Below are 57,671 nucleotides of genomic sequence, written 5' to 3'. Positions count from 1 at the left end.
AATGCTTCTGAACGATTTCTTGTAGGGGCTTCTTGTTTTTTTTTTCTATGTACTTCTTGAAATAATAATAAGGGAGGTCGCTATACAAGTACTTTTTATCTTTGATAAGCTCACTCTCGTCAATTGTTTTATAAATACTGTCAGCATATCCTTCTCTAAGATATAAGTCTTTGGCTACCTCAGTAGGGAAAGAATCACTTTTGGTAGTGCTGTAATACTCAGGCAAAGGTTTTTTATCAATGTCTAAGGTTTTTCGGTAAAAAGGAATCCACGACTGGAACTGAGCATAGTGCGAGAGCACATCTTTCATTACCAAATCTCCCTTGTTTGTATGTTTGAGCTTTGGTAGCAAATCCTCAAAAGTATCTACGGGTTTGAAATCTCCACGCACATAAAGGCGCATCAATTCGGGGAGAGTAGCCAATATCTTCGTAAGCGAAGCGAGGTCGTAAATAGTATTGTCGGTCACTTTATTGGCTGGATTGTAATCTAAAGTACCAAAATTCTTACGGTAAACTACCTTCCCTCTTTTGGCAACCAATACTTGCATCCCGGGTGTCATCTTTTGTGCTACAGCATCAAGAGCAATGCTGTCTATCTCTTTTAGTTTAAGAGAATTGAGTCCCACGCTTTCAGGTAAGCCGTAAGCTAAGCGTCCTATTCTGGGAGTAACAATTGAAGTGCCTACGGGTAAGTTAGGGTGTGCTGTTACAGGCAAAACTCCTTTGCCCTCAATAGCACCAAAGATGAGCTGAGCGGCTTTCTCTTGGGCTACTTTGTTATTTTGGTAAGCAAATACAATAGCTTTAATAGGAGCTATATTTTTCACGTCAAGCATCGCATAGGGGCGAGTAAACACTGCGAGGATTACCTTTTTTTTCTTAGCAATATGGTCTAACCATTTCAGTTCGTTCTCTGTAAACTTGTATGCGTCCCAAGGGGTCTTATCTGGTTTGTGCAACCCGATGATAATCGTGTCAAAAGGTTCAACTGCTTCATATAGCTGTGCCTCATTCTTAGGCTCAATAAGCACGGTCTCTGCGTATTTGCGTAAAGTAGAATAAAACGCCCAACCACTGTCGTTGCCAAACTTCACATAGGCTATTTTGCGCTTGTCCAAGTCTTTTATAGGCAGTATATTTTCCTTGTTTTGCCCTACAGTAATCGCATTTTCAAACAGTTCCTCAGTGAGCAAATCGTCTTCTATTGTGTGCAAGGTAGAGGTTACAGTGCTTTCGTCTAATTGTTTAAAAGATGTGAGCCCCACTTTGTATTTAGCCATTAGTATTTTCTTTACTGAATGTGCTAAGCGTTCCTCACTGATGCGTTTGTTCTGGTAGGCTTTCTTCATTGCCTCAAAACCCTTAGCTACATTAGCTGGCATCAGCAAAATATCGTTACCCGCCAAGAAGGCTTCTACTTCCACTTCGCCTACGGGCAAGTATTCCGATACCCCTTTCATACCAAGTGCATCGGTAAAGATAAGCCCTTGATAACCTAATTTCTTTTTGAGTAAATCAGTAATAATAGCACTTGATAACGACGAAGGTAGCCCTGTTTTAGGTTCTAAGGAAGGAATATTAAGGTGCCCTACCATTATGCTCGCTACTCCTTCTCTGATGAGGGCTTTAAAAGGGTAAAGTTCTACCTCGTCAATACGGTTAGCAGCAAAAGATATAAGCGGTAGAGTTTTATGAGAATCTTTAGAAGTATCACCGTGACCAGGAAAGTGTTTGGCACTGCCTAATACCCCTACCGACTGCATTCCGCGAGTAAAAGCAAGCCCTTTTTGGGTTACATTCTCTTTATCCTCGCCAAACGAACGATTTCCTATAATAGGGTTATTCGGATTTGTGTTAATATCAATATCAGGAGCAAAGTTAAACTGCATACCCAATTGCTTGCAGTGTAACCCTATACGTCTACCGGTACGTTCTACAAGATAGTTATCTTTGATTGCCCCAAGGGTCATATTCCACGGGTAAGCATAAGTAGAGTCCAAGCGCATCGCCAATCCCCACTCGGCATCCATTGCCATAAAAAGCGGAATTTTAGAGAGTGCTTGGTATTCATTGGTGAGCTTTGCCTGACGCCTCGGTCCTCCTTTGGAGAAGATAATCCCTCCAATGTAGTATTTCTTTATGAAGTCTTTTACCTCTTCGGCTTTTTTTGTGCCTATATGGCTTGAAAATACCGATACCATAAACAGTTGCCCAATCTTTTCATCAAGGCTCATTTTGTTATAAGTGTCGTTCACCCACTGCTGTTGTGCTTGGGCATCGGTAGTTGTTAAAGGAGATTTATTTTGGGCAAGTGTAGTAAATAGTGATAAGTTAAAAAAAGTAATTAGTAAATAAGTCTTTCTCATTTTTTAAGATAAAAAGTAAAAGGTAAGAAATAACAGATAAGAGGCGTTTTACTTGCCTTTTACCTTGTTACCTCTTACCCTTTACCTATTAAAATTCGTCTATATTATAGGCTTTAAGTTTGTTGTAAAGTGTTTTACGTGTAAAGCCTAACAGCTTAGCTGCTTCTGTTTTATTATTATGGGTCTCGTGTAGCGCACTAATAATGAGTTCACGCTCGTTTTCTTTGGTTGAAAAAGAAAAACGCTCCGTAGGGAAATGGCGTGTTTCAGTAATTACAGGCTCTGGCAACTCATTTTCGGTAATATAATCACCTTGTGTGAGTAGGGCAGCGCGTTTCACCGTGTTCGATAGTTCGCGCAAATTACCTCCCCAAGTGTATAAAAGCATCTTTTGTACCGCCTTTTCAGTAAACCCTTGTACGTTCTTATGTAGCTTTTCATTTGCTTTTTCCAAGAAGTATGAAGCAAATATCATCAAGTCGTCTTTGCGCTCACTTAGCGAAGGTACTTTTATCGAAAACTCGTTCAATCGGTGATAAAGGTCTTCGCGAAACTCTCCTTTTCCTACTGCTGCCAATAAATCTTCGTTGGTAGCTGCCAATACACGAATATCAACTTCTATTTCCTTAGAACTACCAATAGGTTTAATACGGCGCTCTTGTAGGGCACGTAGCAATTGTATTTGGTTGTCATAGCTTAGGTTCCCTACCTCATCAAGGAAAATAGTACCACCATTTGCCTCTTCAAAGTGTCCTTTTTTATCGGTAATTGCTCCCGTAAACGAACCCTTTACGTGACCGAAGAACTCACTCGATGCAATTTCTTTAGGAATGGCACCGCAGTCCACCGCAATAAAAGGCTTGTTACGACGCTCACTTTTCAAGTGAATAGATTTAGCTATCACCTCTTTACCCGTACCACTTTCACCAGTAATGAGTACCGACATATCCGTAGGGGCTACCAAACTGATAAACTTATTCAGCTTTTTAGAAGCGGCACTTACACCTTCTATATATGAATTTTCGTTAGTAACAACAGGCTGAGCAGCTTTGCCTGGGCTGTTGTCCGCCTTCACATTTTCCTTCTTAGGTAACGAAGCCGTACGCGTACTGCTTTGTGCATTCTTAATAACATTCAGTACGTCCTCTTGTTGGAACGGTTTCGATATATAATCAAAAGCACCCAATTTCATTGCCTCTACCGCAGTCGATACTTCCGCATAGCTGGTCATTACCACTACTGGCAAATCTGGATATACTTCTTTCACCTTTTTCAAGAAATTGATACCGTCACCGTCGGGCAGACGTAAATCAGTGAATACTAAACTTAGCGATGCATTTAGGCTTTTCTCCGCTTCTTCTAAATTATAACATCTTACTACTTCATATCCATTGCGCTCCAAAAATTTACCTAACATTTTGGAAAAAACTACATCATCTTCTACTAAAAGAATTGGATTCTTCATACTTTATATATGTCTTTTTAAATTAAAAAATATACTGTTTTTAGCCGTTACCTCACTTATCATCATATGATAAAAATATGAACATCAGCTTTGTGCGTTTAAAAAGCGCTCTTTAAAACAGGACAAAAATTTTGCAAATATACAAAACTTTTCTAATAAACATACTATATTAATAAAAAAAGACTTTCTTTTTTCAAGAAAGTCTTTCTTCAATGCATATAATATAAATACTACTACTAACTCCCAATATTTGTTAGTACTTTAAGCTAGCTTGGCTAAACTTAAAGGAATGTCTTAAAATAGTTTAATAAATGATTGTGTTTAAACAATTAAAATTTTAGCAATGTTCTTAATATAAAAGTTGTTTCCCAACAACACAATGAAATGAAATTTAATTTTTAACAACAGTTTTGTTTAATGATTCTTATCTAACAATGTTTCTTTTAGCAATTTTTTCAGTAATTTAATTTTTAACCATTTTCTGTTTGTGACAAATCATTTATTTTATTACTATGCACAATAAGTTTTATCAACTTACGCCTACTATATAGAAAATTCCGTGCCAAAATACCGTAAATCTGTTCATAACTACATTAAAACATTTATTATCAATACAATAAGTTATTAACAACCTGTTGATAACTTGTTAGTATCCCGTGCGTAACCTGTGTACAAAGTGTGTAGTTATACACAAAATGTGTAAATATGTAACTTTTTACACACTATCATCTCTCAATCCAACCCCTCCTATGCAATACTATCTCCTCCCCTTCTCTTCATCTTATTTTTATCTTAACCTCAATTCAACCATCAGATTCATCTCACAAGTGCTACTTATCCCACAAGTCTGAGTATACAAAAGAACTATTTTCTCCACTACCCTTCTACCAATTCTCTACTAATTGCCCGTGTAGCTCGTATTTGCCCGTCGTGCTACACCCTCACATTACCTTCACCATTCGTCCCTCGTCACCCGTCATCTCTTCTCTTTTTCCCGTCACTACACTCCCCCTCTCCTTGGGAGAGGGACGGGGTGAGGATTCTTTTTCTTTCGCCTCGAAACCCTCTTTTTACCGTTTTTTGCATTGTTGTATTATATTATGAATCAATTATTTATATACCCTTCCTATACCAATCGTCCAAGATTCGTATAAGCTTCCTATAAGCTCTCTATAAGCTAACCCCACCTTCCTAACAGCCTTTTCTCATCAAAAAACCTCTCTTCTCTCTTGCGAATTTCTCCGTTTCCTTCCGAATCCTACTAACAGTCTCAACACATCGCTTTTTCATCTCAAACTTTGCCAAAGGTGCGAGCCACACAGGCAAAAACTTTGGCAAAGTTAATTATGGCATTATCAGCATTTTTGGTTTTATCAGCATTATTCCCTACCTTTGCACCCTATTAAACACCTGTCGCGCTAACCATTCACCATTCACCATTAATCTTTTACCTTTTACCTTTTACCTTTTACCTTTTACCTTTTACCTTTTACCTTTTACCTTTTACCTTATGAACATACAATTACCTCATTCCATATTACAGTCAGGAAAACATTTGTTGCTCTCAGGCTCCAAGTCCGAAAGCAATAGAGCACTTATATTGCAAGCGCTCTTCCCTGAACTCACTGTGCAAAACCTCTCCACCGCCGATGATACCCTACTGCTACAACAAGCTCTTACCTCTCATACAGAAGTTGTAGACATTCATCACGCAGGTACTGCAATGCGCTTTCTCACCGCTTATTTTGCAATACAACAGGGCAAAGAAGTGCTCCTCACAGGTTCTCCCCGAATGAAAGAAAGACCCATAAACCTATTAGTAAATGCATTACAACAGTTAGGCGCCGATATTACATATACTGAAAAAGAAGGATTTCCACCTATATATATAAGAGGCAAAAAGCTTACTAACAACGAAGTACATATCCAAGGCAACGTCAGCAGTCAGTACAGCTCAGCTTTATTGCTTATTGCTCCTGCTTTGCCTAACGGACTCACCTTGCATTTGGAAGGCGAAGTTACCTCTCTGCCTTACTTAAAAATGACTACCAATCTCTTAGCTCATTGCATAGGACAAGAGCAAGTGTTGTTCAAAGCCAATACTATAAAGGTAAACACAATGAAAGGAAAAAACTTACTACATAACAGTTGGGAAGTAGAATCCGATTGGTCTTCCGCCTCCTATTGGTATGCTTTTGTTGCCTTATCGCCCATAGGCACCACCCTTTCATTGTCCTATTTTAAGCCTCATAGCCTGCAAGGCGATAGTGCCTTAAAAACTATTTATGAGTTTTTTGGAGTGCACTCCTCATTCAAAGGTAATGAATTAACTATTGAAAAAGTAGCTGAACCTCAGCAAAAGCGTTTCGAGTATAACCTAAATGCCACCCCCGATATAGCACAAACCATTGCCGTTACTTGTGTAGCAATGGGCTTAGAGTGCCATTTAACAGGCTTACACACTCTTAAAATCAAAGAAACCGACCGCCTTCAAGCACTACAAACCGAACTGAGAAAGTTAGGAGCCGATGTAAGTATTACTCACGACAGCTTGCATTTAGCACCTTGCCCACACTTGCGCTCTGGTATTAGCATTGCTACCTATAACGACCATCGAATGGCAATGGCTTTCACACCTTTGATGCTAAAAACTACCCTCGAAATAGCCGATAAAGAAGTCGTAAGCAAATCCTATCCCTCTTTTTGGCACGACGTAGCCCAGCTTACAGTTAAAAAATAATAGCTTATACTTATTTTCAATTAGTAACATAAAAATCTACCGCGATACGACAAAAGCATATTTTAATTGTAAAATATTAGAAAACAATGTTTTAAACAACTAATTATCAGATACTAAAAAATAAAAAATAAAAAAAGTTGTTCTAACATAGTGTTTATTAAATAATTAATTTGTACCTTTGCACGCTGAAAGGATTTAGAGAATATTATTAATAAAAACAATATAAAGATGACAAAAGCAGAAATTGTATCAAAGATTTCCGACAAGTTGGGTCTTGATAAAAACGACGTTCAACTAACGGTTGAAAACTTTATGAACGAAGTAATCAACACATTAGAAAGTGGTCAAAACGTATATCTTAGAGGCTTCGGTAGCTTTATTATCAAAACTAGAGCTGAAAAAACTGGACGTAACATCTCTAAGAATACCACTTTGAAAATTCCCGCTCATAACATTCCTGCCTTTAAACCTGCAAAAGTATTCGTTGAAGGAGTTAAAGCTAAGGTAAAAGTAGCTAAAACTGATAAAAAAGCGAAAAAATAACATTGTATTAATAAATCACAATATATTAAATAATTAAGTTATGCCAAGCGGAAAAAAAAGAAAAAGACATAAAGTGGCTAACCACAAACGCAAAAAAAGAGCGAGAGCTAATCGCCACAAAAAGAAAAAGTAGTTTTTAACTACTTTTTCTCTTTAAAGTAGTATTGTTTAACTAAAATCCAACAAAGTGGACAAAGAATTAATCATTCGTTCTGGTTCCTCTTACGTAGATTTTGCTTTGCTCAGAGACGGTAGGCTCATCGAACTTCATAAAGAAGAAGATACTAACGGCTTAGGAGTAGGAGATATAATGCTCGCTAAGGTGCGCAAACCTATACAGGGGCTCAATGCAGCTTTTGTAAACGTAGGTCACGAAAAAGACGCCTTCTTGCATTATCACGACTTAGGCCCCCAATTAGCTTCTCTACTGAAGTTCCTTAAATGGGTAATCTCTGGAAAACTAAAAGACTTTTCTCTTAAAGATTTTCCCTTAGAACCCGATATCGATAAAAATGGTTCTGTAGCCGAAACACTTAAACCTAATCAACCTATACTGGTACAGATAGTAAAAGAACCTATCTCCACCAAAGGTCCTCGTATCAGCTCTGAACTCTCTATCGCAGGTCGTTACCTCGTGCTGGTTCCCTTTTCTGACCGCATTTCTATCTCTCAGAAAATAGAAGGTAAAGCCGAGAAAGAACGCTTGCGTAAACTCTTGCAAGGCATTAAACCCAAAGGTTTTGGTGTGATTGTACGCACCGTAGCCGAAGGTAAAAAAGTAGCGGAACTCGACAAGGATTTGCAAAGTCTCTTCAATCGTTGGGTTTTGATGTGCCGAAAAATTCAAAAAGCGGTTTTTCCCTCTAAGGTAATGAGTGAAGTGAACAAAACGGGGGCTATCCTCCGCGATATGTTCAACGATTCCTTTACAGGTATTCACGTAGATAATGAGCAACTCTATGAACAGATAAAAAAATACGTACAAGAAATTGCTCCTGAGAAAGAGAATATCGTAAAACTCTATCACTCATCAGTGCCTATATTCGAAAAGTTCCATATCGAGCGACAAATCAAAACGGCTTTCGGTCGCACCGTATCGATGCCAAAAGGAGCTTACCTCGTAATAGAACACACCGAAGCCTTACACGTGATAGACGTAAACAGTGGCAACCATTCCAATAAAAATAACGACCAAGAAACCACCGCTCTATCCGTAAACCTCATCGCTGCTACCGAAATCGCACGACAACTCCGATTGCGCGATATGGGTGGTATCATCGTCGTCGATTTTATCGATATGGGCAATAGCGAAAACCGCCGTGTATTATTCGACCACTTGCGCAACGAAATGGCCGAAGACCGTGCTAAACACAAAATCTTGCCCCCGAGCAAGTTCGGTCTGATACAAATCACACGCCAGCGAGTGCGCCAAGAACTAAACATCAAAACAAAAGAAGAGAATCCAAGCAAAGAAGGCGAAATCGAAGCGCCTATCGTTCTAATTGATAAAATCAATATAGAACTTGAAAGCATTATTAAGGAGGAAGCCTATAAAGGACGCATCGTGCTAAATGCGCACCCTTTCATAGCAGCTTATTTAACCAAAGGGCTATTTAGCTCTATCCGTTTCAAGTGGTTCTTGAAATACAAGCGATGGATAAAAATCCTACCGCGCGATGCCTATACTTATTTAGAGTATCGCTTCAAAACCAATGAAGGAACCCCTCTTTAACATTACCAAACTCGGTGCGTAGCAATACTCACCGAGTTTTTTTATTAAATAACAAATATGAAAACCATCGTCTCTACAAAAGTCTTATCCCAAGAACAGAAAGCAATCCTTTCAGTTCTTCCTATACACCTCATCGAACACAACTTTATCACCGTAAGCCCTATAACAATGAGCCTCACACCACCCTACGACTTGCTCATTGTTACCAGTCAAAATGCAGTGAAGAGCCTATCGCGACACTCTTTGGCAACTACCTTAAAAGAGACTCCTGTTCTTTGTGTAGGTGAGCAAACTCAACAACTACTCACTCAAAACGGTTTTAATGTATTGCATTTTGCCCACTATGCCTCTGATTTGGTTCAATATTTACAGCAAAACTTAACTTCCTTAAAAAAACTTACCTCTATCGCATTCTTTGCAGGTACTCAACGCCTTAATACTCTCCCCAACTTCTTTGTTGAAAACAATTTAAAAGTAAAAGAAATCACCGCTTATAAAACTGAATATACTCCTATTGAGATAAAAGAGAACGCAAGTGCTATTCTCTTTTACAGTCCGTCGGGAGTAGAAAGCTACTGCTCGCGCAATACCCTTACCGCTGAACAACAGATATTTTGTATAGGTAAAACAACCGCCGAAGCCGTAAAAAACAGATTAAAAAACCAAACTGAAAATATAATCCTCCCTACGATTCCTACTGTAAAATCTCTTTTAGAAATACTGTCTATAAACCTAAAATAACAGACTATATTAAGGTAATAATCCTAAAAATAAAGAAAATAATCACTAAACATTGTTGCTCTAATTATATTTTTTTGTATTTTTGCCGATTGAGGTAGTATGTTACCTAAACACTATTAACATAATAAACAGGAAAATGAGTTGCAATAGTTGCACAATCAATCATACAAAAAAAGGGTGTATATCCAACTGTCGAGCCAGTAGCTTTGGGAGTGTAAAACTCTCAGTGTTCGATTGGCTTGCTAATACTCAATTAGCTGGTGGACAAGAGTTTTTCGACTGCGTGGAAGTACGTTTTAAAAACAGTCGAAAGGAATACTTCCGCAATGTCGACAAGCTCCCTCTGCAAATGGGAGATGTCGTAGCTACCGAAGCTCCCTCAGGTCACGATGTGGGGGTAGTAACGCTCACAGGTGAGTTGGTGCGTTCGCAAATGAAGAAGCGAAAAATAGATTGGGAAGGCGACTTGCCCCGCGTATACCGCAAAGCCAATCAGCACGATATAGATGTGTGGCAACAATCACGTGCCAAAGAGATTGAAGTACAAAAACAATCACGCGAGCTGGCTATTGCCTTAGGACTCGAAATGAAAATCTCAGATGTCGAATTTCAAGGTGATGGCTCTAAGGCTACTTTCTATTATACAGCTGAAGGACGCGTAGATTTCCGCCAACTCATTAAGGATATGGCAAAAGCCTTTTCAGTGCGTATAGAAATGCGCCAGATAGGTTTCCGTCAAGAGGCAGCTCGCTTGGGCGGTATAGGCTCTTGTGGGCGCGAATTGTGTTGCTCTACTTGGCTTACCGATTTTAGAAGTGTTTCTACTTCCGCTGCCCGCTATCAGCAACTCTCTTTAAATCCACAGAAATTAGCAGGGCAATGTGGTAAGCTAAAATGTTGCTTGAACTTTGAGCTCGATACTTATTTAGATGCTCTGCAAGACTTCCCAAGAACCGATACAAAACTCCATACACAACGCGGTATGGCTACTTGTCAAAAGATAGACATCTTTAAGCGATTAATGTGGTTCACTTATGATGAAAACCCTATTACTTGGCACAAACTATCTGTAGATAGTGTAAAAGAAATCTTAGAAATCAATAAAAACGGCGAACCTATCGAGGAACTCGAAGAATATGCCATTGTAACCGATTTGTCTTCTCGTAAGAGTACCTCAGTATATGAGGGCATTGAACTCGCTCCGGTAGAAGAAGATAGCATCACCCGTTTCGATACTCCTAAGCGCAAAAAGAACAAACGCAACAATAAAAAGGACAATAAAGGAGGTCAAAAGAATGCTAAATCTGCTCAAAGTAACAATAATAACTCCTCTAAACAACTGAAATCACAGTCCAATCAAGGAGCTAGGAAAAACAATAACAATGCAGAAGTAGCAAACGAGAAACAAGTTCAAAAGCCACAAGCGAAACCTAAAAATACTCATTATACCAATGGGAATAACAAAAAGAACCCTAATTATAAAAACAAACAAAAAGTTAATAATAACGACAATACACCAAAAGATGAGAATTCTTAGCCTGCTAACCTTCTTTACCTTGCTTATTTCTTGCCATAGTGGAGTGGAATATAGCCAATATGTTTCCCTACCCAATGGTTGGGAACAGCATAAACCTATGTTTTTTGAATTAGAAGAAAACGACACAGTAGCAAAGAAGAACCTTTTTATAATGCTCCGAAATGACGAACATTATGAGTTCAGCAATCTGTTTCTCATTACTAAAATGGAATTGCCTAACAGCAATAAAGTAATTGTAGACACTTTGGAGTACGAAATGGCTACCCCCGAAGGTAAATGGTTAGGCTATGGCTATTCAGCCGTAAAAGAGAGTAAATTGTGGTATAAAGAGAATTTCACATTCCCTACTAAAGGTAAATATCTCATTAAAATAGAACAAGCAATGCGAAAAATAGGCGATAACAACGGCGTGCCTGTGCTCAAAGGAATTACTGAAGTAGGATTAAGAGTTGAGGAAGTAAAAAACAGAAAGTAACCTTTCATTGATAAACTAATAGATAAGATATGAAAAAAACAAACGACACAGAAAACAATAGTGAAACCAAAAAGGGTATAAGCCCTGTCGTAAAATGGTTTTGGTATATCTTTGCTGGTGGAATTGTAGCAATTATGTTGCTGTTCTTATCAGCATCTTTGGGACTATTAGGCGAGATGCCTGACTTCAAACACTTAGAAAATCCCGAAACCAATTTAGCTACCGAAATAATTACCGCCGATGGTAAATCCTTAGGAAAATTCTATTTAGACGAGAATCGCACTCCTATTAAGTTTAAAGATTTGCCCAAATCATTAGTCGATGCGCTTATTGCTACCGAGGACGAACGCTTTTATGAGCATTCAGGTATCGATGTACGTGGCACCTTGCGCGCAATGTTTTTCTTCGGTAGCAGAGGAGGAGCTTCAACTATTACCCAACAGTTGGCTAAACAGCTCTTCCATAAAGAAAAGAAAAGAGGCTTAGGGCGTTATACTCAAAAGATAAAAGAATGGGTCATTGCTACTCGTCTCGAGAAACAATATACCAAAGAAGAAATATTGGCAATGTACTTTAATGTCTACGACTTTAATAACAATGCCGATGGTATACGCTCAGCTGCCAAAATTTACTTCGATAAAGAACCTAAAAACCTCAAGATAGAAGAGGGGGCAATGCTAGTCGGAATGTTTAAAAACTCCGCTCTTTATAACCCAGTGAAAAATAAAGTAGGCGTCACCAATAGGCGTAATGTAGTACTTGCCCAAATGGCAAAGAACAACTACATTACTCAGGAGGAAAAAGACTCTCTACAAAAACTGCCTTTAAAAATTAAATTCACCCCTGAGAGTCATAACGACGGCTTGGCTACCTATTTCCGCGAATACTTGCGTACTTATATGAAAACCTGGATTGAAAACAATCCTAAGCCAGACGGTACCAAGCACAACTTATATCTCGATGGACTAAAAGTCTACACTACTATCGATTCTAAGATGCAAGCCTACGCTGAGGCTGCCGTTAAAGCTCATATGCAACGACTACAAAAGGCTTTCGACGCCGAAAATAACCCTAAGAAGAACCCTATGTTCCCTTTCGTGAAGGTCTCAAAAGATGAGTACGCAGCCCTAATTGAAAAGGCAATGAAAAACTCTAATCGCTGGACTCACTTAAAGTATTTAGGCTATTCCGAAAAGGAAATCCGCGACTCTTTCTATAAAAAGACCGATATGCGCGTATTCAGTTGGAAAGGTGAGAAAGACACTGTAATGACCCCTCGCGATTCTATACTGTACTACAAGGCTTTTTTGCGCACAGGAATGATGTCTATGGAACCCCAAACAGGGCATATCAAGGCTTGGGTTGGTGGTATTAACTACAAACATTTCCAGTACGACCAAGTCATACAAGGAGCTCGCCAAACTGGGTCTACCTTCAAACCTTTTGTTTATGCCACAGCTATTGACCAGCTCCACTATTCTCCTTGTTTAGAGCTACCCGATATACAAACTTGTGTAGAAGCTCATAAATATGGTAACCTGCAAGCGTGGTGCCCGCGTAACTCCACAGGTAACTTTACCGGTAAGATGATGACTCTCAAATATGCATTAGCAAACTCCGTGAACTCTATTACGGTGAATTTAATGGATAAAGTAGGTCCTCTTCCTGTCATTAACTTAGTGAAAAAGTTAGGGATTACTTCCAATATGCCTCAAGCTCCTTCCATCGCCTTAGGTACTGCCGATGCTACTGTTTTCCAAATGGTAGGTGCTTACGGTACTTTTGCCAATGAAGGCGTATATGTAAAACCTGTACTGATTACCCGTATTGAAGATAAAAACGGTACAGTACTCTTCGAAAATACTCCTGAAACTCACGATGTAGTAAATGCCGAAGTAGCTCGCGCCGTAGTAAATCTTTTAGAAGGTGTTACTCGCTATGGTTCAGGGGCGAGATTGCGTACCAAAGGAGCTGATAGTTACAACGCTGTATATAAAAATGTGATGACTGGCTATCCTTATCAATTTACCAATGCCATAGCTGGTAAAACCGGTACTACCCAAAACAACAGCGATGGTTGGTTTGTCGCAATGGTACCTAATCTTGTAACAGGCGTATGGGTAGGGGGCGAAGACCGTGCAGTACACTTCCGTAGTATGGCTTATGGACAAGGGGCTACAATGGCTCTACCTATTTGGGGATACTATATGAAAAAGTGTTATGCCGATGCTGACTTAGCTGTTTCCAAAGCTGCATTCCCTGCTCCTCAGAATGTACAAATCCAAATAGATTGTAGCAAGGAGAAAGAAGAAGACTCAGGAGAAGACGATACCTCTATCGATTTTTAATCATTAAATATATTAAAAAAAGGGATATCTTCGCTTTTGCGTTGGTATCCCCTTTTTTTTGCATTGATAAATACAACCGAACTTTCTTCTTATCCCTATCTTAGCTTTAACTTACCTTCACTTTTTCTTCGTTCATTGTTCATCATTCCTTCGTCTTTTGTTCGTTGTAGACCCACTGTAGAGCCACTGTAGACCCACTGTAGACCCACTGTAGAGCCACTGTAGAGCCACTGTAGACCCACTGTAGAGTCACTGTAGAGCCACTCATTGTTCGTTCTTTGTTCGTCTTTTCTATAAGCTCTCTAAATCTACATTATTTAATTCTTCCGCCCTCATTTGCTAATTTGCTAATTAACTCATTTTACTAATTTTATCCGTCTGTGTGGCTCGACCGTCATTTGTTCGTCATTCGTCTCTCGTCATTCGTACCTACACTCCCCCTTTGAAAGTAGCCAGCAACAGCTGGGTATGTGTAAAGAGAGAGGTTTGTCACCTTTTCCAGCTTGTCCCCCTTCGGGGGTTCGGGGGCTTACCGAATAAGAGAGTCGCTACATTCCCCCTTCTCCGTCGCTATATTCCCCCTTTTCCGTTATACTCCCTCCTATTGCCTATGGCTTAAGGCCTATTACCTATTCCTCTTTCTTTCGCCTCGAAACCTCATTTTTAGCACTTTTTAATCGTTGTATTATGGTATTAATCAATTACTTACATACCCTTTCTATACCAATCTTCCAAGATTCGTATAAGCTTCCTATAAGCTCTCTATAAGCTAACCCAAGCTCTTTTCATCCAAAAAACACTTTTACCAGTTACTTATAATTCCTTTTTATTTCCTTTTACAAAGCCCTTGTGCTTCTATTCTGTATATTTTTCGTAACATAAATACTACGATATTTCTTACGTTGAGCTCACGTTAACTTATTGATTACTTACGTTTTTACCAGAAAAATAACTTTTAGTAAAGAAAAATGTACAATAAGTAAAGTGCTTTTTGTTAAGTATTCCTTAATTTTGTCCCAAAGAAAAAACTTTAAATTTTATATAATGAAAAGCATCATTAGCATTTGTATTTTGCTGTTCAGTATCCCAATGCTGGCGCAAAAAGTAACTATTACGGGGGTAGTTACCGATGAAAACAAACAACCCCTCCCTGGTGCAAGCGTTGCTGTAGAGCACGCACATTCAGGTACGGCTACTGATTTTGAAGGGCGTTTCTCTCTAAGTGTAGCTCCTACCGATAAAATAGTAGTGAGCTTTATGGGCTATCGCTCCAAAACCATAGCCGTAGGTAAAACACGTACTTTCAATGTATCTCTCGAACCTGAGGTCACTCAGATTGATGAGGTAGTGCTTGTAGGGTACGGTACACAGCGCAAAAGCGATATCTCTACGGCAGTAGCTTCGGTGAAAATGGCAGATATCGCCCAAAGCAGTCCATCGCAGGTATTGCAAGCGTTGCAAGGTAAAGTGAGTGGGGTGCAAATCATCTCTTCCGATGGTTCTGCTTCCAGCGGACTCACTTTTAGAATTCGCGGGGTGAACTCCATTACAGGAGGTACGCAACCGCTCTTTGTTATTGATGGGGTGCCAATGCCTACTCAAAGGGTAACCAATACCAATGAAGATGTGGCTACCAATCCGCTACTCAGCTTAAACCCTAACGATATCGAATCAATGGAAATCCTCAAAGATGCCGCAGCAGCAGCTATCTACGGGTCTAACGGTTCTAATGGGGTAGTACTTATCACCACCAAAAAAGGAAAAGAGCTCGCCAAACCAAAATTCAATTTCAGTTATGCAAGTTCTATTGATATGATGCCTAATATCCCTCTGAAGGTGCTCAGTGCTGAAGATTACGCTCACAAAATGCTCGATTATGGCACTTGGGGCAATCAACCTCAAATAGACTTTTGGCAACGAATGATTGCCGAAAAAGGCTGGAATCACCCTGCCGTAAAAGATTGGCTGAAAGAAGTTACCCAAACAGGTACTAAAAACGAAGCTAACGGTAGTATCACGGGTGGTACCGACCAAACCCGCTATATGCTTTCAGTGGGCTATCTCAACCAAGAGGGACTTATCAAACGTTCTGCTTTCAACCGCTTCACTTCACGCCTCAACCTCTCACAGAAGATTAACGATAAGATGAATGCAGGTATCAACCTCTCTTATGCCGTTTCTAAGGATAAAAATCCCGTAAGCGATTGGTCTCAAAATGGAGTGGTTCTCAAAGCTTTGCAAACTTCTCCTTTCTTAGACTACCCTGGTTTTGGTACCCTAATGAGCTATCCTAATATTCGTACGATGAGCCCTAAGGTAGCAGTAGACCAAGTGGATATCAATACCAAATATAACGAGCTCAACGCCAATGTATACCTCAGCTATCAACTGCTTAAAGATTTGACTTTTAACACCAGTGCTTCTTACCGTTTACACACTATTGGTCAAGACCGTTTTTGGGGACCTGACACTTGGTTTGGACAGTCAGAACGCGGACGTATGGAGCTATCTCATCGCAATGAGAACAGCTGGGTATATGAAGCCCGTTTGCAATACTCTAAAAGCGTCAATAAGCACTATTTTTCTATAATGGGCGCTTTTGAAGCCAATAAGTATTGGACAGATTATACTTACAATAAGTCTACTAACTTCGAGGATACCAAACAAGGCATTTGGGGTATCAACCAAGGGTTAGTAACCTATGCGCCTTTGTACACTTATGATGGCAACCAATTAGTATCCTACATCAGTAGGGCTACTTATAGTTATAACAACAAGTATGTGCTTAATGCTTCTTTACGTGCCGATGGTTCTTCTAAATTTGGTAAGAACAACAAATACGGTTATTTCCCTGCTATTTCTTTGGCTTGGAATGCTCACGAAGAAGACTTTATCAAGAAAATAGAAGCTATTTCCAATTTGCGTTTGCGCGGTAGTTTCGGTATGACAGGTAACAATCAAATCCCATCTTACCAATCTTTAGCACAACTCGCTAAAAACAAAGTAGTATTAGATGGTAACAAAGTGGAAATCGGTCGTTATACCAGCAATATTGCTAACGACAACCTCAAATGGGAAAGCCAAAAGCAATACAATATCGGTTTAGATTTGTCCTTCCTCAAAAACCGTTACACCCTTTCTACTGAACTGTATTATAAACGCATAGACGATATGCTTTTGGAAGTGAATATCCCTTCTACTTCGGGATTCCAAAAAGCGTGGAAGAATGCAGGTTCAATGGAAAACAAAGGTCTCGAAGTGAGCTTCAATGCACAATGGTTGCGTGAAGGCGATTTCAAATGGACAACCGATTTCAATATTTCTTTCTACCGAAACAAAATCCTTTCGTTAGACGAAGGTCAGTATCAACAATTTTATGACCGTGGCATCAACTCCAAAATCAAAAGTGATGTGCTCTTGCGTGTAGGTATGCCAGTAGGTATTTACTACGGTTATGTAGCCGATGGTGTATTCCACAACCAAAACGAAGTGGATAACGCTCAGCCAGGGCCTAACGTCGCTTTAGGAGGTTTGCGTGTGAAAGACATCAACCACGATGGGGTAATCGATACTAACGACCGTGTGCCTGTAGCCGATGTAAACCCATTGCACACAGGTGGTATAGGTAACACTTTCTCATATAAAGGTTGGGAATTGTACGCTTTCTTGCGTTGGTCGTACGGTAACGATGTAGTAAACGGTAATGCTTACTACCTCACAGGTACTAAGAATATCGACAATATCACACAAAGCGTTTATAACAACGTGTGGTCGGAAGCACACCCCGACCGTAACTTCCCGCTCTTTGGAGGTGGTTTCTGGGCTGAAAACGCTTTCCGTAGCGACTTGGTAGAAGACGGTTCTTTCTTGCGCTTGCAAACTGTTACTCTTAGTTACAACTTGCCTAAAGAAGTATTAGAGCCTTATAAACTTAACAAATTGCGCATAGGGGTAACAGGTACCAATCTTGCGCTTTGGACACGTTATTCAGGGTTTGACCCCGAAGCTAATACGGGCTATGGAACTATTGCCCGCTTAGCCCCAGGTCTCGATATGAGTCCGTATCCACGACCTACATCGGTTTTATTCTCAGTAGAAGTTGGTTTTTAAAAGATATAGATTATGAAATTACATATTACCACCATTATAGCAATAGGGGCAAGCCTCGGATTGAGCAGTTGTGCTAAGTTCTTAGAAGAAGACCCTAAAAGTACCCCTACATCTCAATTTTTCTATGAAAATGAATTGGATGCTCGCCAAGCAATGAACGGTACTTACCGTTACCTCACCGATGTGTATGTTACAGGACACGGCACCAAACAAATCAGTACCGACCTTGCCAAACGTGCCGATTGGGACGAAGGGGGAGGCTTGCGCAACTACAAGTTTGGGTCAGACAACGATTATATTACCCAAATGTGGCAACAACATTATGCAGCTATTAAGAACTGCAACTCGGTAATCGATAATGTAACTGAACACCAAGGTCGCATCAATAACTGGGAACGCTATGTAGCCGAAGCTCGTGGTGTGCGCGCTTACTTGTACTTCGATTTGGTGCGTTGGTTTGGCGATGTGCCTTTGGTTGTGAAAGAAACCAAATCACTCGACGACCTGAAAGTACCTCGTACTCCACAAAAGCAGGTATTTGAGCAAATTATTGCCGACTTTACTTATGCAATGGCTCACGTAGCCGAAAAAGGCGATACAGGCAATGGTTACCAATACGGACGTATTACCAAAGATGCTTGTCGCGGTTTCTTGGCTAAAGTACACTTGTGGCTTGCCTCAGTAGCACAACGCGACGGACGTGAAGTGCTTGGTTCGGCTACTGAAAACTACACCAAAGCAATGAACTATGCCAAAGAGGTCATACAAGGCGGTCGCTACCAATTAGTAGAATACTATCCCGATGTATTCAACGCTAAAACCAAAATAAGCGAAGCTCCAAAAGAAGTTATTTGGTGCGTACAAGGTCTTACAGGCGACGATACCGGTACTCTCACAGGAATGCTTTACGGAATGAGAGGGAATGAAAACTTAGGAGGTTCGTGGGATAACATCTCTAGTTCCGATTACCACCGTATGATTTATGAACCCTCCGACTCTATTCGCCGGTTGTGGAACTGCCCACGTGTGCAAGTACTCGACAATGGTAAGTTATGGGGTTGGGACTACAATATTTATAAAGATACCCGTGTAGACCAACCTCTTAGTAAGGCTACCGAAAACAATAACTGGGTGATGTGGAGCATCGGTAAGTTCCGCCGTTTCCCATTAGCTGATACCTCTTCCTATAACTACAAAAACTTTGGTATGGATGAACCGTTACTTCGCTTTGCTGATGTACTCCTCATCTATGCAGAGGCTTATAACGAGGTAAACCATTCACCTGGGGCTTACACACCCTCGTCTTCTTTAACAATGAATGGCACCAACGTGCAAAGCGCTTACGATGCGGTGAATTTAGTGCGCAAACGCGCTCGTATCTCTAACAAAGCAGGCGGACGCATCGTACACCGCGATGTATTGCCTCGTGATTTGGATAAAACTCATATCAACGATGTAAACACCGTAGTACCCGATTGGAAAACCTCCTCTTATGGCTATGACTATGCAGGTACTGCTATGTGGACAGCTAAACATTACAGCGATGATTATACCGCTTTCCGCACTGAAATCTTAAATGAACGTGCACGCGAGCTTGTAGGAGAAACCACCGACCGCTGGTGTGACCTCGTACGCCGTGGCATTTTGGTACAAGCTTTCCAAAACTGGCGTATCAACAATCCGTTTATCAGTGGGGAGGAACGCCGTATTCCAGCACCTGCTGCGCCTGAGAATGTTCGCCCTTATCACCAGCTATTACCTATTCCGCTTAGCGAATTGGACGCAAATAAGAATTTAACTCAAAATCCTGGATACTAAAATGAAAACACATATATTACTCATTAGCAGTTTGCTACTCACGGCTTTGGGTGCTTGTACTAAGGATAAACCTGAAGACGTAGACCTATCAGTAATAGCTGATAAAACCCAAGTGAAGGTAGGCGACCCCGTAACTTTTACTATTCATCATAATGTAAATGCCTTGGCTATCTACACCGGTGATGAAGGGCACGATTACCAAAAGAGTATAGACAATGTACTCAAAGGGAAGACTTCTGAGGAATTACAAGGTAAAAACTATCGCCCTACCGACCCTGATGTGAAACCTTACAAAGTAGACTTTACTTCTACACAAGTAGGAAGCACTACCTTAGCCGATGGCGCTTTTGAAGTGCGCAATGCCAATAGTGGAGAAAACTTAGTGGGCAAACAAGCCGAAGTAGTAACGGATGCTACCATAGGTAAAAATGTAGTGAAAGTGAATGCCAAACACCCTAACTGGTGGTATGAAGCTTTGCGTCTTAATATAAATACCAAAGTAGGAAGTAACAAGAAGATGACTTTACGAATGAAGTTTGCGACAACTACTTTGAAAAGTACTAACGACCAAAGCGAACACCCCGAAGAAACAAAGTTCCCTATCGTGATATTCTTAGGAGGAATTGCTGAAGGAGAAACAGCAGTCACTTTCAAAAAAGAAACCGTTTGGGATTTATTTGTAGAACCCAAAACTGAGTATACCGATTACACTTTTGATATTGGTCGTACCATTTCAGCGTGGGAAAGTGCTGTAAACAAAAAAATGGCAACGCTTTCTTATATTCAGATTCTGTTTACTACCGTGGGTGCTGGCATTGGCTATATAGGTGATTATTTTGTTGAATCGGCTAACTTTGGAGCTATTGACTATAAGGCTTTCGATACAGGAAAAGGTATTACCATTACCGATGATTCTGGTGTGACCAAATACACTCATACGTATGACAAAGCAGGAACTTATGAGGTAGTGGTAGTGGGCAGTAGCAGTGGTTTTAAAAGCTATTCAAAAGACGGCTATAAAACTGATGTAGGAACTGTAAGTGCTGACGAGTACAAGTACAACACTGAATACCGCACTATCAAAATTACGGTAGCCCCATAGGATAGTGATGAGGTGTAATCTGTACGAATAGGGTAAAGAAAAGACGAAGAAGAGGTGAACGAAGAGTGGCTCTACAGTGGCTCTACAGTGGCTCTACAGTGGCTCTACAGTGGCTCTACAGTGGCTCTACAGTGGGTCTACAGTGGGTCTACAGTGGGTCTACAGTGGGTCTACAACGAACAAAAGACGAAGGAATGACGAACAAAAGACGAACTTACGATGAAGGTAAGGGAAATCTAAGATGAAGAAATGAAGGTTACTTATCAGTTTTTAGATTTGGGTATTTTGAGCTTTTGATAAGGATTTTATATCTTTGCCCTCTAAATGAAATTTTAACAAATGGACAGAACGATAAAGCTCCTGCGAATCCTGCTGTTGTGGCATTTTCTCTTTCCTATCGCTTTCACAGAGAGGGTGGTGGTGAGAACACAAGCGCAAGAAACTTTCCTTTTCCACCATCTTACGCGCAATGAAGGTCTGTTACACGACAACGTTACTTGCATTGCTCAGGATTCGTTGGGCTTTATTTGGTTAGGTACTCATAGAGGGCTCAACCGTTTCGACGGCTATTCGCTTGATGCTTACAAGTATGAGCAAGACCCTATCAACTCGGTGTACTACAACCGTGTGTACAGCTTGCAACCTATGGGGCGTTACCTTTGGGTAGCTACCGAAGCAGGGGTAGCTTGTTTTGATATTCGGCTGAAACAGTTTGTCAATTTCAAAATAGACGACCCTCTTGATTTGGCTTTCTATACCAAAGTAAAACTTTTACAAAAAGGCACAAACAATGAACTTTGGCTTTTGAGCGAAAACCAAATTAGGCGTGCTAAGGTAGTGTGGAATCAGCGCGAGAAGTCACTTACGCTGAAAACATTGCCTATTGGCTCTGTCTCACAACTCACTACTTCGCAACTCAATCCGCAAATAGCAGTGAGTGAAAAAGGAGAAGTGTGGCTTTCGGGGTTCCCTTGGTTATCAGCTTACGTTCCTGACAAGGGCAGACTAAAAGCCCTACCTGAAAAGGTAAACAACATAGGTTCGGGTATCGTAAAGATGCTCTATGCCGATGGCTACTTGTGGGTGATTTACCGAGATAGCTTAGTGAAGTACGCCTATAAGCCCGATAACACCTATGCGATAGTTGCTAAAAAGGAATTTGACCTGAACAAACATTTGCTTTCTCTTACACTGAGCGGGCAATACGTGTGGGTAGTGAATGAAGAAAGTATCTTTCAGTTGGATAAAAACAGTCTTTCTCTGCTGAAAGAACACAGTCACTCGCCTTTGAATCCGTATTCGACAAGCAATCATATCAACAGTGTGTTCTTAGACAAGGATAGCAATTTGTGGGTATCGGCTTGGTCTAATGGCGTATCGTACAGCAGTACGCGCGATGCGTTCTTCAAGACGGTATGGATAAAACCCCAGAGCAAAGTGGGTTCGGAGTTTGTAAGCACGATGCACTACGACCCCGATGGCTATGTGTATATAGGCAATAAGTTCGGCGGAGTGATTAGGTTTCACACCCAGAGCCAGCAGTTAGACGAGCATTATTGCAATGCTCCTGAGCTTTCGCCTAACGTTACGAGTATTCAGAGCGATAAAGCACACTTGTACGTATCGGTTCGCGAACGGGTATGGGTGATAGACAAGCAAAGCCGACGCATTATCGGTTCGTTTGCAACACAGTGCAACGATTATATATTTGATATCAAGCTCGATACCTTTCACCGTTTGTGGATTACTACCTATTCAGGATTGGAGTGCTTTGAAGAGCAAAAAGGACAATGGCAAAACGTCTACACCTTTACCGAAACAACGCCTGAACCTCGTAGGTTATCTACTAACAAGCTCCACAAAATATATGTGGATAAAGCTAAGAACGAACTTGTGATAACCTCGGTAATGGGCTTAAACAGATTGCAACTCAATGCCAAAGGCGAGGTAGTGCGTGTGCTCAAATACGCTGCCGACGCTAAAACCCCGCACAGCCTGAGTAGTAATTATCTTTGGGCAATTGATAAAGACAAAGATACTTATTGGATAGGTACTATGGGTAGCGGACTCAACAAGGTGGTTCTCACTGATAACGCTAATGGCAAACTCACTTATACTGCCGAACATTACGGTATAGAAGAAGGGGCAACCTCTAACGATATTGAAAGTGTGGAAGTAGATGCTTTTGGCAATGTGTGGTGTGGAGGCTTTTACTTGAATTTCTTTGATACAAAACTAAAACGTTTTGCGGCTTTCAGCAACAATGATGGCTTGCAAGGACACAGTTTCGGGACGGCTTCCTCTTGCAAAGATGCTGAGGGGAATCTGTACTTTGGAGGCTCACACGGCTTTAACTATTTCAAACCACAAGCGCAAATGTTTTCGTCAGCTCACCTAAGAGTACATTTTAGCAGGTTTGAAAACAACGGCAAGGTAGTCAATTCGTGTATAGAGTTTACCGATGCGCTTTCGATTGCGTACCCGAACAACGATTTTTCGGTGTACTTCACCACTTTGTCATACAATGCCCCTCAGCGGTTGCGCTACCGTTATAAATTAGAGGATTACGACACTGATTGGCATTATATAGCGGTGAATGACCCTGCCCCACACGCCACTTACCAAAAGCTCCCTTATGGTACTTACAAACTATTAGTGGAGGTAGGCGATTGGCAACAGTGGAGCGGAGCGCAGACCGAGCTTACAGTGGTCTCCAAGCCTCCTTTTTGGCTTACGTGGTGGGCGTACAGCCTCTATGCACTTGCCCTTGCAGGCTTGCTGTACATAGGTTTCAGGTACTTTATGCGATGGACGCAAATGAAGCATACCATAGCTGTACAAGAGGAAAAAGAGCGACATAAAGAAGAGCTAATGCAGATGAAAATGCAGTTCTTTACAGACGTCTCACACGAGTTCCGCACACCACTTACCCTAATGAGCCACGCAGTAACTGAAATGGAAGAGGAAATGCCTTCCAATAAGTATGTGCATACCCTCAAACGCAATACGGGTAAGCTCAGTAATATGGTGAACGAACTGCTTGAGATACACCGTATGGACGTGTATACACCTCAGCTAAAAGCCAATTATATTTCGGCAAATAGCTATGTGCAAGCCATTTACAACGAGTTTAAGGAGTGGGCAAGCAAAGTGGCTATAACCTTGCAATTAACACTGCCTGAACAAGAAGTGAAGTTGTGGTTAGATGAGAAGTATTTTAGCAAGATACTTTCGAATATTCTTTCCAATGCCATTAAGTACTCCAATGCGAGCAGCACTATATGCTTATCGATTTCGGTAGAGAATTTGAGCGAGCTCACACCGCTCTACAAGAGCGCCTTTGAGAACACTACGCATACCTTACCAGGCAAACAGTTGGTGGTAAAAGTGCAAGATGAAGGCATAGGGTTGGAGAAGAATGCCTTATCCGAAATCTTTGAACGCTTTCACCGTGTAGAAGGACAAGGACAAAAAAGAGTGGGTTCAGGCATCGGGCTTTCTTTGGTAAAATCATTAGTTGAAGCGCATCGCGGTGGGATTATCATTAGCAGTAAGCCCAATGTAGGTACCGAAGTCATCATCACCTTCCCTATGGACGATAGTTACTTATTGCCCGAACAGAAGTTGCAGGACAGTGCTTTTCAGCTGAAAGAATACTTATCAGACTATGCGGTTGAGTATGAACACATAGGCGAAGACGAGGACGAAATGTTAAATTTGCCCCAAGAAGATAAACCTACCTTGCTTTTAGTAGACGACAATCACGAGGTACTGATGATACTCAAAAACATCTTTATGAAAGAGTACAACATCATTCTCGCCTCCGACGGCGAACAAGCGATTGAGAAGTGTAATCAGCATTTTCCTAATTTGGTCATATCGGATGTGATGATGCCTAAAATTGACGGATTTGAGCTCTGTGGTATCTTGAAAAAGAACCTACAAACGTGCTTTATTCCTGTGATATTGCTCACGGCGAAATCGCAAATAGAGTCACAAATAGAAGGAATTGAGTTAGGAGCTGATGCCTACCTTACGAAACCTTTTGATGTGAAACTGCTCAAAACCAATGTGCGCAATTTGCTCAACAAGAGCAAACAACACACTCCTATTGAGAATATCCGTCAGAAAGTGATTGATAAAAAACAACAAGAACAGTTAGACAAGCTCACTCACTTGGTAGTGACCAATATGCAAAACCCACATTTCTCGGTAGATAACCTCTGCCTTGAACTCGGTATGAACCGCACTAAGTTGTACAGCTTTGCCAAACAAGCTACCGAGCTTACCTTGGCGAACTACATTCGCAAAATACGCTTAGACAAAGCTGCCGAACTGCTAAAAACCACCGATAAACTCATCAGTGAAGTGTGCTACGAAGTAGGAATCGATAGTCCGTCGTATTTCACAAGAGCTTTTAAAGAACAATTTGGGGTATCACCCTCAGAATTTATTTCAGGTAAGAGATAAGAGGTAAGAGGTAAAAAGTTAACGGCTAAGAACTAATAACTAACGACTAAAAACATACAAATGAAAAGAATATTTGCTTTTATTACTTTATGCAGTTCGCTATGGGCGAGCGCACAACAGCCCACTGAAATCACCCTACTACCCAATGAACAATGGTGGGGTGGCTTTACGGGCGTAGGCAAAGAGATGCCTTACCAACCATCGGAGCGTATTTACAACTTGCGCACCGAGAATTTTAACAACCAATCAGTGCCCTTTCTGTACTCTAATCAAGGGCGTTATATCGCTTCGGAAGCTCCTTTTGCTTACCAATTTAAAGAAGGAAAGATACTTATCACTCCTTCACGGGCAGAGGTAAGTTGCCACACAGCAGGCTCTACCCTCAAAAGTGCCTATCAGGCAGTGAGTAAACAATATTTTCCACCTTCAGGGGTAATTCCCCCCGAAGTGTTCTTTACCAAACCGCAATACAACACTTGGATAGAACTCATTTACAATCAAAACGAAAAGGACGTTTTAGCCTACGCCAAAGCCATTCTGGACAACGGAATGCCAACGGGAGTAATAATGATTGATGACAACTGGCAAAAAGACTATGGCGTATGGCAATTCCGCGCCGATAAGTTCCCTACGCCTAAGGAAATGATAAACCAGCTCCACCAAATGGGCTTCAAAGTAATGGTATGGGTATGCCCATTTGTATCACCCGATAGCCAAGAGTACCGCTTTTTGCGCGACAAAGGCTATTTAGTGAAGAAAAAAGGAGCTGACACCCCTGCTATCCTCGATTGGTGGAATGGGCTCAGCGCTTGCTACGACCTCAGCAATCCCGAAGCCTTTGCCTACTTTGTGAATATGCTCAAAGACCTACAAAAAGAATACGGCATTGATGGATTTAAGTTTGATGCAGGTGACCCAGAGCGTTATTTGGCGGAAGATGTAGACGTTTTCGACCAAAAATCTTACGATACTGAACAGACCTATCTCTGGGGTAAATTAGGCTTAGAATTCCCTTACAACGAGTTCCGCGCTTGCTGGAAATTGGGCGGACAGGCTTTGGTACAGCGTTTGGGGGACAAGAGTTACTCTTGGGACGGTGTAGCCCGTTTAGTCCCCGATATGATAGCCGCAGGACTCAACGGTTATGCATTTGCTTGCCCTGATATGATAGGCGGAGGGGAATACGGCAGTTTCTTGAATGTAGACCCTACTAAGTTCAATCAGAAACTCATCGTGCGCTCTTGCCAAATACATTCGATGATGCCTATGATGCAATTCTCAGTAGCTCCTTGGCGCATTCTATCGAAAGAGAATTTGGCTATCTGTATCAAATACGCCAAATGGCACGAACAATTAGGCGACTATATCATAGCCGAAGCTAAAAAATCGGCACAAACAGGAGAACCTATTGTGCGCAGTATGGAGTATGCTTTTCCTCATCAGGGTTTCGCTAATTGCAAAGACCAATATATGCTGGGCGATAAGTATTTAGTAGCCCCTGTAATGACCGAAAGCGATATTCGCACGGTAAAACTCCCCAAAGGCACTTGGCAAGACGAACAAGGCAAAAAGTACAAAGGAGGCAAAGCATACACCCTAAAAGTACCTTTGGAGCGATTGCCTTATTTTGTGAAGATTAAGTAATAAATTATGCATTGTAAACTTAAAATCCTATGAAAAAATATCTTTTAACATTTTTTGTTTTACTAACCACCATAATCTCTTGCCAAAGCAAAGAAGATGACGTTAACAATGGAGGAGGTACACAGTCACCTACTACCAAAACCTCTACTACTACGTCTACTACCACCCCTATACCACCCGTTACGCCCCCAGCAGTTCCTCCTCTCAATCAGACAGTGAGATATGAAGGTACTAATGAGGTGTTTTTAAATCCTGAAAGAGGTTTTTTAACCCATCAAGACCAAGGGGAAGGCGATTGGACACTTAATGCAGATTGGGTGAGACAGAAGCGAAATCAGGAGGGGATAAGTCTTATTCTCACGATTTATTATATGAATAACTTTCGAGAGAAAGACATTCCGGAGTACTTTTTAAATAGGATTCGGAATAATATGCGAGTCATTCGCGAAGGAGGCTCTAAGGTGGTTTTACGCTTTGCTTATTCAAAAGACCAAGGTGATTATTACAATGGTAGAGGAGATACCTCGTGGTATTGGACGGAAAGACACCTTAACCAATTGGCACCAATAATTCGTGAAAATGCTGATATCATAGCTGTATGGGAAGCAGGTTTTGTGGGTGTTTGGGGCGAATGGTATTACACCAATCATTACGGCTTTGAACCCCAAGAAAACGCAGGAGCTTATGAAGCCCGCAGAAAGGTATTAGCAAAAGAATTGAGCATTTTACCTAAGGATAGAATGGTGTGTGTGCGCTACCCAATGGCAAAGATATTTACCCAAAACATCAATGTGCACACGAATCTTACAGAGGGAAATGCTTATAATGGCAGTGACTTATCACGCATTGGCTTCCATAACGATTGCTTTTTAGCCGATGCTCCTAATAAGGGTACTTATCCTAATGAAAACTACCGCAAGTATATGGAGCGGGAGACGCAGTATGTGGTGATGGGAGGAGAGACTTGCACCTCGCCTAATAGTTTTACAGAATGTAGCAATGCTTTAAGAGAAATGGCTTTGTATCATTGGAGTTATATTAATATGGACTTCCACGAGGGTACTATTAATAGTTGGAAAAACAGGTGTATGGACGATATGAAAAGAAAATTAGGCTATCGTTTTGCACTTAATTACAGTAAATTTACGGGCAACCCAGTGCCTGGAGGACGTTTGCAAATAGAGCTTGAACTCAAGAATGAGGGCTTTGCTTCGCCGTATAATCGTCGTGATGTGCAGATTGTTTTAGTGAGAAAAGGCACTTCGGAAAAACAAGTATTTAAACTCAATGACGACCCTCGTCGCTGGTTTGCAGGTAAGACTGTGAAAGTGAAAGCAGATATTACTTTACCTCAACATCTTTCCAAAGGGCTTTATGACATTTATTTGAATTTACCAGACCCTTACCAAAGTCTTGCTCATCGTCCGGAATACAGCATTCGTTTGGCTAACAAAGGCATATGGGAAGCTCAAACAGGTTATAACAAACTCAATACGATTACGATACAGTAAAGATTAGGATAATAGAAACAGAAGAAAAAGGTCAGCAAGAAGAGTTTTGCTGACCTTTTTTAATAATATAACGTGAGTTCGATGTAAGAAAAGTGTAGCTTACGCTACAGAAATCTTACAAATCTTAAAAAAATCAAACAAATAGGTAGCAAGCTGCCTGAAAGTCTTGCACGGATTACACGGATAGTCTTTCAATTGACAATTGTGATGTGCACGGATTGGCAACTTCGTTGCTGGATTTCACAGATTATAACACAAATACAATTGTAAATCAATATTGTACATATCGAACTGACGTTAACATAATACCAGAAATACTGATGGGTGATGGAAGGTCGGAAAATTCAAAAGGAAACGGAAGATTTCAGAAGAGGCTGGAATGCAATTTTGATGAAAAAAGGTTATTAGGAGGGTATGGTTAGCTTATAGAGAGCTTATAGGAAGCTTATACGAATCTTGGACGATTGGTATAGAAAGGGTATATAAGTAGTTGGTAATGAATAGTTAAAGATGGTGAGAAAACACTAATTTTGAGGGAAATAAAACGAAGGAAAAACAAAGTGAAGTAGTGGATAAAACAAGGTAAGAAAGATGATGTAGCTTTTTTTTGATTTTGTTTTTGACTCGCGTACTAATATAGACCCTAAATGTACTATTATAGTAGAATAAGATGGTATTATTTACAAAAAAGGCCTTTGGAATACCAAAGGCCTTTTTTGTTGTAACATTAAAAAACTTTATTATGATTCTAATGGAATAACAGAAACAAATGATTTGTTATCTCTCTTCTTTTCGAACTTAACGATACCATCGATTTTAGCGTGCAAAGTATGGTCTTTACCAATATACACATTCTCGCCAGCATTGTGTTGAGTTCCGCGTTGTCTAACAATAATGTTTCCTGCGATGGCAACTTGACCACCGAAAATTTTAACACCTAAGCGTTTAGAGTGAGATTCTCTACCGTTCTTAGAACTACCGACACCTTTTTTGTGAGCCATTTTTTCTTAGATTTTTAGGTTTAACAATTATTTTACGATACCACCGTTCAACTCGTCTTGCCATTTTTTAAGTTCGTCCCATTTGCCGTCAGCGGCTAATTGAGCTTGAGCTGCCCAAGTTTGAGGGTCTAAGTGTGCCAAGGTTGAACTTGTTTCTGATAGGATGGTTTTGATTTCTTCAACTGATTTCTTAGCTAATTTAGCAAAGGTGTCTACCCCTGCTGCTACTAAGGCTTCTGCTGCTTTAGGCCCAATACCTTCTATCTTTTTCAAATCATCAGCTTTTGCTGACTTAACAGGAGCTTTTTCTGTCTTAGGTTTTGCTTGGGTAGTTTTAGCACCACTTGCAACGATGTTCTCAATTACAATTTGAGTAAGAAACTGACGATGTCCGTTCTTAACTTTGTAACCTTTACGTCTTTTCTTTTTGAACACGAGCACTTTGTCGCCTTTCAAATGTTTCAAAACCTTTGCTTCAACAGAAGCTCCATTTATAGCTGGGGCGCCTACGGTGATGGTTCCGTTGTTATCTAAAAGGAGTACGTTATTAAACGCCACTTTCTCTCCTTCTTGATTAGGCAAACGGTGAACAAACACTTTTTGGTCTTTGCTAACTTTAAATTGTTGCCCTGCTATCTCTACAATTGCATACATAGCTTTGTTATTTAATAATGGTTTAAATCGGGCGCAAAAGTACGAATTATTTTTTACCTACCAAAATAAAAGAGAGAAAAAGTTTTAAAACCTTTTCTCTCTTTCTTATTTTATAGTGCCTATAAGGCTTGTATTAATAACTGTTTTCATCAATCTCTACTTTGCCCCAGAATACTTTGTAGGCGAAATAAGTGTAGAGAAGCAATAACGGCGCTCCTATCGCGGTAATAGTGAGCATAATCTCTAATGATTTCTGAGAAGCTGCTGCATTGTAAACCGTGATGCTATTGCCAGTTTCTAAAGTAGTTCTCAAGAAAGTAGGGTGCAAATTGAGCGCTGCTATCACCATAAAGAAAACAATAGTGAGAATAGTACCCACAAAAGCCTTTTTATAGTCTTTTTTCTTCATAAAGAAAGCTACGCTTAAGATGCTGAGGAGCAATAACGCAGGGAATACTTTCAGTGCAGTGCTATTAGCAATATTTTCAGCTAAATGAGGAGTGAGCATACTGTAAATTGCTACAGCTGTGAACACTACTAAGAAGCCGATGTATGCATAGTTGATGCGTTTCTCGATGCGGTGGTGCATATCACCGTGAGTTTTGATGAGCAAGTACAAACCTCCGTGTACCATAAAGAGTAACAAAGTCATTACCCCTACAAGTAATGCATAAGGGGTAAGGAAAGTAAAGAGTGCGCCTCCTTGGTATACGAAATTCTCGTCTAACGGAAGCCCTTGTAGTACATTGGCAATTACCACGCCTAAGAGCACAGGCAATACGATGCTGCACACGCTATACACAATATCCCAAGTATTGCGCCAACGGTCGCTGTCCTCTTTGCCTCGTACCTCAATAGATACAGCTCTAAAAATAATAAAGGTTAGGAAAAGCATAAAAGGCGTGTTCATAGCCGAAAACAATTCGGCATACATTAGTGGGAAACCAGCGAAAATACCTGCTCCCCCAATTACTAACCACGCTTCATTACCGTCCCATACTGGTCCGATAGCGTTTAGAGCTACACGGCGTTCTTTTTTCTTATCGAAGCACAAATGCCACGCCCCTGCTCCGAAGTCAAAGCCGTCTAAAATAGCATAGCCTGTAATCAAAAATCCTATAATGATGAACCACCACGTAGGGTAGTCGATTCCTAAAAATGTTTCCATATCTGTATAATGTTATGCTGTTTGTAATTGTTCTTGATTTTCTTGTTCATCTATACCGTGAACGATTTTCTTGTTCATCAAGTAGATGAATAGAGCGAAGAGGATAATATAAATAACAGTAAATAAGATAATCGCAAAGAGTATTTGGTTAGCCGATACCGATTTAGATAACGCATCGCTGGTGCGCAAGAGTTTGTACACTATCCAAGGCTGGCGACCCATTTCGGCTGCAAACCAACCTACTTGATTACCTATTTGTGGCAATAGTACGCTCCATACAAAAATGTGCAAGAGCCAACGTTTGTTGTATAATTTACCTCTCCACAATAAGAAAGAAGCATAGAGAGTGAGTGCGATGAGCAACATACCAATGGCTACCATTATATGATAGAATTGGAACACAGCATTCACTTGCCCTGGACGGTCTTCAAGCGGATATTGGTCAAGACCTGTTACAGGAGCATCAGCATCAAAATGCACCATATACGAAAGCCCCTTAGGAATACTCAACCCGTGAGTTTTCTCATTCTTTTTGTCTACCCAACCAATAATGTAAGCATCACCAGTCCCTGTCTTGAAGTGCCCTTCCATAGCAGCTAATTTCTCAGGCTGGTTTTTAGCTACACCATCAGCTGAGCTGTGTCCTGAAACCAATTGCAACAAGCACACAATGGTACCGATGATAAGGGTTACTTTAAAGGCTTTTTTAGAGATTTCTACGTGGCGACCTTTGAGTAAATACCAAGCGTGAACGCTCAATACCAAGAAAATACCAGCCAAGAACGCTCCTTGCCATACGTGCCATATACGGTCTACGCTTGAGGGGTTAAACACCATCGCCCAAAAGTCGGTGATTACGGCTTTAGCTTGCATACCTTCGCCTGCAATTACATAACCTGCGGGGGTTTGTTGCCAGCTGTTGGCAATCACAATCCAAATAGCGGAACACATAGAGCCTAAGAACACCCCAAGGGTAGCCAAGAAGTGCCATATAGGCTTTACTTTATTCCAACCGAAAAGTACAATACCAAGGCAGGTACTTTCAAGTGCGAAAGCAAAAACACCCTCAGCAGCCAAAGCACTACCGAAGATATCACCTACATAACGCGAATAGGTAGCCCAGTTGGTACCAAATTCAAATTCCATTACAATTCCTGTAGCGACTCCTAAGCCAAAGGTAAGTGAGAAGATGCGCGTCCAGAAGCGGGCGAGCGTGTCGTACTCTTTTTTACCAGTGCGTAGGTAGATACCTTTAAAAGCTACCATTAGTAATCCAAGCCCTATACTTAAAGGCGGATAGATGTAATGGAAAGCAATCGTCAGTGCGAACTGCACCCGTGCTAAAATTTCTGTCTCCATATGTCGAGTAATTTAATTAGTGAAATATTGCGACAAAAGTACACTATATGAGTAATATACCAAAAGAAAAGTAGAAAACGAGCATTAATTTATATCACATCTAAATAATATAGCTCTTTCTCTACTCTCATACCTAACTTATCGCTAGCTTTACCTCTGATGATTGGTATTATTGTTTTTTTTCGGTATTGTGATGTTATAAAAAATCAATGGATACTCAATACTCTGAATATCCATTGATGAACTTATAATTAGATATTATCGATTTTTACTTGTTCTTTTTAACTTTCCCTTTTATTTCTTTCACTCTGTCTTCTACAAAGCGCATTAGTTTATTGGTAATAGGGAAATTGAACACTTCTTTATCAGTAGTAACCCTTGTAGTGAGGTAAATACCCAAAGGCAGAAGTATCAAAGCAGGTATCCACGGTGCCAAGGCTGGGTTGATAGTGTTGTTCTCAGCTATATTTTTCATAAACATTCCTATAAAATAATAAGCTAAGAACAGTATCATTGCTATTACCAAAGGCATACCAATCCCTCCTTTGCGAATAAAAGCTCCTAAGGGTGCCGCTACGAAAAAGAGCACAAAACAAGCTACCGTGAGAGCAAACTTATCGCTGAGATTTAAAATGTGTAAGTTCATTAGCTTATAGCGATATTCAAGGTCGCTTTGGCGGAACTCAACATTGTCTAACTGAGCTTGGTTGGTATTGATAGCCATATCAAGTACCATTGATTTTTGTGTGTTGTTCAGCTTGTTAAAAAGCTCTCTCACCGAAGTAATCTCCTTAGCAGGTTTAGGCTTCTCTTGTTTTTTTACTTCGGAAGAAGGGGGTGTCGAAGGAGCTACTGAGAAACCTGTACGGCGAAACATATTATTGCCATAGTCAGTAATATTCTGCTTGAAATCGGTGCGGAGTGAGTCGATAGCGTAATTAAGCTGTCCTACATTCATCATACGATAGGTAGTGGCATCGGTTTTCTCGTTAAAATCTACATTGTTCAAATGCGAAAGATCAAGATTAATAACGTATTTTTTAAAGTACACTTTGGCAAAAGGTACTTTTTGTTGAGCTTCGTAAGTGTTGGTTTTAATATCCTCGTAATAAGTCCCGTCTTCCAAAATGAGCTGTAAGAAGTTGCTATTACTCTTAGAACTCTTGAGTTCTCCTCGCTTGGCATTGATTACAGTGCGATTTACTTTATCGGGAGTCTTTTTGTGAATGAGCACATTCTCTAAAAACTCGTCATTATCTCCTCTTTTTTTTCCTACTTTTATGCTTATATCTTCCCCTATGTTAGAGAATACTCCTTCGGCTATAGCCATAGCAGGCTTCACTTTGGCAATATTCGATCTAAGGGTATACACCTCCCGATAAGCCACTGGAATTACATTATTGGCTAAAAAGAAAGTGCCTAAACTCAGTAATGCCATCAGTATAATCAGCGGACGCATTACGCGCATTAGCGAAATACCTGAGGCTTTCATCGCAGCAAACTCATAGTTTTCAGCAAATGCCCCAAAGGTCATAATAGAGGCTATTACCACTGCCAAGGGCATAATGATAGGGATAAGTTGCGGAATAAAATAGATTAGAAACTTGAATATAATCCATAACTCTAAACCACGCCCCGCTAGCTCATCAATGTATGTAAAGATTGTGTGGAATACAAAGATAAGAACAAGTATAGAGAGTGCTCCTAAAAAGTTAGTAAGGAACTGAGTGATAATGTAGCGGTCTAATATCTTCATCTATAATTCACTGATAGTATAGCCGTCTTTTTTGTACTTCTCGCGGTCGAATTTAAAGATATTGTTCGAAATAGGCTGGTTTGTTTTAAAAGTATTCACTGTGATAGTGGTTTTAGTTCCGTTCTTTCCTATTTCAATAAGGTTGTAGATGTGTTTAGTTTGTATATCTATCCCCAACAGAATTTGCTTTACATCAGTATTAGCTTTCTGCGGTTTCAGCTCTACATATTGTATTTTGCGCCCGCGTACATTTTGCTGTATATCCCATTTGTACTTATAACCTTTCTTATAGAAGGTAAGCATTCTTGAAGGAGTAATGGCATTGTCGTCATTGGCGTTTTTCTCTATCGTTACTTCTTCATTCTCGGGTACTATGGTATAGGTCTTATGACCGTCGTATATTTTAGTAGCCCCCAGATAATTCAGCACATACTTGTTTTTGGCAATGGTTACATTACCTTTGGTTTCCTGATTGATATTCTCAGCAATATTATCGAGGTTATACTTAAAATCTATATAGATATTATTGTAAGCAACCATCTTGTTGTACACTTCGTCCAATAGCTTTTTTGCCTTGTCTACTTGCTGGCTATGTGCCTGAAATACGCCTAAAAATAAAGCAAAAGCTACAATAAATATTCTTCTCATTTCTAGTGTTTTTAATGATTTAGTCTCTGTCTAATAGCAATTATTGTTCCAAAGTTTTATTGCGATATATATTTTTTATTTCTCTGTCTTGGGTTCTATCACTTTTCCTCCCTTTTTAAATATCTTTTGCATCAAGTCTTTAAAGGTATTGAAATCTACCGAATAGGTCAGTCCTACCCCTTGGGCATACCCTATACGGTCGAGCATATACTGTTGCCATTCGTTCTCTCGGTTGAATATTTTAGCTGTGAGGCTACCGTCGGAGTTTAAGCGGAATTGTACCTCTACGTTACCCGCCACTGCCGTACGGCTCACTCCTCCCACAGGGATACCCACTTTGGCATTCACACTCGCCCAATCGGTGATTTGGGTAGAGACAGTAAAGCCCAAACGGTCGCTGTTGATGTCGGACGAACCGTCATTAATCCCCGCTTCGTACGATACTCCCAAGTTCAACTTGTTGTCTTCGTCCGAGAGCAATTGGTTAAACAAGCCTGCTGCCGTTTCAAAGAGGTTGTAAGCTACCAAACGGTTATCGGTATTCTTTTCGCTCATAAACGAACCCTGTGCCAAGAGCGAAAAGGCTTGCAACTGCTTGCGGTCTTGGTCTTCAAGCTTGTAGTTGAGTTCCGATACCAAACTCGGACTACTATCAGGAAAAGTAATGTCAAACAAGGTTTCGGGGCGCATCAATTCTCCTTCTAATTTAATGATTACCTGAGTGTTGATTTTCCGGTTATACTGGGTGCTTTCCAATAGCGTACTTGGGTTCGCACTCAGGTTATAAGCCGCTTTCAAGTCGCGCAAAGTAGCTCTTAGCGGGTCGCCACTCCAAGAAATAGACCCCCCTGGGAGCACCGTAAAACGCTTGTCGATGATGTTTTCGTACTTGAAATTATAAAAGCCCGAATAGGTGATAAAGTCCCCCCACATATTGAACTTACCGTTGGTATTAATTTCAATAAGGAGCGTACCTGCTCCACGCCCCACAAGGTTACTACCCGTTTTTCTATCCATCACAATTTCCACTTCGGCAGTAGGAAGGATATCAAGCTCAAAGTTCAGTTCTAACCCCTTGATAGACTCCAATTCTCGGTTAATTTTTACTTTTTTATCGCCCTTCTCTACAAAAGTGATAAACGAGTCATCGCCCACACTCTCACTATCGCTGAGCGGTATTTTGAAGGACGTACCCTCTTCGGTCTTTGCATTTACCTTAATCGCAATTTCGTCCAATGCTCCTTTAATACTCGCATTCCCTTTGATAAAGGCAGTCCCGTAGAACAGCGCATCATCAGTATAAGGGGTGTTGAGCACCATAAAGCGCTTGCCAAGAGTTTGCAATCTTAGGTCTAAAAACCAATCTAATAGTTTATTATGTCTAATCGAACCATTCAGTTTGGCTTGTGTTTTATAAGCGGTATCGGTCAGTAGCCAGTTGTCTATATCAAACGTTTTGTTGTTTACCTTTATCCGTGCACCTTCCTGAATATCAGTATTGAGTTTCAGATACGTAATCCCCACACCTGCTTTGTGCAAGGTGAGTTCGCCGTCCATCAGTGGGTCGGTTACGCTACCGTCTATCTTCACTTGCCCCGACATCGTGCCTCTAAGGTTGTAGAAGATTCCCTCCAAGAACGGATTAAAAGGCGAGAGCTCAAAGTCTCTAAAATAAGCCGTAAGGTCAAGCAAAGTACCCCGCTTCTTGTCTAAGTTAATTTTCCCTCTCGTAGCAAAGCCAAGAGCCCGCCCGTTAGAGAAAAACGCCCCTACATCAAACGACGACAAATCACTGTTACCAAAGATACCCACTTCCAAATCGCCATAGTCATAGCCATTCAGTTTAAAATAGCGTATAAAAAGGTCTGCCGAAGGGTAATATAAGTTCCCGCGTTGAGTGAGCGACACGTTACCATTGAGCGTTCCTGTGAGGTTGAGCCCTTTGATTTCCGGTACTATTTTGTCCATCGCTACGTTATGGGCAACTAAGTGCAGGTTCTTATAATCTTTGGTAGTGATGAGCCCACTGAGGTTCATATATTGGTTTTGGTGCGCCATCTTGAAGTTGCTCACCTTAATCGTATCGGCAGTGCGATTGAGCACAATCTTGTTGTACTCATTCATCGCATTCTCGCGGTTGATATACCACGCATTGCCTTTGAAGTTTATCAGTGATTTCTTAATCCCTATAATCGACTGTTGTTTCTTGTTCAAAGTATGGTAGAAATTCAGCTCATAAGTATCTCTGCCGGTATCGCCCCCTTTGAACTCAGTACGGAAGAAAAGCGTATCTTTGATAGTGGTATTAATCAGGTTAAAATCTTGAATGGCATACACCCCAAAATCGGCTTTCTTCACTTCAAAATAAGTATTGTACAGCGGGTTTTTATTGTCTATTTCAAGACTGATACTGTCTATCTGAGTGCCGTATGCATTCACGCTGGGCGACTTCATTTGGAACTTAAAACTCCCTTTATCGGCATCTATATTCCCGTTGATGAAAGTGTTTCTGCCTATCTTCACTTTGGGCACAAACACTTCTACTATCTTGTTGTAAATATCAAAATGGAAGTCTACGTACTGGTTTTTCTCTATCTTATACGGGTTGTATTGGGCATAGATACTTCCCACCGCATTTTGCATTACCTTTTTTAGCTCAGCTAACTTGAACTTTCCTCTTACATTCCCGCTCACAATATCAGGCGAATTAATCGTGATTTCTTTCACGCCATTGTTCAAGGTTGAAACGACCTCGAAGTCTTTAAAGGTAAAACTTCCTGCTGAATTGATGTAATTGGTGTGTTTAAATGATATTTTACCCACAATATCGTCCAACTGATTGCCCGAAATGTCTATCACTACCTTACCACATAACTGCGATATGCTGTCCATTTCCATAAAGTGTAAAGCGTGCAAATCGGCAATAGCAATATCCGCTTGAAAGTCAAATTTGTTGTTTCTCCCCGATAGGTCAGCAAGTCCGTTGAAGTTCATCGTAAGGTTCGGGTCTTTTGCGTCTATTTTGCCGTTAAACACCTGATTCCTAAACTCCCCATTAATGCCTATGCGCTGGTAGTTATAACCGTTGTAGCCCACCGAATGAACCGTGCCATTGGCGTAGAGTTGCATAGTTTTAAAGTTCAATCCCTGTCCGCGCACTGTCATATCGGCAGTGAGTGCGCCCATAGTCGGGTCGTCCAAAATCTTGCCCAAATGAAACTGATTCGTAGTGAGCGTACCTCTAAAAGCCGTTTTATCGGTATGGGTAAGGTCTTCCAAAGAGCCGTCAATATGTGCTTCGCCGTCATTGGTTTTCAGCAGTACATTGGCTTGTAGCGAAGTAGTTCTGTAAGCAAAATCACCTTCTACTGAAAACATTCCTAACCTTTGTAGTTCCCCTGGAATATTTTCACCCAAATCCTTAGGCATTAAGTAAGCCAAATCGTTATAAATACTCTCGGCATATACACCTTTGCCTATCACGGCTATATTAGCGTGTTTTGCTAATAGGTTTTGGAAAGTTAAATCTCCCTCAATAAGCGTGTTCTGATAAGATATTTTTCCCTGCGGAATAGTGAAGTTGTTGAGCGTTCCTTTCATCGTTACGCCCTCTAACACAATGTTTCTACCTCCGTTGAAGCCATTGTAAAAAGCGTTCAAATCGGTAGTGTTTACCGTAGCTTTGGGCAGATTAACGTCAAAGACTACCTTGTTCACAAAATCGCCAAAACTGCCGTTGTGAGAGAACATCGTTATAGTACCCTGAATGTCCGTCAATGCCGTTTGCAGTCGCAAATCCTTGGCTTGCATCAAGCTATCGGTATAGCTGAACTGTGTATTTAGGTGGGTAACATTCAGTTTGTCATCAAAGCGGAAGTTCCCTTCTTGCATCTCAAAAAACACTTTGCTACCCAAGATTTTAAAGTCGTTTAGCTTAGTGTTCAGATGGTCTACTTTCAAGATAGAAGGATTGGCGTTATTCTCGTCCGAAATACGGCAATAGCTATCTTTTAGCTTGATGCTTTTTGCCTTCATCACAAACTTGCCCGTGCTGGGTTCTCCCGAATCGAATTTGTTTACAAACACGTCCAGGTTAGACAAAGTATCACCCTTATGGGTTTTCATATTGAAAATGAGACTATCACCCTTTATGTGTCCAAAGTACAAATTACCGTCAAACAGCTGTTTAAAGTCTAAAATAGAAGTCGTGAGTTTCTTTGCCGAAATAAGCGTATCTTGCTTGTGGTCGCGAATAAGCACTCGTTTGATATCCACATCCCCGTTGATTTTCAGATGTATGCGCTCTATATTTAGGTCGATATCAAAATCTTCATTCAGGTAGTTCACCACCTTTTTAGCAATGAAGGTTTGGGTGGCGGGTAAGGTCAAAAGCAGAGCCGTAACCCCAAGTAACACAAGGGTTATAAGGAAGAAACGGACAAGTATTTTTCGTAATCTTTTGATAGAATGAGTTCTTTACTGCTGACTTAGCGTGCAAAGATACGAATAAAATTGAAAAGCAAAAAAAGATATACTGAAAAAATACCCAAACACACTAAAATAGCTTCTTTTCTCCTTCATCTTACCCCCGCTTTATCTTCATCGTGCCTTCGCTTTATCTTCATTGTACCTTCGCTTTATCTTCATTGTACCTTCACTTTCTCTTCATTGTGCCTCCGCTTTATCCTTATTGTACTTTTACCTTATCTTCATTGCGCCTTCGTTCATTCATCACCTGTCCGTATGACTCGCATCGTCTTACCACCACCGCAATCTCCTTTTGAAGAAAGTCCACATTTGTCATTCGTCACTCGTCATTCGTCATTTCTCCCCCTTTCCCGTCACTACACTCCCCCTTTGGAGAAGGCTAGGGGGAGGTTTCTTTCGCTTCCTGTCACCAAATTCCCCCTCATTGAGGTAGCCAGCGACAGCTGGGTATGTGAGAAGGGGGAGGTTTCTTTCGCTTCCCCGTCACTACACACCCCCTCTCCTTGGGAGAGGGACGGGGTGAGGATTCTCTTTCTTTCGCCTCGAAACCCCATTTTTAACATTTTTAGCGTTGTTGTATTATATTATGAATCAACTTTTTATATACCCTTTCTATACCAATCGTCCAAGATTCGTATAAGCTTCCTATAAGCTCTCTATAAGCTACCCCCACCCTCCTAATAGCCTTTTTTCACCAAAAATCTTCTCAGCTCTCTTCCGTTCTCCTCCGATATCTTTCGTCTCCTCCTAACCACCCCAATACATCGCTTTTTTATCTCAAACTTTGGCAAAGTTTTAAACTTTGCCAAAGTTGAATAAACTAACAATCCCTATTTTCTCATTTCCAAATTTCCTAATTTTCTCATTTCCTAATTTCTGGTATTATCAACATCAAATTGGTACAATTATTGCGTTATGGTGTGGCTGAAAAATACTGCCATCAACCATCACAAAGGCTATTACGCTACTTCTTATGGGTATTGTGGAAATTATTCAAACGTGTTAAATAAATGTTAAAGTGTCACCTTTCTGATACAACGTAAAAAAAATATACTACCTTTGCACCCGCAATGAATTCTTATTTAACAATTAAAAAATGTTTCGAACAACAACACTATGAACAAAAAGTATTTTTTCTTATTCCTTATTTTTGTATTAAGCAGTTTTTTGTATTTCGTACACGCCCAAAATTCCCATCTTAGCAAAGAAAAACTATTAGCCTTAAAAAAAGTCGAACTTAACATTAAAGATTTGTATAACGAGCTAAACGCCGCCCAATACGACCTTAGCTTCGAAGTTTTTCGCTACGCTTATATAGGCTATCAATCTCTCAGAAAGCAACACCGCTTAAACGAAAAAGACCTCTTCTCTATTATTGATTTTACAAAAGATAGTAGCTCTAAGCGCTTTTATACCATCGACTTAGAGAAGATGAAAATAGTGTATTACACCTATGTAGCACACGGTAGAAATAGTGGAGAAATAAAGTCCTCCTCTTTTTCAGATGCAATGGAATCTAACAAAAGTAGTATAGGCTTTTACATTACAGGTGCCACTTACATCGGTAGTAAAGGATTTAGCCTAATGTTGTACGGCGATGAAAAAGGCTATAATAGTAACTTAGCCAAACGTGCAGTAGTTATCCACACTGCCAATTACGCCAATGAAAATTACATAGCTCGTACGGGGCGTATGGGCAGAAGTTTAGGTTGCCCTGTATTGCCCGAAAATATATATAAACAAGTCATTGAAACTATCAAAGAAAAAACAATGATTTTTGCTTATTACGACGATGCAAAATACCTCAGCTCCTCTAAATACTTAAATGTTTTAAAACTTATTGACGACGAATCCGTCTTCTAAATAAATTTTGATTATCCTTATCTGAATACTTAAAAAATAAAAAAGACTGCTACACAGCAGTCTTTTTTATTTTCCTTATATAGATGTCTTATACTTCTAACTGAAACACCTCTTGTACCCAACTGATACTTTCATCTACTGACGAGGTATCTTTCAAGTGGTTTACAAATTGTGTAGTTATCTTCTGAATGATGCGGTTACTTATCATTTCAGCTTGTTGCTCGTTAAAGTTTTCAATTTTCTTTCGCTGGAAGTCCATTTCAGCTTCTTTAAGGCTTTCAAGCTTCGCTTTTAACGCTTTGATAGTAGGCGCAAACTTGCGGTTGTCTAACCATTGGAAAAACTCTTCTTTTACCTCTTCTACAATCTCCAAAGCCTGTGGAATCGCTTCTTTTCTACGCTCTAAGGCTTCGTCTTTGCGCTTAGAAAGCTCGTCCATATGCAAAAGGGTTACATTGGGGAGTGTTGCCACTTGTTCCTCCACGTTCTTAGGAATAGAAAGGTCTAAAATGAGTATCGGTTGAGCTGGATTGATAAAATCTTTATACACCGTAGGAGTAGCAGCCCCTGTGGCAACTATGAGTACATCAGCTTTGCTAATTTCATTTCGTAACTCGTTAAAATCTTTAACGATTACATTAAACTTACCCGCTATTTGTTCTGCTTTCTCACGTGTGCGATTGATAAGAGTAATATGTTCGTTTTGAGTGTGCTTGATGAGGTTTTCGCACGTATTGCGACCTATCTTGCCTACACCAAAGAGAAGAATATTCTTTTGCGACACCTCAGGTATATTCTGCATAATATACTGCACCGCCGTAAACGATACTGAGGCTGCCCCTGAGGAAAGCGTCGTCTCGTTCTTGATACGCTTGCTGGCGTTAATAACAGAATTCATCAATCGTTCCAAAAAGGCTTTGGCGAGACCTTTGTCGCGCGAGAGATTAAAGGCTTGTTTTATCTGCCCTATAATCTCAAAGTCCCCAAGAATCTGGCTATCTAAACCTGTCCCTACTTCAAAAAGATGATGCACAGCCTCTTTGTTCTTTGTTACGTAACCCACTTTCTGAAAATCATCTACCGACCCATTAGAATTTTCACAGAGCAGTTGTATCAGCTGAAAAGGGTGTTCGGCATAACCATAGAGCTCCGTACGATTACAAGTAGAAATCACCAATAGCTCCTCAAAGCCTTCGCTTTTAGCTTGGGAGAGCAATTGGTCTTTGTTTTCAGGGGTAAGACTAAACATTCCACGCATCGTTGCATCAGCTTTTTGGTAGCTGAGTCCAATGCAGTAAAAGGTTTTGTTCTTAGATATAGTAGGTTGTGTCATAGTTTTTTAGTAATTGATACTATCAGTAGTTGTGTTTCGCAAGCGCAAAAATAATAAGTTCGCCGTAAATCACATAAGATACGACGAACTTTTATTCTAAAAAAACAAAATATGTAAACAATCTAAATAATTAGTCTTTTTATCATTTTGTCTATTTGTTAATTGCCACAGCGACTGAGAGGCAAAGTAGAGCACCTTAACAATCCCTCTTGTTTGGCAATCTCAGCATACGGTATTTCCTCTACGGTAAAACCTTGTGAGCGCAACCAGTTGTTCAAGCGTGTAAAATTCTTTTCAGAAACTACCACCTCTGGGCTGATAGAAAAGATGTTGCTAAACATATGGTACATTTCCTCTCGCTCTATATGAAAGAGATTCTCTTTGCCAAAGAGGTCTACCAAATACTGATAATCAGCTTCACAGCGGAAACCGCCTTTGTAGATAATTCCTTTGTCTTTACCAATCGGTTGGAAGCAACAGTCGAGGTGGAGGGCATTATCGCGCGCCTCAGTTTGTGATTTCACCAAATCAAACTCCTTTACCTTTTTCTGAGGAAAGAGCTTTTGGATAAAAGCCACCCCTGCTACATTAGTACGAGCTGTGATTTGCTGTTTATAATCTTCCCCTTTATAAGTCCCGATGAAAATATGGTCGTTCCAGGGCATTACATCGCCCCCTTCAATATGTACATCAGCAGGAGGGGTTATCACTTTTTTAGGGTCTATTTGTTTTACAATGTACTCAATAGCCTGAAATTCTTCTTGTCTATCGGGTAGTATATTAGCTTTGATAAAAGTATCTTCAATCACAAAACCGATATCGCGAGTGAATATCTGGTTGCAGTCAGTAATGATTTCAGGGCGATAAACGGTTACGCCGTATTTTTGGAGTACTGCACAAAAAGCGTCCATTTCAGCAACCATATCCTTTTCTATGGGGTAAGTACCCGCTTTGATATGCTCCGCCGATTTAGGGTCGTAGGCTTCTTCGAGCTTTGGCGTAGGACCATTGCTAGTAGCTGTGCCTAAAATCACAGTTTCTAACTGATCAGTTTCGTTTGTAATATGTAATTTTAGCATATTAATATTGTCTTGTTTTGGGCAAAGATACAAATAATTTGGTAATTAGCAAATTTATCAGTTCTCAATTGCTAATTGATAATTATTTTGTACTTTTGTCGCTCTAAATTCAATACAATGAACACCATACGCATAGGTACACGCGATAGTGAGTTGGCTCTCTGGCAAGCTAAAACGGTACAAAACCAATTAAAAACCTTAGGCTATCCCACTGAGATAGTAAGCACTAAATCTCACGGAGATATAGAGCTAAGCAAACCACTCTACGAAATGGGGGTTACCGGTATCTTTACCAAAGCGCTGGATATTGCCTTGCTCAATGGCGAAATAGATATTGCCGTACATAGTATGAAGGACGTACCCACGGCTTTACCTGAAGGAATTGTGGTAGGGGCGGTGCTCAAGCGCGGGAATCCTCACGATGTATTAGTATACAAGGGTGACCTTTCGTTTTTGGAAGCTGAAATAGCAACTATAGCCACCAGCAGTTTGCGACGCAAGGCACAATGGTTACACCGCTACCCGCATCATAATATAGAGAATTTAAGGGGAAATGTAAATACCCGCTTGCAAAAACTCACCGATAACCCTTGGAATGGGGCTATCTTTGCTGCTGCGGGCTTGGAACGCATTAATAAATTACCTGAAAAACACTTGGTGCTGGATTGGATGCTACCTGCACCTGCGCAAGGAGCTATCGTATTGGTGGTGCGCGAGGATAACGTAGCCTTGCAGAAAAAACTACTCCCTCTCCACGACGATTATACTTATATAGCTACTCAATTAGAACGCGATTTTCTTCGCGCTTTGGAAGGTGGCTGTACAGCACCTATTGGAGCTTTTGCTGAGTTTAAAGATGATAAACTCTACTTCAAAGGAGGTTTGTGGAGCGAAGATGGCAAAGAGTCTTCGGTAATAGACGAAGTACTCACTCAAATAGATGAATATACGGGAGAAAAACTTGCTACAATGATAAGAAGTTAACGATTAATGGTTAAAAAAAAGCGCAACACTTGGTTACAAGTGTTGCGCTTTTTTATTGCTTGTTATACTATGACTACGCATCAATTTTAGCGTACTTAGCATTTTTCTCGATGAACTCACGACGTGGTGGTACTTCATCACCCATCAGCATAGAGAATACGCGGTCGGCTTCAGTAGCGTTGTCGATGGTTACTTGGCGAAGGGTGCGGTGTTCGGGATTCATAGTGGTATCCCACAACTGGTGATCGTTCATTTCACCCAAACCTTTATAACGCTGAATATTCACATTGCCCATTTCAGCTGAAAGCGCATCGCGTTGTTTGTCGTTCCAAGCGTACTCTTCGCGTTTGCTGTTTTTGCTTTTTACTAAATAGAGCGGTGGTGTGGCAATATACACGTGTCCGTTCTCCATAAGTTCGCGCATATAGCGGAAGAAGAACGTAAGGATAAGAGTAGTGATGTGCGAACCATCGACATCGGCATCACACATAATAATTACTTTGTGGTAACGGAGTTTGCTCAAATTAAGAGCTTTGGCATCTTCCTCAGTACCCACAGTTACACCCAAAGCGGTATAGATATTCTTAATTTCATCGCTATCGAAAACCTTGTGTTGCATTGCTTTTTCGACGTTGAGGATTTTACCTCTGAGGGGTAGTATCGCTTGGATATCTTTGTTACGCCCTTGTTTAGCTGTACCGCCCGCTGAATCACCCTCGACAAGGAAAAGTTCGCATTTTGCTGGATCTTCTTCAGAACAGTCGGCGAGTTTACCTGGAAGACCGCCACCACTCATCACGCTCTTGCGTTGTACCATCTCACGAGCTTTGCGTGCTGCTTGACGTGCTTGGGCAGCCAAAATCACTTTCTCGACAATGGTTTTGGCGTCGTTAGGGTTTTCTTCGAGATAATCTTCGAGCATTTGTCCTACGGCTTGAGATACGGCTGAGGTTACTTCGCGGTTACCGAGTTTGGTTTTTGTCTGTCCTTCGAATTGAGGTTCGGCTACTTTTACCGAAATGACAGCGGTAAGCCCTTCACGGAAATCATCACCTTCAATCTCCACAGGGTTCTTTTTATCTTTACTCATCTTCTCGAGCAAGCCTGATTTATCGGCATAGGCTTTGAGGGTACGAGTGAGCCCCATACGGAAACCTTGCAAGTGAGTACCTCCTTCGGAAGTATTGATATTATTGACGTAAGAGTGTAGGTTCTCATTATATGAATCGTTGTAAATCATAGCGACCTCCACAGGGATACCGTTCTTTTCACCGTCCATAGCTATCACGTTTCCGATGATAGGCATACGGTTGCCATCGAGGAATTTAACGAATTCTTTTAGTCCGTTTTGTGAATAGAATTTTTCGGTGATAAAGTTACCTTTTTCGTCTTTGTTGCGAAGGTCGGTAAGGGTGATAGTAATTCCTTTATTTAAATAAGCGAGCTCGCGAATACGGGCTGCGAGAGTATCGTATTTGTATTCAATAGTTTGTTCAAAAATTACTTCATCGGGGTGGAAAGTAACCTTAGTACCGCGTTTATCGGTGTCACCCACTTGTTTTACAGGGTACATCGCTACCCCGCGTTGGTACTCTTGTTGCCATATTTTGCCGTCGCGGTATACGGTAGCAGTAAGATGGTCGGAAAGGGCATTTACGCAGGAAACTCCTACCCCGTGCAAACCACCCGATACTTTATAAGAACCCTTGTCGAACTTACCTCCGGCACCGATTTTAGTCATTACCACTTGAAGGGCAGAAACGCCTTCTTTCTTGTGGACATCTACTGGGATACCGCGACCGTTGTCTTCCACGGTGATAGAATTATCCTCATTAATGGTTACCGAAATAGTATCGCAATAGCCTGCGAGCGCTTCGTCGATAGAGTTATCAAGCACCTCGTATACAAGGTGGTGTAACCCGCGCGTACCCACATCGCCGATGTACATTGAGGGGCGCATACGCACGTGTTCCATTCCTTCAAGGGATTGGATATTGTCTGCCGAATATTCAGCTGAATTTTGTTGTTCGTTATATAATTCTTCTGCCATAATTTTAATATCGAATCAAGGGTGCAAAGGTATGAATTAATTTATTAATGAGCAAATTTTATAATAGATAAATAAGAATGAGAGAATTAGAGAATTAGAGAATGAGAAAATTAGAGAATTAGAGAATGAGAAAATTAGAGAATGAGAAAATTAGAGAATGAGAAAATTAGAGAATTAGAGAATTAGGAAATTTGGAAATTAGCAAATGGGTAGTGATAAAGAAGGTTTTTTGACGGATCTGACTTGTCGGACAAATTGGACTAGTCTGAGTTATCGGAGGAAAACGAAAAATATAAAAAGTGAGTTAGGAGGATTTTTAGTGAAAAAAGGGTGTAAGAAGGGTGGGGTTAGCTTATAGAGAGCTTATAGGAAGCTTATACGAATCTTGGACGATTGGTATAGAAAGGGTGTGTAAAAAGTTGATTCATAATATAATACAGCGATGTGAAAAATGGTAAAAACAGGGTTTCGAGGCGAAAGAAAGAGGAAGAGGTGATAGGCCTTAGGCCTTAGGCACTAGAAGGGAGTGTGACGGAAAAGGGAAGAAATGACGAATGATGAATGACGAGAAATGTGATGCAAAAGCGACTACGATATTGTAAATCAGAGATAATCACTCTTTTTAATTCTTAGATTCGCTTTACTATCTTTGCTGTTAGAAAAAAAATATCTACCTTTGCCAAAAATATTTAGAGCTACGCAGGCGGAAATTGTAAGATTTCAAACAGAAATAAGTGCGTTAGACTTCCCTTTACTTACAACTATTAAGAAGAAAGTTGTAATAACACGAGTGTAAGAACAAATAAGAATTGACAATAAGGAAAGAATCGGTTGGATTCTTTTCAGTTTTAAACTTTAACTAAAACAATATGGAATTAAACAAACTAATTGACCACACGCTTCTAAAAGCAACGGCTACCATTGCGGATATTGAGACCCTTTGCAAAGAAGCAGTGGAGTACGATTTTTATTCGGTATGTGTGAATAGCTGTTATGTAACAACAGCTAAGAATTTTTTAGCAGGCACTGATATCAAGGTGTGTAGCGTGGTAGGCTTTCCCTTAGGAGCAATGTCGGCTAAAGCAAAATACTTTGAGACGGGTGAAGCTCTCTCCGATGGCGCCGACGAGATTGATATGGTGCTAAACGTAGGCTTGTTAAAATCTGGTGAAGTAAACAAAGCGTTAGACGAAATTATATCGCTGAAACGCTGTGTAGGTGAGAATAGAGTGCTAAAAGTAATCCTCGAAACCTGCTACCTCACTGACGAAGAAAAACGCTTGGCTTGCCGTATGGCTCTTGATGCTAAAGCGGACTTTGTAAAGACCTCTACAGGATTTGGCTCAGGAGGGGCTACCCTTGCTGATGTGAAACTAATGAAAGAATGTGTGCAAGACAAGGCAAAAATAAAAGCCTCAGGAGGTATACGCGACTACGAAACAGCTATGCAGTACGTGAACTTAGGGGTACAACGCATTGGCACATCGAACGGTATTGCTATCTTAAAAGGAGAAAAAGGAACGGGCTACTAATGAAAATTATCAGTTATAACGTAAATGGCATTAGGGCAGCGCTTACGAAAGGCTTTGCCGACTGGCTGAAAAGCGCTAACCCCGATGTGTTGTGCTTGCAAGAAATTAAAGCCACAGAAGACCAAATCCCTACGGAAGTTTTTTCGGAATTGGGCTATAAATATCAGTATTACCACAGTGCAGAGAAAAAAGGTTATAGTGGCGTAGCGATACTCTCTAAAATAGAACCTAAGCACGTGGAAGTAGGTACGGGTATCGACTATATGGACAAGGAAGGACGGGTGCTTCGCGCCGATTTTGAGACCCTATCAGTAATGAGTCTGTACTTGCCCTCAGGTACAAACCCTGACCGTCTTGACTTCAAACTGACTTTTATGGCTGACTTTCAAAAGTACATAGACAAACTGAAACAGAAGGTGCCTAACCTCGTTATTTGTGGTGACTATAACATCTGTCACGAGGCGATAGACATTCACGACCCCATACGAAATGCCAATGTATCGGGCTTTCTCCCGATAGAGCGCGAGTGGTTGGATAAGTTTATGAAGAGTGGTTTTATTGATAGTTTTCGCTATTTCCACAAAGAAGCACATCAGTACTCGTGGTGGAGCTATCGCGCGAATGCTCGCAACAACAACAAGGGTTGGCGCATCGATTATCACTTGGTATCTGCTCCCTTAGAAAAGTGTATGGAGCGCGCTCTTATTCTCCCCGAAGCTAAACACAGCGACCACTGCCCTATTTTATTAATGATTAATGATTAGTGGTTAATGGTTAAAGGCTGTCCGAAAAGTTTATGCTGTTATAGTTTTTCGAACAGCCTTTGTTTTTTTTATTTCTTCTTTAAAGTAAAACAGTGCATTTCCTCTTCAAAACTATACTTCACCTGCAATTGATAACTATCGGCGATAGACTTTACAATAGCTAAGCCTAAGCCGGTGGAAGTAGCGTCCTGTTGCCCTTTGTGAAAGCGCTGGAAAATCTTGTTGGGGTCTAAGCGCATTCCGTCTTTGGCAGTATTCTTCACTTGAAAACTGTTTTCTTCTAAACAGACTTGTATCTCCTTTCCCTTTTCGGTGTATTTAATGGCATTGCGCAATAAGTTCGACACGAGTACCGTTGCCAAATCCTTATTCATTTCCACTTGAAAATCACTATCTTCTTTCACTGTAATTTCTAATTCTTTAAAGGCTATTAAATCACTGAGATCTTCTATAATAGTTGCTGTGAGCGCTTGAAACGATATGCTCTCGACTTGCTTGTATTGGTGATTTTCTATGCGGGTGAGCATCAGTAGCGACTTGTTTAAGTGAGTCATTCGCATTAGTGACTGCTTGACTTCGCTAAGCTGAACTAATTGTTTTTCGGTCAGTGAAGGGTCATCGGTTAATAGTTCTAATTTGTTGAGGGTAATAGCTAAGGGTGTTTGCAATTCGTGTGAAGCGTTCTCAATAAACACTTTCTGTTCTTCAAATACCACTTCGTTGCGTTGCCACATTTGCTGTATATTGTCGTGCAACACGTTAAACTCAATTACATCGGTAACGATGGGCTGTAGCTTGTTTTTATTCCCTACTTGATATTGGCGAATAGCTGTGAGTATCCCCTTGAAAGGCTTCCATATTTTATTGATAACTAACAGATTGACAAGATACATTGAGAGTACCAACACCACATACAATACCCCCAGCGCAATGGCTAAATTGAACAGCAAATCGTCTTTTTCTACCGTAGAGGTGCGTATCTCAAGCGTATAGGGGTTCATATCACGGTCGTAGAAGCTGGTTTTGAGTACCCTATATGGCTCGTCTTCATCATCAAAAGGCATATAGAAAAAGGCATTGCTAAGGATATTATGGTCGGAGAAATCTTCTTGTGAGGGGTACACTCTAAAGTCCTCGATACCAAATTCATTTATCTTTAACAGTTCGGGGTGGCGAAGGATATTTTGAATAATAAGCGTCTTCTTGTCTTTCAGTCCGTCATCGATATTGTCGTACACCTCGTCTAAAATATAAGCGTAGAACACCGCCGCCCACACCGCCAAGATGAGCAAAAAGGTGAGTGTGAGGTAGCGCAAGGTGTAGTTTTTCAGTGATATTTTCATAGTTATACCAATTTATAACCAATGCCATAAACCGCTTGGAGGTCTATTTCGGCTTCTGCAGTTTTGAGTTTTTTGCGGAGATTCTTTATTTGCGAATAGATAAAATCGAGGCTATCCACTTGGTCGATATAGTCTCCCCAGACGGCTTCGGCAAGGGTAGTTTTCTCCACCAATCGTTCAGGACGAATGATAAAGTAATACAACAGGTCGTATTCCTTTCGGTTGAGAGTAAGCGTTGTATCACCTACCTTCACGGTACGGGTTTCGGGGAAGAGCTGTACGTTTTTGAGGGTAATCACTTCCTCACCTTGCTGGTTTTTGCGCCGTATAATTGATTTGACGCGAGCCAAGAGTTCGGCGAGGTGAAAAGGTTTTGCAAGATAATCGTCAGCACCCTTTTCGAGTCCGAGTACCTTGTCCTCTACTGAGTCTTTCGCCGAGATGATAAGCACTGAATGGTTCTTTTTCATCGTCCTAAGCTCGTCGAGCAATTGCATACCGCTACCGTTGGGCAACATAATGTCCAAAAGAATGCAATCGTAGTCGTAGTCGGCAAGTTTAGCTAGCCCCGAAGGGTAGTCTTTTGCTGTTTCCACCAAAAAGTGTTCTTGTTCGAGGAACTGTCGCAGGGTGAGGCGCAGTTCTTTTTCGTCTTCTATAATCAGGATTTTCATACGGGGGCAAAGATAATAAATAATTGCGAATGAAGAATGATTGGGAAATGAGGAAATTAGAGAATGAGGAAATGAGAAAATGAGGAAATTAGCAAATTAGAGAATGGGGTAAATGCTAATAATGCCAGAAATGCCAAAAATACTGATAATACCACCAAGAGGAATGGACGGATCGGACAGGTTAGAGGAGGGATTGGAGGATTCGGAAGGAAACGGAGATTTTCAGAAGAAGGCTAAGGGCGTTTTTGGTGAAAAAAGGGTGTAAGGAGGGTGGGGTTAGCTTATAGAGAGCTTATAGGAAGCTTATACGAATCTTGGACGATTGGTATAGGAAGGGTATGTAAATAGTTGATTCATAATATCATACAACAGCACTAAAAATGTTAAAATCAGGGTTTCGAGGCGAAAGAAAGAGAATCCTCACCCCGTCCCTCTCCCAAGGAGAGGGGGTGTAGTGACAAATGGCGAGTGACGGAAAGGGGGAAGGTAGCGACGGGGATTATATCGGTTGTGGTTTTACCTTTTAGGTTTTACCTGCGTAAGCTTTGCGTTAAACATTCTTAAAAGATTCTTAATTGATGCTTAAAATTTCACAGGAGTAGCGCGATGGCATAGGGAATGTGAAGGGAAATTATATAACGAAAAGTGTATAATTTTCAGCAAGTTATAACAAAAAGCAGATAGAGATATTGGGTAAAGGTAACAGAAGAGTGTAAAAAAAATGGACAATTATTTTTGTGTAGATATTTCTTTTTCGTATCTTTGCACCGTGTATAGTACCCAGTGGGTATGATTTATAATGTTTTTAGCAATGTTTTAATTCGTATTTTAAAATGAAAGTAAGCAATTTTTTTAAATACATAAGTGTTTTTCTGCTTTTATACTTCTTTGGTATTGAGGGGGTACAAGCTCAGCAAAATAAATTAATTTCTGCAAAAATGAAATTCTCTTTTGCCTGTGTAAGTGCAACTAATAATGGAAAAATTCCTAATCCTAATAATCCAAACGACCCATATGGGTTTAAAGTTAAGGTGCATTGGTCGCCTCCTTTCCCGAATGCTGATAACAAATATATATTTGAATTATCTGACGCTAATGGTAATTTTGATAATCCTGTTGTATTACCTTATGAAACTAATGGTATTCCAAAAGGAAAGACAGAAAACAATGTTCAAACTTTTGATGCATTTCTAACTTTTCCTAAGAACTTAAATGGTAAAAAATACCGAATTCGTGTACGTACTACTAATCCTGTAAGTCAATTAATAGCCACTATTGATAATAGCCCAAAACAAGAATTTGAAGCTCATTATATGAATGTAGATCAAGCGCTAAGAACTACTCCCTCAGGTAATGTAAGACTTTGCCCCGGTCAATCATTAGATATATCAGTAGCACAAATTTTTACTAGTTTTGGAAGTACAAACATTTCTGATTATACTTATGTTTGGTATAAAAAAGCTCCCGGAAGTGGAGGAATAGGCACTCCTATTCCAAATCAAACAGGACCAAAACTAACTGTAACCGAAGAAGGTGGTTACACGGTTGCTATTGACTATGGTGGAGGGTGTCTTGGTGAAAACAAATCAAAATCGAATACTATTACTGTAAGACTTACAGGCGGTGGGCAGTCATTAGTGTTAAGTAGTTCGGCTACTGAGATATGTAGTTCAGAGAGCTTTACCCTTACGGCTACCCCTGCGGGCAATGAGACTTATACGTGGTATCGCGACAATACTAAGTTGGGCGAAACTAATGGGGTGGCTACCTATGTGGTGTCGCCCCCAAATAATCTTCCGGGTAAATACCGCGTACAAATAGGAGACGGAGGCGGTTGTGGTGTGCGCTCCAATGAAATAGAAATAAAACATAAAGATGCTATTAAAGCTAATATTACTACCACGGGAGGCAATGTATTGTTACCCAACAAACAGCGTACCCTCAGCGTAAACACCACTGCCCAAAATCCTTCGTACAAATGGTTTAAGGACGGGGTAGAAATACCGGGGCAAACTGCCAATACTTATGTAGCAACTAGCGCAGGCAAATACAAAGCCCAAGTAACCCAAACGGGCAGTTGTGCTTCGACAGTAGAAACTGAGGAGTACGAACTCAAAGCCCCTGATAGCTTCAAGGTGAGCATCAAGCCCAAAACTTCTTATCAGCCTTGCGAGACGAACAGCATAGACCTCACGGTAGACAAAATCACAGCCGTATCGGGTGCTACTGAGCTTGCAATAGACCCGAGCGACTATTCGTTTTTCACTTTCCAATGGCAAAGAGAAACGGGCGGTGCCTTTACGGATATCAACACCACGCAAGAAATCACTCTTAACAGCGCTACCCAAAACGGCAAATACCGCTTGAAAATAACGGCTTCGGGGTTTCCTGCCATTCCTGAATCGAATGTATTAGATATCCAATTGCAGGACAGCAATGCGTTGCGCATTAACAACAGTGTAGACAATGTGGATTTCTGTGGAGAGGTGTATACGCTCACGGTTACCACGGGTGCCGACCCTACGGCTACTTACACTTGGTTTAAAGACCGCGTGCAAATAGCACAAGGAGTAGGAATGACCGAATATGGGGTAACTACCACAGGAGTGTATTACGCTACCATAGGCGGTACGGGCGGAGGTTGCCCTGCTACGTCCAACTCGGTAGTGGCAAAGCGTACCGTTATCACAGCACGTTGGGCGGAAGATATGAACACTCGGGAGATTTACTACCCTGCAAAAACTACGGTACTGAAAATATCGCATAATATGACCAACCCCACTGTGGAATGGAAGAAAAACGGCACTGTAATAGCAGGCGCTACGGGTGTGGAATACACGGTTACTGATACGCCTGTATCGGCTGACGTATACGAAGCAAAAATCACCGATGGCGGTAGTTGTGGTACAAGTATCAGCCTTACCCCTATTTACTTTGAAACCATTGCTGATATTAAAGGCGTGAGAGTAGGAACGGTAGCATCTACCAACTGTGAAACCCGTACGCAAACCACTCTTGAAGTACAAAAGATAACTGTACAGCTGAGCAGTAGTGGAGAACAGGTGGAAGTAAAGAAAATAGATTACCAATTCTTTAACTTCCAATGGCAAAAAGACAGCAACGATGTGCCAGGTGAAACCCGACAGCAGTTTGTCGTGTCGCGCGCAGGTAACTCAGAATCGGCTAAATATTCAGTGCGGGTTAGTTATGGCACGATTATCAAGACTTCGGACGAAAAACCGGTAGCCTTTACTCCTATCCCCGATTTTGAAATATCGTCGGCTGACGGTGCGAAAGGAACAGTATACCTTTGTCAAGGAGGTACTATTAGTCTTACCGTAGCTGCTGATAGCTTCGACCCTAACTCATCAGTAGCCGATAGTTTTTCATACGTATGGAAGAAAGTAACGAGTGCCAATTACACTAACGACACTCCCATAGGCAGTGAAAATCCTACGGCAAGCGTGAACGAAATAGGCGAATACTATTTAGAAATCAACAACGGCGGTTGCCCTAAACGCGCTCATATACAAGTGAAGAACTACCAAGTAGGCGGTTTGAAATTGAGTTTAATGCGCGACAGTCAAGGCACTGCTCCTGTGAAACAAGTATACCAAACCAGTACAGCACGAGAGCGCAAGTTCGACGTGCGTATAGGTGATAGATTAGTTGCCGAAGGGGGTAATAAATTCAGCTGGACAAAAGACGACGGCACGGTGAAATACGGTACAACTTTGGAGGTAACCTCTGAGGATATGTCGGGTTCTTATACTCTAAAAGAGGAGTCGTGCGTGGCAGCAGGCGAGAACATATTGCCTTTTGAACTGAATATCTACCAAGTGGTGGAAGTGCCTAATGTGGTAACTCCTAACGGCGATGGCATTAACGATAAGTGGGAAATACCGTCGGTATACCTCACTCCGAAAGTGAAGGTAACGATATACTCACAAGAAGGTAAGGAAGTACTCTCGACAAACAACTACCAAAATAATTGGCCTGATGAGCGTACTTTCAATGACCTTGGCAAGCGTGCGCTTATCTATATCTATACCCTCAAAGGTGAGATTACCGAAAACGGCGAAACGAGAAGCGTGGATAAAAAAGGAACCATTACAATACTTAAATAAGAATTGACGATGAAGATAGTACATAACATAACGATAACAGTGTTGGCGCTTAGTGTTCAGTTTTTATTTGCACAAAGTGATGGTAATTACCTACCCTACGAAATGCCTGGACATACGGCTGTAAAATACAACACCTACCTAATGAACCCTGCGTTTCCAATATTTAGCAAGAATGAGTCGCAAATTACCTTCTTTCATCGCAACCAGTGGATGGGCTTTAAGGAAGATAAGTTCAATACCTTTGGGCTCTCTTATGGCAAGAAGTGGGGTGGCGATGCAGGTAGAAAGAATGATTACTACGATGGCAACAATATGGCACACGGGTTGGTTTTCCAACGTACAGCAGGTATATTTGCTAATATAGGTATACTAGGGAACTACGTACACCAAGTAGAGATATCAGATGATAACTTTTTGCGCTTAGGGTTAAACGTAGTGTTTGCCCGCAGTAGTATCGACAGAAATAAAGTGCGCGTAAACGTGCAAGACCCCTTGATAGAGAATGCAAAACCTACAAGTATCATCAACTTACAACCAGGGGTAGACGTAAACTTTAACTTCTGGCATTTTGGTATTACCGCGGAGAACCTCTTAGACTATTCGTTTTCGGCAGGAGAAATGGCAGTGCCTTTTAATGAAAAGTCGCTCACCGCTCACGTGATGTATCGCAAAGAGTTAGATTCTCGCAGTGATTTCTTAGAAGATGGTTTTTTCAGTGTATATGCTAAAGCTAAGAGAACCAAAGATAATTTTCAAATGGGCGGACACGTGATGTTGGACGTTCCTCTAGGTTGGGCTTACGCCGGTTATGACCAAAAATATGGAGCTTTCGGTGGCTTAGGCTTCAACGTGACTAACCACTTGAGCGTAGGATTTGGCTACGAACAAACCATTGCTAATTATGTAGCTGAATTGGGTGGTAGTTATGATGTGGTAGTTTCTTATCAGTTTGGTGGCAAACATCACATTAAGAAACCAATTAAGACCACTCCTCCTGAACCTACTGTGGTAACACCTCCAACGCCTAAGGTAGTAACTCCTACGGTAACAGAAACGAAAACACCTACGGTAGAAACTCCTAAAACAACAACTAAAACACCTACTGTTCAAGAAGAATTAGACAAGCGCATAAGAGTGGTAGAAGACCCAAAAATAGAGGGTATATCACAAGGCTATTATGTGATTGCAGGGGTATTCCAAAATCCTAAAGGAGCTTACCAAATGAGACGGGATATAGAGAATTTAGGTATCAAAGTATTCACATTTAAGAATAAAGAAAATGGTATGCACTATATCTATATTGATAGAGCTTATGAATCACGCGGAGAAGCAGGTGAAACATTGCTCAACTTGCTGAAACGTCCTGAATTTAAAAACTCTAACATTTGGGTACTAAAAGTAGGTAACTTATAAAGCATTTTAAGTAATATAAAAAACGATGCTTTGCAATAGTAAAGCATCGTTTACTTCTAGAAAAGAAACATAAACTAAAAAAGAAAATATATGAAGAGTAACTTTTTGAAAATAGCAATATGCCTTATAGGACTATTAGCTTTACAGGCTTGTAGCACTGTAGATAGCCATAGATATCCTCACGGGAGAAAAACAGTTACAAAAAAGACTGCAAACATAAAAACAGGCATATATAAGACCAATGTAACAGCTACCTATTATCACGATAAGTTCAATGGAAGAAAAACTGCTAGTGGGGCTGTATTTAGCAATAGTAAGCTCACCACGGCACACCCTTCGTTGCCTTTTGGTACTCAACTAAAGGTTACCAATCGCATAAATGGAAAATCAGTAGTTGTTACTGTTACTGATAGAGGTCCCTTTACCAAAGGGAGAGAGCTCGACCTCTCTAAACGCGCCTTTATGGAAATCACTGATAATAAAAACAAAGGATTGATACAAGTAGATATAGAGATTGTAGAATAAGGAGTAAAACTCCTTATTTTTTTTTGCATTATTAGAAATAAGCAAATAAAAAAAGAGCAATTCTTTATCAGAATTGCTCTTTATAAGAAGGCGGCGACATACTCTCCCACAACAAGTGTAGTACCATCTGCGTTAAAAGGTTTAACTGCTCTGTTCGGAATGGTAAGAGGTGAGACCTTTGACTATAACCACCTTAAATCGTTTTAGGTAAGAGGTAAAAGGTAAAAGATAAGAGCTTTTTTAAACTCCTTTTTGTATCTTAACCTAAAATACCAATTCCTGATCATATTTTAACATATAAGGATA

Annotated in this window: 36 protein-coding genes and 1 rRNA gene (1 of these 37 only partly in view); 21 read left to right on the top strand and 16 right to left on the bottom strand. The window is 40.7% G+C overall.

Going from position 1 to position 57,671, the window contains the following annotated elements:
- Both ACSQ7D_RS06290 and ACSQ7D_RS06285 read right to left on the bottom strand, forming a co-directional pair.
- Window positions 1-2,368: the 5' portion of a glycoside hydrolase family 3 N-terminal domain-containing protein gene (locus ACSQ7D_RS06290; protein ID WP_437135674.1), read on the bottom strand. Its footprint begins 563 nt before the window's first position; the window shows 2,368 of its 2,931 coding nt (coding positions 1-2,368); its start codon is at window positions 2,366-2,368; the stop codon falls past the left edge of the window.
- Window positions 2,369-2,456: 88 nt separating this feature from the next.
- Window positions 2,457-3,833, bottom strand: a complete 1,377-nt coding sequence (locus ACSQ7D_RS06285; RefSeq protein WP_002670899.1) for a sigma-54-dependent transcriptional regulator — start codon at window positions 3,831-3,833, stop codon at window positions 2,457-2,459.
- A 1,510-nt stretch (window positions 3,834-5,343) separates the two neighbouring features.
- Here ACSQ7D_RS06285 and ACSQ7D_RS06280 point away from each other — a divergent pair.
- From ACSQ7D_RS06280 to ACSQ7D_RS06250, 7 genes are all read left to right on the top strand, one after another.
- Window positions 5,344-6,573, top strand: coding sequence for a 3-phosphoshikimate 1-carboxyvinyltransferase (locus ACSQ7D_RS06280; RefSeq protein WP_437135673.1), 1,230 nt, complete (start codon window positions 5,344-5,346; stop codon window positions 6,571-6,573).
- Between the two features lie 228 nt (window positions 6,574-6,801).
- Window positions 6,802-7,116 carry an HU family DNA-binding protein gene (locus ACSQ7D_RS06275; RefSeq protein WP_002670816.1) on the top strand — a complete coding sequence of 105 codons (315 nt, stop codon included), beginning with the start codon at window positions 6,802-6,804 and terminating at the stop codon, window positions 7,114-7,116.
- Window positions 7,117-7,303: 187 nt separating this feature from the next.
- On the top strand, window positions 7,304-8,848 hold the full coding sequence (locus ACSQ7D_RS06270) for an Rne/Rng family ribonuclease (RefSeq protein WP_002670818.1): 1,545 nt from the start codon (window positions 7,304-7,306) through the stop codon (window positions 8,846-8,848).
- Between the two features lie 57 nt (window positions 8,849-8,905).
- Window positions 8,906-9,589 carry a uroporphyrinogen-III synthase gene (locus ACSQ7D_RS06265; protein WP_437135672.1) on the top strand — a complete coding sequence of 228 codons (684 nt, stop codon included), beginning with the start codon at window positions 8,906-8,908 and terminating at the stop codon, window positions 9,587-9,589.
- A gap of 226 nt (window positions 9,590-9,815) precedes the next feature.
- Window positions 9,816-11,126, top strand: coding sequence for a PSP1 domain-containing protein (locus tag ACSQ7D_RS06260; RefSeq protein WP_437135699.1), 1,311 nt, complete (start codon window positions 9,816-9,818; stop codon window positions 11,124-11,126).
- Entirely contained in the window at window positions 11,113-11,601 is a 489-nt protein-coding gene (locus ACSQ7D_RS06255) for a gliding motility lipoprotein GldH (RefSeq protein WP_009409915.1), read from the top strand. Before ACSQ7D_RS06260 ends, ACSQ7D_RS06255 begins: the two co-directional genes overlap by 14 nt.
- 29 nt (window positions 11,602-11,630) lie before the next feature.
- On the top strand, window positions 11,631-13,949 hold the full coding sequence (locus ACSQ7D_RS06250; protein ID WP_437135671.1) for a penicillin-binding protein 1A: 2,319 nt from the start codon (window positions 11,631-11,633) through the stop codon (window positions 13,947-13,949).
- A gap of 142 nt (window positions 13,950-14,091) precedes the next feature.
- Here ACSQ7D_RS06250 and ACSQ7D_RS06245 read toward each other — a convergent pair whose 3' ends face one another.
- Window positions 14,092-14,217 carry a hypothetical protein gene (locus ACSQ7D_RS06245; protein ID WP_437135670.1) on the bottom strand — a complete coding sequence of 42 codons (126 nt, stop codon included), beginning with the start codon at window positions 14,215-14,217 and terminating at the stop codon, window positions 14,092-14,094.
- 776 nt (window positions 14,218-14,993) lie between these two features.
- Between ACSQ7D_RS06245 and ACSQ7D_RS06240 the strand changes: the two genes are divergently transcribed.
- From ACSQ7D_RS06240 to ACSQ7D_RS06210, 7 genes are all read left to right on the top strand, one after another.
- Window positions 14,994-18,059: a SusC/RagA family TonB-linked outer membrane protein gene (locus ACSQ7D_RS06240; RefSeq protein ID WP_437135669.1), complete on the top strand. Its 3,066-nt coding sequence runs from the start codon at window positions 14,994-14,996 to the stop codon at window positions 18,057-18,059.
- 12 nt (window positions 18,060-18,071) lie between these two features.
- Complete coding sequence (locus ACSQ7D_RS06235) at window positions 18,072-19,877, top strand: RagB/SusD family nutrient uptake outer membrane protein (RefSeq protein WP_437135668.1); 1,806 nt, start codon at window positions 18,072-18,074, stop codon at window positions 19,875-19,877.
- A 1-nt stretch (window position 19,878) separates the two neighbouring features.
- Complete coding sequence (locus tag ACSQ7D_RS06230) at window positions 19,879-20,979, top strand: DUF5017 domain-containing protein (protein WP_437135667.1); 1,101 nt, start codon at window positions 19,879-19,881, stop codon at window positions 20,977-20,979.
- A 54-nt stretch (window positions 20,980-21,033) separates the two neighbouring features.
- Window positions 21,034-21,177, top strand: a complete 144-nt coding sequence (locus ACSQ7D_RS06225) for a hypothetical protein (RefSeq protein WP_437135666.1) — start codon at window positions 21,034-21,036, stop codon at window positions 21,175-21,177.
- 141 nt (window positions 21,178-21,318) lie between these two features.
- Window positions 21,319-25,449, top strand: a complete 4,131-nt coding sequence (locus ACSQ7D_RS06220; RefSeq protein ID WP_437135665.1) for a response regulator — start codon at window positions 21,319-21,321, stop codon at window positions 25,447-25,449.
- A gap of 60 nt (window positions 25,450-25,509) precedes the next feature.
- Window positions 25,510-27,093, top strand: a complete 1,584-nt coding sequence (locus ACSQ7D_RS06215) for a glycoside hydrolase family 31 protein (RefSeq protein WP_437135664.1) — start codon at window positions 25,510-25,512, stop codon at window positions 27,091-27,093.
- A 29-nt stretch (window positions 27,094-27,122) separates the two neighbouring features.
- A complete protein-coding gene (locus ACSQ7D_RS06210; protein WP_437135663.1) occupies window positions 27,123-28,604 on the top strand; it encodes a DUF4832 domain-containing protein in 1,482 nt (493 codons plus the stop codon).
- 740 nt (window positions 28,605-29,344) lie between these two features.
- On the opposite strand, the gene rpmA is transcribed toward ACSQ7D_RS06210, so the two are convergent.
- The 7 genes from rpmA to ACSQ7D_RS06175 form a co-directional block, all read right to left on the bottom strand.
- Window positions 29,345-29,605, bottom strand: coding sequence for a 50S ribosomal protein L27 (gene rpmA / locus ACSQ7D_RS06205; RefSeq protein WP_002670844.1), 261 nt, complete (start codon window positions 29,603-29,605; stop codon window positions 29,345-29,347).
- Between the two features lie 27 nt (window positions 29,606-29,632).
- Entirely contained in the window at window positions 29,633-30,259 is a 627-nt protein-coding gene (gene rplU, locus ACSQ7D_RS06200) for a 50S ribosomal protein L21 (protein ID WP_015782584.1), read from the bottom strand.
- 133 nt (window positions 30,260-30,392) lie between these two features.
- Entirely contained in the window at window positions 30,393-31,427 is a 1,035-nt protein-coding gene (gene cydB, locus ACSQ7D_RS06195; RefSeq protein ID WP_437135662.1) for a cytochrome d ubiquinol oxidase subunit II, read from the bottom strand.
- Between the two features lie 12 nt (window positions 31,428-31,439).
- Window positions 31,440-32,786: a cytochrome ubiquinol oxidase subunit I gene (locus ACSQ7D_RS06190; protein WP_437135661.1), complete on the bottom strand. Its 1,347-nt coding sequence runs from the start codon at window positions 32,784-32,786 to the stop codon at window positions 31,440-31,442.
- A gap of 268 nt (window positions 32,787-33,054) precedes the next feature.
- Window positions 33,055-34,542 carry an LptF/LptG family permease gene (locus ACSQ7D_RS06185; RefSeq protein WP_437135660.1) on the bottom strand — a complete coding sequence of 496 codons (1,488 nt, stop codon included), beginning with the start codon at window positions 34,540-34,542 and terminating at the stop codon, window positions 33,055-33,057.
- Entirely contained in the window at window positions 34,543-35,190 is a 648-nt protein-coding gene (locus ACSQ7D_RS06180) for a LolA family protein (protein WP_178958430.1), read from the bottom strand. It lies immediately after the preceding gene.
- Window positions 35,191-35,265: 75 nt separating this feature from the next.
- The gene (locus ACSQ7D_RS06175) at window positions 35,266-39,606 is read right to left on the bottom strand and encodes a translocation/assembly module TamB domain-containing protein (protein ID WP_437135659.1); all 4,341 of its coding nucleotides are present in this window, start codon (window positions 39,604-39,606) and stop codon (window positions 35,266-35,268) included.
- A 1,188-nt stretch (window positions 39,607-40,794) separates the two neighbouring features.
- On the opposite strand from ACSQ7D_RS06175, the gene ACSQ7D_RS06170 reads away from it, so the two are divergent.
- The gene (locus tag ACSQ7D_RS06170; RefSeq protein WP_437135658.1) at window positions 40,795-41,541 is read left to right on the top strand and encodes a murein L,D-transpeptidase catalytic domain family protein; all 747 of its coding nucleotides are present in this window, start codon (window positions 40,795-40,797) and stop codon (window positions 41,539-41,541) included.
- Between the two features lie 88 nt (window positions 41,542-41,629).
- Here the strand turns inward: ACSQ7D_RS06170 and hemA are convergent, their stop codons facing one another.
- Window positions 41,630-42,874 (bottom strand): glutamyl-tRNA reductase, encoded by a 1,245-nt coding sequence (gene hemA / locus ACSQ7D_RS06165; protein WP_437135657.1) that lies wholly within the window; start codon window positions 42,872-42,874, stop codon window positions 41,630-41,632.
- Between the two features lie 158 nt (window positions 42,875-43,032).
- Window positions 43,033-43,953 (bottom strand): dimethylarginine dimethylaminohydrolase family protein, encoded by a 921-nt coding sequence (locus ACSQ7D_RS06160; protein WP_009421148.1) that lies wholly within the window; start codon window positions 43,951-43,953, stop codon window positions 43,033-43,035.
- A gap of 117 nt (window positions 43,954-44,070) precedes the next feature.
- On the opposite strand from ACSQ7D_RS06160, the gene hemC reads away from it, so the two are divergent.
- The gene (gene hemC / locus ACSQ7D_RS06155) at window positions 44,071-44,937 is read left to right on the top strand and encodes a hydroxymethylbilane synthase (RefSeq protein ID WP_437135656.1); all 867 of its coding nucleotides are present in this window, start codon (window positions 44,071-44,073) and stop codon (window positions 44,935-44,937) included.
- A gap of 73 nt (window positions 44,938-45,010) precedes the next feature.
- Here hemC and gyrB read toward each other — a convergent pair whose 3' ends face one another.
- Window positions 45,011-46,987, bottom strand: a complete 1,977-nt coding sequence (gene gyrB / locus ACSQ7D_RS06150) for a DNA topoisomerase (ATP-hydrolyzing) subunit B (protein ID WP_437135655.1) — start codon at window positions 46,985-46,987, stop codon at window positions 45,011-45,013.
- Window positions 46,988-47,856: 869 nt separating this feature from the next.
- Between gyrB and deoC the strand changes: the two genes are divergently transcribed.
- Both deoC and ACSQ7D_RS06140 read left to right on the top strand, forming a co-directional pair.
- Window positions 47,857-48,519: a deoxyribose-phosphate aldolase gene (gene deoC, locus ACSQ7D_RS06145; protein ID WP_308766862.1), complete on the top strand. Its 663-nt coding sequence runs from the start codon at window positions 47,857-47,859 to the stop codon at window positions 48,517-48,519.
- Window positions 48,519-49,283, top strand: a complete 765-nt coding sequence (locus ACSQ7D_RS06140; RefSeq protein ID WP_437135654.1) for an exodeoxyribonuclease III — start codon at window positions 48,519-48,521, stop codon at window positions 49,281-49,283. Before deoC ends, ACSQ7D_RS06140 begins: the two co-directional genes overlap by 1 nt.
- A 68-nt stretch (window positions 49,284-49,351) precedes the next feature.
- Here the strand turns inward: ACSQ7D_RS06140 and ACSQ7D_RS06135 are convergent, their stop codons facing one another.
- Complete coding sequence (locus ACSQ7D_RS06135) at window positions 49,352-50,626, bottom strand: sensor histidine kinase (protein WP_437135653.1); 1,275 nt, start codon at window positions 50,624-50,626, stop codon at window positions 49,352-49,354.
- Window positions 50,627-50,628: 2 nt separating this feature from the next.
- Complete coding sequence (locus ACSQ7D_RS06130) at window positions 50,629-51,300, bottom strand: response regulator transcription factor (protein ID WP_009421147.1); 672 nt, start codon at window positions 51,298-51,300, stop codon at window positions 50,629-50,631.
- A gap of 833 nt (window positions 51,301-52,133) precedes the next feature.
- Between ACSQ7D_RS06130 and ACSQ7D_RS06125 the strand changes: the two genes are divergently transcribed.
- From ACSQ7D_RS06125 to ACSQ7D_RS06115, 3 genes are all read left to right on the top strand, one after another.
- On the top strand, window positions 52,134-55,427 hold the full coding sequence (locus tag ACSQ7D_RS06125; protein ID WP_437135652.1) for a gliding motility-associated C-terminal domain-containing protein: 3,294 nt from the start codon (window positions 52,134-52,136) through the stop codon (window positions 55,425-55,427).
- Between the two features lie 9 nt (window positions 55,428-55,436).
- Window positions 55,437-56,840 carry a PorP/SprF family type IX secretion system membrane protein gene (locus ACSQ7D_RS06120; protein ID WP_034554561.1) on the top strand — a complete coding sequence of 468 codons (1,404 nt, stop codon included), beginning with the start codon at window positions 55,437-55,439 and terminating at the stop codon, window positions 56,838-56,840.
- A 90-nt stretch (window positions 56,841-56,930) separates the two neighbouring features.
- Window positions 56,931-57,365 (top strand): septal ring lytic transglycosylase RlpA family protein, encoded by a 435-nt coding sequence (locus ACSQ7D_RS06115; protein WP_437135651.1) that lies wholly within the window; start codon window positions 56,931-56,933, stop codon window positions 57,363-57,365.
- An 85-nt stretch (window positions 57,366-57,450) separates the two neighbouring features.
- Here the strand turns inward: ACSQ7D_RS06115 and rrf are convergent.
- Window positions 57,451-57,561 (bottom strand): 5S ribosomal RNA (rrf, locus tag ACSQ7D_RS06110).
- Between the last annotated feature and the right edge of the window lie 110 nt (window positions 57,562-57,671).

This window comes from Capnocytophaga sp. G1920 (genome assembly GCF_051417515.1).
Note: the sequence above shows the minus strand (reverse complement) of the source record. Positions and strands in the feature narration are given on the sequence as shown.

What these genes read in the sequence shown, in the direction of transcription:
- ACSQ7D_RS06285 (WP_002670899.1), bottom strand. Translation starts at nt 3,833, where the DNA reads ATGAAGAATCCAATTCTTTTAGTAGAAGATGATGTAGTTTTTTCCAAA.
- ACSQ7D_RS06280 (WP_437135673.1), top strand. Translation starts at nt 5,344, where the DNA reads ATGAACATACAATTACCTCATTCCATATTACAGTCAGGAAAACATTTG.
- ACSQ7D_RS06275 (WP_002670816.1), top strand. Translation starts at nt 6,802, where the DNA reads ATGACAAAAGCAGAAATTGTATCAAAGATTTCCGACAAGTTGGGTCTT.
- ACSQ7D_RS06265 (WP_437135672.1), top strand. Translation starts at nt 8,906, where the DNA reads ATGAAAACCATCGTCTCTACAAAAGTCTTATCCCAAGAACAGAAAGCA.
- ACSQ7D_RS06255 (WP_009409915.1), top strand. Translation starts at nt 11,113, where the DNA reads ATGAGAATTCTTAGCCTGCTAACCTTCTTTACCTTGCTTATTTCTTGC.
- ACSQ7D_RS06250 (WP_437135671.1), top strand. Translation starts at nt 11,631, where the DNA reads ATGAAAAAAACAAACGACACAGAAAACAATAGTGAAACCAAAAAGGGT.
- ACSQ7D_RS06245 (WP_437135670.1), bottom strand. Translation starts at nt 14,217, where the DNA reads ATGAGTGGCTCTACAGTGACTCTACAGTGGGTCTACAGTGGCTCTACA.
- ACSQ7D_RS06240 (WP_437135669.1), top strand. Translation starts at nt 14,994, where the DNA reads ATGAAAAGCATCATTAGCATTTGTATTTTGCTGTTCAGTATCCCAATG.
- ACSQ7D_RS06235 (WP_437135668.1), top strand. Translation starts at nt 18,072, where the DNA reads ATGAAATTACATATTACCACCATTATAGCAATAGGGGCAAGCCTCGGA.
- ACSQ7D_RS06230 (WP_437135667.1), top strand. Translation starts at nt 19,879, where the DNA reads ATGAAAACACATATATTACTCATTAGCAGTTTGCTACTCACGGCTTTG.
- ACSQ7D_RS06220 (WP_437135665.1), top strand. Translation starts at nt 21,319, where the DNA reads ATGGACAGAACGATAAAGCTCCTGCGAATCCTGCTGTTGTGGCATTTT.
- ACSQ7D_RS06215 (WP_437135664.1), top strand. Translation starts at nt 25,510, where the DNA reads ATGAAAAGAATATTTGCTTTTATTACTTTATGCAGTTCGCTATGGGCG.
- ACSQ7D_RS06210 (WP_437135663.1), top strand. Translation starts at nt 27,123, where the DNA reads ATGAAAAAATATCTTTTAACATTTTTTGTTTTACTAACCACCATAATC.
- rpmA (WP_002670844.1), bottom strand. Translation starts at nt 29,605, where the DNA reads ATGGCTCACAAAAAAGGTGTCGGTAGTTCTAAGAACGGTAGAGAATCT.
- rplU (WP_015782584.1), bottom strand. Translation starts at nt 30,259, where the DNA reads ATGTATGCAATTGTAGAGATAGCAGGGCAACAATTTAAAGTTAGCAAA.
- cydB (WP_437135662.1), bottom strand. Translation starts at nt 31,427, where the DNA reads ATGGAAACATTTTTAGGAATCGACTACCCTACGTGGTGGTTCATCATT.
- ACSQ7D_RS06190 (WP_437135661.1), bottom strand. Translation starts at nt 32,786, where the DNA reads ATGGAGACAGAAATTTTAGCACGGGTGCAGTTCGCACTGACGATTGCT.
- ACSQ7D_RS06185 (WP_437135660.1), bottom strand. Translation starts at nt 34,542, where the DNA reads ATGAAGATATTAGACCGCTACATTATCACTCAGTTCCTTACTAACTTT.
- ACSQ7D_RS06180 (WP_178958430.1), bottom strand. Translation starts at nt 35,190, where the DNA reads ATGAGAAGAATATTTATTGTAGCTTTTGCTTTATTTTTAGGCGTATTT.
- ACSQ7D_RS06170 (WP_437135658.1), top strand. Translation starts at nt 40,795, where the DNA reads ATGAACAAAAAGTATTTTTTCTTATTCCTTATTTTTGTATTAAGCAGT.
- hemA (WP_437135657.1), bottom strand. Translation starts at nt 42,874, where the DNA reads ATGACACAACCTACTATATCTAAGAACAAAACCTTTTACTGCATTGGA.
- ACSQ7D_RS06160 (WP_009421148.1), bottom strand. Translation starts at nt 43,953, where the DNA reads ATGCTAAAATTACATATTACAAACGAAACTGATCAGTTAGAAACTGTG.
- hemC (WP_437135656.1), top strand. Translation starts at nt 44,071, where the DNA reads ATGAACACCATACGCATAGGTACACGCGATAGTGAGTTGGCTCTCTGG.
- gyrB (WP_437135655.1), bottom strand. Translation starts at nt 46,987, where the DNA reads ATGGCAGAAGAATTATATAACGAACAACAAAATTCAGCTGAATATTCG.
- deoC (WP_308766862.1), top strand. Translation starts at nt 47,857, where the DNA reads ATGGAATTAAACAAACTAATTGACCACACGCTTCTAAAAGCAACGGCT.
- ACSQ7D_RS06140 (WP_437135654.1), top strand. Translation starts at nt 48,519, where the DNA reads ATGAAAATTATCAGTTATAACGTAAATGGCATTAGGGCAGCGCTTACG.
- ACSQ7D_RS06135 (WP_437135653.1), bottom strand. Translation starts at nt 50,626, where the DNA reads ATGAAAATATCACTGAAAAACTACACCTTGCGCTACCTCACACTCACC.
- ACSQ7D_RS06130 (WP_009421147.1), bottom strand. Translation starts at nt 51,300, where the DNA reads ATGAAAATCCTGATTATAGAAGACGAAAAAGAACTGCGCCTCACCCTG.
- ACSQ7D_RS06125 (WP_437135652.1), top strand. Translation starts at nt 52,134, where the DNA reads ATGAAAGTAAGCAATTTTTTTAAATACATAAGTGTTTTTCTGCTTTTA.
- ACSQ7D_RS06120 (WP_034554561.1), top strand. Translation starts at nt 55,437, where the DNA reads ATGAAGATAGTACATAACATAACGATAACAGTGTTGGCGCTTAGTGTT.
- ACSQ7D_RS06115 (WP_437135651.1), top strand. Translation starts at nt 56,931, where the DNA reads ATGAAGAGTAACTTTTTGAAAATAGCAATATGCCTTATAGGACTATTA.